General features: G+C 73.0%; 44 protein-coding genes and 2 pseudogenes (2 of these 46 only partly in view). 16 read left to right on the top strand and 30 right to left on the bottom strand.

Features of this window, described 5'->3' with window-relative positions:
- Positions 1-557: the 5' portion of a stage II sporulation protein M gene (locus tag ABD981_RS24575; RefSeq protein ID WP_046912379.1), read on the bottom strand. It extends 451 nt beyond the left edge of the window; the window shows 557 of its 1,008 coding nt (coding positions 1-557); it begins with the start codon at positions 555-557; its stop codon lies beyond the left edge, outside the window.
- Between the two features lie 119 nt (positions 558-676).
- On the opposite strand from ABD981_RS24575, the gene ABD981_RS24570 reads away from it, so the two are divergent.
- Complete coding sequence (locus tag ABD981_RS24570) at positions 677-1,615, top strand: RDD family protein (RefSeq protein ID WP_205628334.1); 939 nt, start codon at positions 677-679, stop codon at positions 1,613-1,615.
- Between the two features lie 2 nt (positions 1,616-1,617).
- On the opposite strand, the gene ABD981_RS24565 is transcribed toward ABD981_RS24570, so the two are convergent.
- Together ABD981_RS24565 and ahcY are read right to left on the bottom strand one after the other, a co-directional pair.
- Positions 1,618-2,229 carry a hypothetical protein gene (locus ABD981_RS24565; protein WP_046912380.1) on the bottom strand — a complete coding sequence of 204 codons (612 nt, stop codon included), beginning with the start codon at positions 2,227-2,229 and terminating at the stop codon, positions 1,618-1,620.
- Between the two features lie 142 nt (positions 2,230-2,371).
- Positions 2,372-3,826 carry an adenosylhomocysteinase gene (gene ahcY, locus ABD981_RS24560; protein ID WP_046912381.1) on the bottom strand — a complete coding sequence of 485 codons (1,455 nt, stop codon included), beginning with the start codon at positions 3,824-3,826 and terminating at the stop codon, positions 2,372-2,374.
- Positions 3,827-4,221: 395 nt separating this feature from the next.
- Here ahcY and ABD981_RS24555 point away from each other — a divergent pair.
- A pseudogene (locus tag ABD981_RS24555) lies at positions 4,222-6,332 on the top strand (fructose-specific PTS transporter subunit EIIC).
- An 80-nt stretch (positions 6,333-6,412) separates the two neighbouring features.
- On the opposite strand, the gene ABD981_RS24550 reads toward ABD981_RS24555, so the two are convergent.
- From ABD981_RS24550 to ABD981_RS24525, 6 genes are all read right to left on the bottom strand, one after another.
- On the bottom strand, positions 6,413-7,354 hold the full coding sequence (locus tag ABD981_RS24550) for a cation diffusion facilitator family transporter (protein ID WP_046912382.1): 942 nt from the start codon (positions 7,352-7,354) through the stop codon (positions 6,413-6,415).
- 81 nt (positions 7,355-7,435) lie between these two features.
- Positions 7,436-8,587: a mannose-6-phosphate isomerase, class I gene (gene manA / locus ABD981_RS24545; protein ID WP_046912383.1), complete on the bottom strand. Its 1,152-nt coding sequence runs from the start codon at positions 8,585-8,587 to the stop codon at positions 7,436-7,438.
- Between the two features lie 317 nt (positions 8,588-8,904).
- Positions 8,905-10,209 carry an SIS domain-containing protein gene (locus ABD981_RS24540; protein ID WP_345530381.1) on the bottom strand — a complete coding sequence of 435 codons (1,305 nt, stop codon included), beginning with the start codon at positions 10,207-10,209 and terminating at the stop codon, positions 8,905-8,907.
- A gap of 106 nt (positions 10,210-10,315) precedes the next feature.
- The gene (locus ABD981_RS24535; RefSeq protein ID WP_046911867.1) at positions 10,316-10,498 is read right to left on the bottom strand and encodes a Trm112 family protein; all 183 of its coding nucleotides are present in this window, start codon (positions 10,496-10,498) and stop codon (positions 10,316-10,318) included.
- Between the two features lie 210 nt (positions 10,499-10,708).
- Positions 10,709-12,070 carry a phosphomannomutase/phosphoglucomutase gene (locus ABD981_RS24530; RefSeq protein ID WP_046911868.1) on the bottom strand — a complete coding sequence of 454 codons (1,362 nt, stop codon included), beginning with the start codon at positions 12,068-12,070 and terminating at the stop codon, positions 10,709-10,711.
- A gap of 90 nt (positions 12,071-12,160) precedes the next feature.
- Positions 12,161-12,592, bottom strand: a complete 432-nt coding sequence (locus ABD981_RS24525) for a DUF3499 domain-containing protein (protein ID WP_123955190.1) — start codon at positions 12,590-12,592, stop codon at positions 12,161-12,163.
- A 359-nt stretch (positions 12,593-12,951) separates the two neighbouring features.
- On the opposite strand from ABD981_RS24525, the gene ABD981_RS24520 reads away from it, so the two are divergent.
- The gene (locus ABD981_RS24520; protein WP_046911886.1) at positions 12,952-13,356 is read left to right on the top strand and encodes a metallopeptidase family protein; all 405 of its coding nucleotides are present in this window, start codon (positions 12,952-12,954) and stop codon (positions 13,354-13,356) included.
- 67 nt (positions 13,357-13,423) lie between these two features.
- Here the strand turns inward: ABD981_RS24520 and ABD981_RS24515 are convergent, their stop codons facing one another.
- The 3 genes from ABD981_RS24515 to ABD981_RS24505 all read right to left on the bottom strand — a co-directional run bounded on the left by ABD981_RS24515 (position 13,424) and on the right by ABD981_RS24505 (position 19,138).
- Positions 13,424-14,956, bottom strand: coding sequence for a DUF5719 family protein (locus tag ABD981_RS24515; RefSeq protein WP_046911870.1), 1,533 nt, complete (start codon positions 14,954-14,956; stop codon positions 13,424-13,426).
- Entirely contained in the window at positions 14,953-18,675 is a 3,723-nt protein-coding gene (locus ABD981_RS24510) for a glycosyltransferase family 2 protein (protein ID WP_046911871.1), read from the bottom strand. Before ABD981_RS24510 ends, ABD981_RS24515 begins: the two co-directional genes overlap by 4 nt.
- A 199-nt stretch (positions 18,676-18,874) precedes the next feature.
- Positions 18,875-19,138 carry a WhiB family transcriptional regulator gene (locus ABD981_RS24505; protein ID WP_046911872.1) on the bottom strand — a complete coding sequence of 88 codons (264 nt, stop codon included), beginning with the start codon at positions 19,136-19,138 and terminating at the stop codon, positions 18,875-18,877.
- Between the two features lie 683 nt (positions 19,139-19,821).
- On the opposite strand from ABD981_RS24505, the gene ABD981_RS24500 reads away from it, so the two are divergent.
- Genes ABD981_RS24500 through ABD981_RS24490 form a run of 3 tightly spaced genes read left to right on the top strand, consistent with a single transcriptional unit; the run spans position 19,822 to position 22,650 of the window.
- A complete protein-coding gene (locus ABD981_RS24500; RefSeq protein ID WP_046911873.1) occupies positions 19,822-20,349 on the top strand; it encodes a cysteine dioxygenase in 528 nt (175 codons plus the stop codon).
- Positions 20,350-20,362: 13 nt separating this feature from the next.
- The gene (gene cofD, locus ABD981_RS24495) at positions 20,363-21,334 is read left to right on the top strand and encodes a 2-phospho-L-lactate transferase (protein ID WP_046911874.1); all 972 of its coding nucleotides are present in this window, start codon (positions 20,363-20,365) and stop codon (positions 21,332-21,334) included.
- A complete protein-coding gene (locus ABD981_RS24490) occupies positions 21,331-22,650 on the top strand; it encodes a coenzyme F420-0:L-glutamate ligase (RefSeq protein ID WP_046911875.1) in 1,320 nt (439 codons plus the stop codon). The genes cofD and ABD981_RS24490 overlap by 4 nt, the downstream gene beginning before the upstream one ends.
- A 25-nt stretch (positions 22,651-22,675) precedes the next feature.
- On the opposite strand, the gene ABD981_RS24485 is transcribed toward ABD981_RS24490, so the two are convergent.
- The 3 genes from ABD981_RS24485 to ABD981_RS24475 all read right to left on the bottom strand — a co-directional run bounded on the left by ABD981_RS24485 (position 22,676) and on the right by ABD981_RS24475 (position 26,230).
- Positions 22,676-23,632 carry a DNA-3-methyladenine glycosylase family protein gene (locus ABD981_RS24485; RefSeq protein ID WP_046911876.1) on the bottom strand — a complete coding sequence of 319 codons (957 nt, stop codon included), beginning with the start codon at positions 23,630-23,632 and terminating at the stop codon, positions 22,676-22,678.
- 53 nt (positions 23,633-23,685) lie between these two features.
- Complete coding sequence (gene manB, locus ABD981_RS24480; RefSeq protein WP_046911877.1) at positions 23,686-24,804, bottom strand: mannose-1-phosphate guanylyltransferase; 1,119 nt, start codon at positions 24,802-24,804, stop codon at positions 23,686-23,688.
- Positions 24,805-24,877: 73 nt separating this feature from the next.
- Entirely contained in the window at positions 24,878-26,230 is a 1,353-nt protein-coding gene (locus tag ABD981_RS24475; RefSeq protein ID WP_046911878.1) for a peptidoglycan recognition protein family protein, read from the bottom strand.
- Positions 26,231-26,366: 136 nt separating this feature from the next.
- Between ABD981_RS24475 and ABD981_RS24470 the strand changes: the two genes are divergently transcribed.
- The 4 genes from ABD981_RS24470 (at position 26,367) to ABD981_RS24455 (ending at position 32,401) form a co-directional block, all read left to right on the top strand.
- Positions 26,367-27,122 carry a TIGR03089 family protein gene (locus tag ABD981_RS24470; RefSeq protein WP_046911879.1) on the top strand — a complete coding sequence of 252 codons (756 nt, stop codon included), beginning with the start codon at positions 26,367-26,369 and terminating at the stop codon, positions 27,120-27,122.
- A 290-nt stretch (positions 27,123-27,412) separates the two neighbouring features.
- The gene (locus ABD981_RS24465) at positions 27,413-28,549 is read left to right on the top strand and encodes an LCP family protein (RefSeq protein ID WP_046911880.1); all 1,137 of its coding nucleotides are present in this window, start codon (positions 27,413-27,415) and stop codon (positions 28,547-28,549) included.
- A 256-nt stretch (positions 28,550-28,805) separates the two neighbouring features.
- On the top strand, positions 28,806-30,557 hold the full coding sequence (locus tag ABD981_RS24460) for an LCP family protein (RefSeq protein ID WP_046911881.1): 1,752 nt from the start codon (positions 28,806-28,808) through the stop codon (positions 30,555-30,557).
- A gap of 50 nt (positions 30,558-30,607) precedes the next feature.
- Entirely contained in the window at positions 30,608-32,401 is a 1,794-nt protein-coding gene (locus ABD981_RS24455; protein WP_205628314.1) for an LCP family protein, read from the top strand.
- A 151-nt stretch (positions 32,402-32,552) separates the two neighbouring features.
- Here the strand turns inward: ABD981_RS24455 and ABD981_RS24450 are convergent, their stop codons facing one another.
- Positions 32,553-33,569, bottom strand: coding sequence for a glycosyltransferase family 2 protein (locus ABD981_RS24450; protein WP_046911882.1), 1,017 nt, complete (start codon positions 33,567-33,569; stop codon positions 32,553-32,555).
- Positions 33,570-33,697: 128 nt separating this feature from the next.
- Between ABD981_RS24450 and ABD981_RS24445 the strand changes: the two are divergent.
- Positions 33,698-35,177: pseudogene (locus tag ABD981_RS24445) on the top strand (LCP family protein).
- Between the two features lie 19 nt (positions 35,178-35,196).
- Here ABD981_RS24445 and ABD981_RS24440 read toward each other — a convergent pair.
- Positions 35,197-35,730 (bottom strand): acyl-CoA thioesterase, encoded by a 534-nt coding sequence (locus ABD981_RS24440; RefSeq protein ID WP_046911884.1) that lies wholly within the window; start codon positions 35,728-35,730, stop codon positions 35,197-35,199.
- Between the two features lie 131 nt (positions 35,731-35,861).
- Between ABD981_RS24440 and ABD981_RS24435 the strand changes: the two genes are divergently transcribed.
- On the top strand, positions 35,862-37,169 hold the full coding sequence (locus tag ABD981_RS24435; RefSeq protein ID WP_240495477.1) for an LCP family protein: 1,308 nt from the start codon (positions 35,862-35,864) through the stop codon (positions 37,167-37,169).
- Between the two features lie 24 nt (positions 37,170-37,193).
- Here the strand turns inward: ABD981_RS24435 and ABD981_RS24430 are convergent, their stop codons facing one another.
- The gene (locus ABD981_RS24430; RefSeq protein ID WP_345530380.1) at positions 37,194-38,363 is read right to left on the bottom strand and encodes an acyl-CoA dehydrogenase family protein; all 1,170 of its coding nucleotides are present in this window, start codon (positions 38,361-38,363) and stop codon (positions 37,194-37,196) included.
- A gap of 133 nt (positions 38,364-38,496) precedes the next feature.
- On the opposite strand from ABD981_RS24430, the gene ABD981_RS24425 reads away from it, so the two are divergent.
- Positions 38,497-39,834, top strand: a complete 1,338-nt coding sequence (locus ABD981_RS24425) for a UDP-glucose dehydrogenase family protein (RefSeq protein WP_046910100.1) — start codon at positions 38,497-38,499, stop codon at positions 39,832-39,834.
- Positions 39,835-39,931: 97 nt separating this feature from the next.
- On the opposite strand, the gene ABD981_RS24420 is transcribed toward ABD981_RS24425, so the two are convergent.
- From ABD981_RS24420 to ABD981_RS24405, 4 genes are all read right to left on the bottom strand, one after another.
- Positions 39,932-40,858 carry a membrane dipeptidase gene (locus tag ABD981_RS24420; protein WP_046910101.1) on the bottom strand — a complete coding sequence of 309 codons (927 nt, stop codon included), beginning with the start codon at positions 40,856-40,858 and terminating at the stop codon, positions 39,932-39,934.
- A gap of 174 nt (positions 40,859-41,032) precedes the next feature.
- Positions 41,033-42,226, bottom strand: a complete 1,194-nt coding sequence (locus tag ABD981_RS24415; protein WP_046910102.1) for a dipeptidase — start codon at positions 42,224-42,226, stop codon at positions 41,033-41,035.
- Positions 42,223-42,720, bottom strand: a complete 498-nt coding sequence (purE, locus tag ABD981_RS24410) for a 5-(carboxyamino)imidazole ribonucleotide mutase (protein ID WP_046910103.1) — start codon at positions 42,718-42,720, stop codon at positions 42,223-42,225. Before purE ends, ABD981_RS24415 begins: the two co-directional genes overlap by 4 nt.
- Positions 42,721-42,739: 19 nt before the next feature.
- The gene (locus ABD981_RS24405) at positions 42,740-43,891 is read right to left on the bottom strand and encodes a 5-(carboxyamino)imidazole ribonucleotide synthase (protein ID WP_123954878.1); all 1,152 of its coding nucleotides are present in this window, start codon (positions 43,889-43,891) and stop codon (positions 42,740-42,742) included.
- Between the two features lie 188 nt (positions 43,892-44,079).
- On the opposite strand from ABD981_RS24405, the gene ABD981_RS24400 reads away from it, so the two are divergent.
- A complete protein-coding gene (locus ABD981_RS24400; protein ID WP_046910105.1) occupies positions 44,080-44,595 on the top strand; it encodes a GtrA family protein in 516 nt (171 codons plus the stop codon).
- Between the two features lie 48 nt (positions 44,596-44,643).
- Here ABD981_RS24400 and ABD981_RS24395 read toward each other — a convergent pair whose 3' ends face one another.
- Together ABD981_RS24395 and ABD981_RS24390 are read right to left on the bottom strand one after the other, a co-directional pair.
- A complete protein-coding gene (locus ABD981_RS24395) occupies positions 44,644-45,915 on the bottom strand; it encodes an ATP-binding protein (RefSeq protein ID WP_046910106.1) in 1,272 nt (423 codons plus the stop codon).
- 12 nt (positions 45,916-45,927) lie between these two features.
- Positions 45,928-46,605: a response regulator transcription factor gene (locus ABD981_RS24390; RefSeq protein ID WP_046910107.1), complete on the bottom strand. Its 678-nt coding sequence runs from the start codon at positions 46,603-46,605 to the stop codon at positions 45,928-45,930.
- A gap of 425 nt (positions 46,606-47,030) precedes the next feature.
- On the opposite strand from ABD981_RS24390, the gene ABD981_RS24385 reads away from it, so the two are divergent.
- Positions 47,031-48,551 carry a peptide MFS transporter gene (locus ABD981_RS24385; RefSeq protein ID WP_046910108.1) on the top strand — a complete coding sequence of 507 codons (1,521 nt, stop codon included), beginning with the start codon at positions 47,031-47,033 and terminating at the stop codon, positions 48,549-48,551.
- Positions 48,552-48,654: 103 nt separating this feature from the next.
- On the opposite strand, the gene ABD981_RS24380 is transcribed toward ABD981_RS24385, so the two are convergent.
- From ABD981_RS24380 to ABD981_RS24355, 6 genes are all read right to left on the bottom strand, one after another.
- The gene (locus ABD981_RS24380; RefSeq protein WP_046910164.1) at positions 48,655-50,082 is read right to left on the bottom strand and encodes a hypothetical protein; all 1,428 of its coding nucleotides are present in this window, start codon (positions 50,080-50,082) and stop codon (positions 48,655-48,657) included.
- 47 nt (positions 50,083-50,129) lie between these two features.
- Positions 50,130-51,173: a hypothetical protein gene (locus ABD981_RS24375; protein WP_046910109.1), complete on the bottom strand. Its 1,044-nt coding sequence runs from the start codon at positions 51,171-51,173 to the stop codon at positions 50,130-50,132.
- Positions 51,170-51,946, bottom strand: coding sequence for a COG1470 family protein (locus ABD981_RS24370; RefSeq protein WP_046910110.1), 777 nt, complete (start codon positions 51,944-51,946; stop codon positions 51,170-51,172). The genes ABD981_RS24375 and ABD981_RS24370 overlap by 4 nt, the downstream gene beginning before the upstream one ends.
- Positions 51,946-52,647, bottom strand: a complete 702-nt coding sequence (locus ABD981_RS24365) for a hypothetical protein (RefSeq protein WP_046910165.1) — start codon at positions 52,645-52,647, stop codon at positions 51,946-51,948. The genes ABD981_RS24370 and ABD981_RS24365 overlap by 1 nt, the downstream gene beginning before the upstream one ends.
- 99 nt (positions 52,648-52,746) lie before the next feature.
- Entirely contained in the window at positions 52,747-53,178 is a 432-nt protein-coding gene (locus ABD981_RS24360) for an ATP-binding protein (protein WP_046910111.1), read from the bottom strand.
- A gap of 85 nt (positions 53,179-53,263) precedes the next feature.
- Complete coding sequence (locus ABD981_RS24355; protein ID WP_046910112.1) at positions 53,264-53,629, bottom strand: STAS domain-containing protein; 366 nt, start codon at positions 53,627-53,629, stop codon at positions 53,264-53,266.
- 171 nt (positions 53,630-53,800) lie between these two features.
- On the opposite strand from ABD981_RS24355, the gene ABD981_RS24350 reads away from it, so the two are divergent.
- Positions 53,801-54,344, top strand: the 5' portion of a protein-coding gene (locus ABD981_RS24350) for an RNA polymerase sigma factor SigF (protein WP_205628254.1). It continues 302 nt past the right edge of the window; only the first 544 of its 846 coding nucleotides appear in the window; it begins with the start codon at positions 53,801-53,803; its stop codon lies off the right edge, out of view.

Genomic DNA, 54,344 nt, shown 5'->3' with positions numbered 1-54,344 from the left:
AGCACCGGGATGCCCAGGAACGCGCCGAAGACCAGGCAGGTCGCCGCGGCCTGGGCGTTGTTCGTCCAGACCTGGGCGGCGAAGGAGGCCGCCGGGTGGCTGGAGTAGTAGGTCTCGTACTGGCCGCCGGGGCGGGTCATCTCGCGCAGCTCGGCCGGGGCGCCGATCGCCGCCTGGACCTCGGGGTGGGTGCCGATCCACCAGCCGATCAGGGCCGCGACCAGCGTCGAGACGAGCGCAGTGGGCACCCACCAGTGGCGGGAGCGGTAGACCGCGGCGGGGAATCCGGCCGTCAGGAAGGTGACCGCGTCGCGCCAGGAGGCGCGGCGGGTGCCAGTGACCGTGGCGCGGGCGCGGGCCACGAGCTGGGTGAGCCGGGCCGTGAGCATCGGGTCCGGGGCGCTGGACTGGATGAGGGAGAGGTGGGTGGCCGTGCGCTGGTAGAGGGCGACGAGTTCGTCGGCCTCGGCACCGCCGAGGCGGCGGCCCCGGCGCAGGAGGTGATCGAGGCGGTCCCACTCGGCTCGGTGTGCGGTGACGAAGACGTCGAGGTCCATGATCGGCTGCTGCTCCAGGCACTGGGTGCGTACGGTCCGTACTACTGCGGCGCGCTGCGGATCAGCTTGGCAGACTGGCGTTCGGACGGGGTTCGGCAGGTCGACGAAGGGCGGGCGGCGTGAGCGGGGTCGTGACGGGGGATGCCGTCGTACTGGGATTGCAGCCGGCCCGGCTGCCGAGCCGGGCGCTGGCCCTGCTCATCGATCTCGTCGTGATCTGGGCCGCGTACCTGCTGATCAGCATCGGTCTCGCGCTGGCGACGGCGTCCTTGGACGAGGCCGCCGCGATGGCGATATCGATCGCGTCCTTCCTGCTGGTGCTCGTCGGGGCGCCGATCGCCGTGGAGACGCTGTCGCACGGGCGGTCGCTGGGGAAGCTGGCCTGCGGGCTGCGGGTGGTGCGGGACGACGGCGGGCCTATCCGGTTCCGGCACGCGCTGATGCGCGGGGCGATGGGGGTCGTGGAGATCCTGATGACCTTCGGGGTCGTCGCGTGCATCGCCTCGCTGGTGTCGGAGCGCGGGCGGCGGATCGGGGACGTCTTCGCGGGGACGCTGGTGGTGCGGGAGCGGGTCGCCTCCGCGCCGAACACGGCGGTGCCGCCGCCCCCGCCGTGGCTCGTCGGGCGGTTCACGGGGGTCGACCTGTCCGCCGTGCCGGACGGGCTCTGGCTGGAGATACGTCAGTACCTGACGCGCATGACGCAGCTGGACCCCGCGATCGGGCGGCGGCTCGCCGAGCGGCTGGCCGACGAGCTCGTGGCGCGGACCGGGACGCCTCCGCCGGCCGGGGTGCCGGCGGCCGCCTTCCTCGCCGGGGTCGTCGCCGAGCGGCAGGCGCGGGACGCGCGGCGGGCGTTCGGACCGACGTACGGGCCGACGTACGGGCCGGGGATGGGGATGGTGCCGGGGGCGTTCCCCGCGGCGTCCGCTCCGGCGGACGGTCCTGCTCCCGCGCCCGTCCCGCCTCCGCCTCTCTCGCCTCCGCCCGCCTCGCCGTCTCCGTCCTCGTCTTCCGCCCCCGCGCCGCGCACCACCGGGTTCGCGCCACCGGCCTGAGGTCAGAAGACCGACGGCGGGGTGTCCAGGTCCTCGAGCTCGATTCCGGGGGCCGAGAGGACCACGTCGCCGGCCAGGTGGACGGTGTGCCACTCCCCCGTGTCGAGGGTGCTGACCTGGTACTCGTCCACGGTCAGGAGGCCGTTGTCAGTGGCGTGCGCTTCACTCTTCGTCAGGGCCCAGGACTGGTCGACCGTCAGGGGGGCGAGCACGGGATCCGTGAAGGCGACGAGCCGGACGCGGGTCTCCGGGGAATCGGGGGTGAGGCGCAGCAACCGGGAGATCGCGACGAGGAACGCCGGGGAGGTGCCGGTGAAGGCGTGGGCGCGCACATTGCCTTCGGTGGCGTGGGTTCCGGTGGGGTCGGTACGGACCCAGGTGACGCCGTCGATGGCGGCGCCGCGCACCTGCCAGTCCGCGGAGTGGAGTTCGAGCCGGATCGGGCGGCCCAGTTCGTCGATGGCCAGGTCGACGGAGCCGGCGGGGTCGCCGGAGGGGGTGGTGGTCCGTGAGACGTAGCGCCAGCCGGAGGGGCCGGGCGCGCAGCTGAAGTGCTCTTCACCGAGGGGGGTGTGATCGTGCGGGTCATGGAGCGAATATCGGCCGCGGGGCATGGGTCCTCGGGGTGCTTCCTGGAGCTGTGGGCCGGGTGAGACGAGGCAGGCCCCCGACACGGGGGTGCGGGGGCCTGCCTGCTGGTCTACGGGTGTGCCGGGCGCCCGGGCGTCAACGCGTGGACGCCCGGGGCCGGGTGCATCAGTAGCGGTAGTGGTCCGGCTTGTACGGGCCCTCGACCTGGACGCCGATGTAGGCGGCCTGCTCCGGGCGGAGGGTCGTGAGCTTGACGCCCAGGGCGGCCAGGTGGAGGCGCGCGACCTTCTCGTCCAGGTGCTTCGGGAGCACGTAGACGTCGGTCGGGTACTCCTCCGGCTTGGTGAAGAGCTCGATCTGGGCCAGGGTCTGGTCCGCGAAGGAGTTCGACATCACGAAGGAGGGGTGGCCGGTCGCGTTGCCCAGGTTGAGCAGGCGGCCCTCCGACAGCACGATCAGGACCTTGCCGTCGGGGAAGGTCCAGGTGTGGACCTGCGGCTTGACCTCGTCCTTGACGATGCCGTCGATCTTGGCCAGGCCGGCCATGTCGATCTCGTTGTCGAAGTGGCCGATGTTCCCGACGATCGCCTGGTGCTTCATCTTGGCCATGTCGGTGGCCATGATGATGTCCTTGTTGCCGGTCGTGGTGATGAAGATGTCGGCGGTCTCGACGACGTCGTCCAGGGTCGCGACCTGGTAGCCGTCCATCGCCGCCTGGAGGGCGCAGATGGGGTCGATCTCGGTGACGATGACGCGGGCGCCCTGGCCGCGAAGGGACTCGGCGCAGCCCTTGCCGACGTCGCCGTAGCCGAAGACGACGGCGGTCTTGCCGCCGATGAGGACGTCGGTGGCGCGGTTGATGCCGTCGATCAGGGAGTGGCGGCAGCCGTACTTGTTGTCGAACTTCGACTTGGTGACGGCGTCGTTCACGTTGATCGCCGGGAAGAGCAGGGAGCCGGCCTGCTGCATCTCGTAGAGGCGGTGGACACCGGTGGTGGTCTCCTCCGTCACGCCGCGGATCTCGGAGGCGAGCTGGGTCCACTTCTGGGGGTTCTCGCCGAGGGTGCGGTTGAGCAGGGTCAGGATGTGCCCGTACTCCTCGCTGTCCGCGGTGGACGGGTCCGGGGCGGAGCCGGCCTTCTCGAACTCGACGCCCTTGTGGACGAGGAGGGTGGCGTCACCGCCGTCGTCCAGGATCATGTTCGGGCCGCCGGTGGGCGTGTTCGGCCAGGTGAGGGCCTGCTCGGTGCACCACCAGTACTCCTCCAGGGTCTCGCCCTTCCAGGCGAAGACCGGGACGCCCTGCGGGTTCTCCGGGGTGCCGTTCGGGCCGACGGCGATGGCCGCGGCGGCGTGGTCCTGGGTGGAGAAGATGTTGCAGGAGGCCCAGCGGACCTCGGCGCCGAGGGCGACCAGGGTCTCGATGAGGACGGCGGTCTGCACGGTCATGTGCAGCGAGCCGGTGATGCGGGCGCCGGCCAGCGGCTGCTGCTCGGCGTACTCGCGGCGGATCGACATCAGGCCGGGCATCTCGTGCTCGGCGAGGGTGATCTCCTTGCGGCCGAACGCGGCCAGGGAGAGGTCGGCGACCTTGAAGTCCTGCGTGGCGACAGTCGTCATGACTGGTGCTGCTCCTCGTGTGATCGGGTCGAGGGTTCGAGTGGGCACACCTGTGCACCGCGGCGGTACGGGCACACGGGCACAGGAATGCCCGGGGTGCTCCCGCGGTGCAGTCGTCGGAGGCCCTCTCTCCCTCGGCCGGTCCATGCACGGACCGCCCGACCGCCATCAGCAGCGACGTCTGGCTGATTACGAATCTACACCGATCGGCGCAGTGACCCACAGTCCGCCCCGGTCCCGGATTCGGCCGGATCGGGACTCGACAAAGGGTCCAGAGGCCCGCACATTCGGGGCCTTATGGACTTATGACGCCGTTATCCGGAGGGAGACGATGCTGGGGAATCCGGAGCGATGACATCCGGAGCGAGCGTGAGGAGAAGCGCGTGGAAGAGCTCGTGACCGGCCCGGCGGGCGGGCGGCCGAGGCGGAGGCTGCTCGCGGTGACCGCGTGCCCGACGGGGATCGCCCACACCTACATGGCGGCCGAGAAGCTGGCGCAGGCCGCGGAGGCGCTCGGTGTGGAGATCAAGGTGGAGACCCAGGGGTCGATCGGGGCCGAGAACGTCCTCTCCGACAACGATGTCAGGCAGGCGGACGGGATCATCATCGCCGCCGACAAGGACGTGGACCGGAGCCGCTTCGTCGGCAAGCGGGTGCTCGCGGTCGGGGTCGCCGAGGGCATCCGCCACCCCGAGCGGCTGATCGAGCAGGTGGCCGACGCGCCCGTCCAGGGAGCCGACGGAACCGGCGGGGGCGGCGGAGCGGCCGCCACGACGGACGGCGGCGGGGCGCGGGCGCGGGCGTGGGCGGCGGCGGCGGCAAAGAGCGGAGCCTCGCGTACAAGGCGCTGATGAACGGCGTCTCGTACATGATCCCGTTCGTCGTCGTGGGCGGGCTGCTGATCGCGATCTCGCTCGCCCTCGGCGGTCACGCGACCCCCGAGGGCCTGGTCATCCCGAAGGACTCCTTCTGGATGGACGTCAACAACATCGGGGTCATCGGCTTCAAGCTGATGGTGCCCGTCCTGTCCGGGTACATCGCGTATGCCATCGGGGACCGGCCCGCGCTGGTGCCCGGCATGATCGGCGGCTGGATCGCCAACGACGGCTCGCTGTACCACTCCGAGGCGGGCGCGGGCTTCATCGGCGCGATCGTGACCGGTTTCCTCGCCGGCTACCTGGTGCTCGGCATCAAGAAGGTCCGGGTGCCGAGGCTGGTCCAGCCGATCATGCCGATCATCGTGATCCCGATCGTCGCCACGACGGCGCTCGGGCTCTTCTTCATCTACGTGATCGGGCAGCCCATCTCCTGGGTCTTCGAGCACCTGACGAGCTGGCTCGGCGGGATGACCGGCACCAGCGCGATCCTGCTGGGGGCGATCCTCGGCCTGATGATCGCGTTCGACATGGGCGGTCCGGTCAACAAGACCGCGTTCCTCTTCGGCGCCGGGCTCATCGCGACCGGCAACCAGACCGTCATGGGCATGTGCGCCGCCGCCATCCCCGTGATGCCGCTCGGCCAGGGCCTCGCCACGCTGATCCGCCGCAAGCTCTACACCGACCAGGAGCGGGAGACCGGCATGGCCTCGCTCTTCATGGGGCTCTTCGGGATCTCGGAGGGCGCCATCCCGTTCGCCGCCGCGCGGCCCGCGCAGGTGATCCCCGCGAACATGCTGGGCGGTGCCGTCGCCGGTGCGCTGGCCGGTCTCGCCGGGGTGACGGACGCCGTGCCGCACGGCGGTCCGATCGTCGCCGTGCTGGGCGCGGTCGGCGGGGTGCCGATGTTCTTCCTCGCGGTCGCGGCCGGCACGGCGGTCACCGCGCTCACCACCAACGCGCTCATCGACATCCGGGAGCGGCGGAACCAGGGCGCGGCGGCCCTCGTGCCCGCCGGTGCGCCCGTACCCGTATCCGCGCCCGTGGGCGTGGGCGTGGGTGCCGGCGTGGGCGTCCCCGCGACCGGACCGGAGCCCGCGCTCGTCGGAGCACGGACCGCGGCCGGGGCCGGGGCGGGTGCCGGGGCCGGGTCGGAGGCGCCGGGTGACGGCGGCGAGGTGCTGTCGGGGTACCTGACCGGGCGGACCGTGAAGGTGTGGCTCGGCGCCGACCACAAGGACGCGGCGATCCGCGAGATGGCCGGGCTGCTCTCCGGCACCGGCAAGGTCACCGACCCCGAGGCGCTCGTCCGGGCCGCGTTCGCGCGGGAGGACCAGGGCACCACCGGGCTCGGCGAGCAGATCGCCATCCCGCACGCCAAGACGGACGCCGTCACCGCGCCGGTCGTCGGCTTCGCCCGGTCGCCGGAGGGCGTGGAGTGGGGCTCGCTCGACGGGACGAGGGCGCGGCTGATCTTCATGATCGCGGTGCCGGAGGCCGCCGCCGGGGACGAGCACCTGCGGATCCTGGCGCTGCTCTCCCGGAAGCTGATGGACGCGCACTTCCGCGAGCGGCTGCTCGAAGCGGCCGACGAGGCGGAGATCCTGCGGCTGCTGGGCGAGATCCGCTAGCGGGGAAGGACGAGGGAGGCCCCGGACCCGTGGTCGGGTCCGGGGCCTCCCTCGTCACGTACGTCAGGCGTCCGCGTGCGTCAGGCGGTGGTGGGCGCCGTGCCGGCCGCCTTCTCCGTGTAGATGTCCGGCTCCAGGTAGATGACCCGGGCGATCGGGACGGCGGCGCGGATGCGCTCCTCGGCCGCGTTGATCGCGGTGGCGACCTCGGTGGCGCTGTCGCCGCCCTGGACGCCGATCTTGGCCGCGACGAGCAGCTCCTCGGGACCGAGGTGGAGCGTGCGCATGTGGATGAGACGGGTGACGGTGTCGCCGTCGACGATCGCGGCCTCGATCTTCTGCACGTCCTCGATGCCCGCGGCCTCGCCCAGCAGCAGCGACTTGGTCTCGGCGGCCAGGACGATCGCGATGAGGACGAGCAGCACGCCGATGCACACGGTGCCGATGCCGTCCCAGATGCCGTTTCCGGTCAGCAGGGCCAGGCCGACGCCGCCGAGGGCGAGGACGAGACCGACCAGGGCGCCGAGGTCCTCCAGGAGGACGACCGGCAGCTCGGGGGCCTTCGCCCGGCGGACGAAGTCCTTCCAGGACAGGTTGCCGCGGAGCTGGTTCGACTCCTTGATCGCGGTCCGGAAGGAGAAGGACTCCGCGATGATCGCGAAGACCAGGACGCCGACCGGCCAGTACCAGGCCTCGATCGCGTGCGGGTGCTTGATCTTCTCGTAGCCCTCGTAGATGGCGAACATGCCGCCGACGGAGAAGAGCACGATGGAGACGAGGAAGGCGTAGATGTACCGCTCGCGGCCGTAGCCGAAGGGGTGCTGCGGGGTGGCCTCCCGCTGGGCGCGCTTGCCGCCGAGGAGGAGCAGCCCCTGGTTGCCGGAGTCGGCCAGCGAGTGGACGGCTTCGGCGAGCATCGAGGACGAACCGCTGAAGAGGAACGCCACGAACTTGGCTACGGCGATCGCGAGGTTGGCGGCGAGCGCCGCCACGATCGCCTTGGTTCCGCCTGACGCGCTCATGGGTCTACGTGTTCCCTTCGTCGGTGCTACGGCCTGCGGCCCTGCTGCCCTACTGCCGTCGTTCGGCCGGTCATTGTCGCATCAGGCCACGACGGTGGCACGGAAGACCGTTCCCGTACCGGACAGTTCGGTCGTTTCGCCTGCCGGTACGAAGACGGAGTCGCCCGGCGCGAGGGGCGTGCCGTCCACGACGGGGCGGCCCGCGGAGGCGAGCAGGATCTGCGGCGTGGGCGCGGTGAGGCCGGTGGGGGCGGCGCCTTCGGCCCGTACGAAGCGGGAGAGCCGGAACTCGTCGATCGGGGTGTCGTAGACCTCCTCGCCCTCCGGGGAGGCCTCCGGGCGCAGGATGCCGGGTTCCATCGGCTCGAAGCGGACCACCCGAAGGAGTTCGGGGACGTCGACGTGCTTGGGGGTGAGGCCGCAGCGCAGCACGTTGTCGGAGTTGGCCATGATCTCGACGCCGAGGCCGTCGAGGTAGGCGTGCGGCACGCCGGCGCCGAGGAACAGGGCCTCGCCGGGCTGGAGGGTGACCGGGTTGAGCAGCATCGCCGCGAGGACGCCGGGGTCGTTCGGGTAGTGGTGGGCGATCACGGCGTACGGGGCGTGGGCGCCGCCGAGGCGTCCCGCGGCGGCCGCCGCCTCCGCGACCGTGTGCGCCATCTCCTCGCGGTCGGCGGTGAGGAGCGCCGTCAGGACCTCGCGCAGGGCGGCCTCCTCGGGGTGGGCGTGGAGGAGGTCGACGTACGGCTTGAGCGAGTCCACGCCGAGCGCGGCCATCGTGTCGGCGGCCTCGACGGGGTTCCGGAAGCCGCACAGGCCGTGGAACGGCGTGAGCGCGCAGATGAGTTCGGGCTTGTGGTTGGCGTCCTTGTAGTTGCGGTGCGGCGCGTCGAGGGGGATGCCCGCGGCCTCCTCGGCGGCGAAGCCCGCGCGCGCCTGGTCGAGGTCGGGGTGGACCTGGAGGGAGAGCGGGGCGCCGGCGGCGAGGATCTTGAACAGGAAGGGGAGGTCCGGGCCGAACCTCTCGACGGCCGCCGGACCCAGTTCCCGTACGGGGTCGGCGGCGATGACCTCGTTGAGGGGACCGCGGCCGGTGCGGGACGGGGCGCCGGGGTGGGCGCCCATCCACATCTCGGCCTGTGGCTCGCCGGTGGGGGCGAGGCCGAGCAGTTCCGGGATGGCCGTCGTGGATCCCCAGGCGTAGGGGCGGACGGTGTTGGCGAGGCGGTCCATGGGGCTTCCAGCTCTTTTCAGTGCGGTGGGTGCGTGGATGGACGTGGGGGCCGTGGGGGCGTCAGGGAGCCGCGGGCCGGCTCGGTGAGGAGCCGGGGCCGCGGGGCGTGACGTGGGGGCGTGGGAGCCGTGGGGGCTGCGAGTGCTGTGGAGGCTGGGCAAGCCGTGGGGGCTGGGCAAGCCGTGGGGGCTGTGGGGGCTGCGCAAGCCGTGGGGGCTGTGGGGCCGGTGGGATCTGTGGGGGCTGTGGGGGCTGTGGGGCCGGTGGGGCCGGTGGGATCTGTGGGAGCCGTCGGGGAGTCATGGGGCGGTGGCGCTCAGCGCGGAGACAGGCCCGCGGAGGCGAGGGAGAGGTAGACGGCGGCGAAGTCGGTCACCGCGAGGAGCTCGGCGAGCGCCTCCAGCGCGGTGCCCTCCTCCGGTTCCAGCTCGCTGATGGCCGTGCCGTGGCCGAGGGCGAGCTCGCGGGCCGCGGGGGCGGCGCTGAGGGCGCCGGTCTCGGGGTCCACGGGGCTCTCGGGACCGATGGGCCCGGTGGGCCCGCCGGGGCCCCCCGACCCACCGGGGCCGCCGGAGCCACCCGACCCACCGGGGCCGGTCGGGCCCGTGCCGTCCGGGTCGCCGACCGCCTCGTTCGCGCGGCCCCGGTTCGTCGCCCGGTCGCGGAGCAGGACCACCCGGGCGCGCAGGGCCTGCGGCTCGTCCACGCGGTCCCGGAAGAAGTCGTCGGGGTCGGCGCCCGCGGCGTAGTCGCCGGCCAGCAGCACGCCGTGGGCCGGCATGGCCTCCGGGAGCTCGGCGGCGAGCGCCGGCAGGCCGGCCAGCTCGGCGAGGACGGCGGCGAACCGGCGGCCGGCCGGGCCCGCGGACTCGCCCTCGGTCCAGATCAGCGGGAGCGAGTCGGCGAGTTCGGCGGCCAGGGTCTTGGCCGGGTTGCCGTACGTCGCGATGGCCGGGCCGCAGCGCTCCGCCGTGCGGTCCAGGCGGTCGGCGACCTGTTCCAGGGCCTCGGGCGGGGCGTCGACGAGGCCGACGCGGTCCAGCAGCGCGAGGAGCGGCGTGAACAGGGCCCACAGGGCGCCCGGGCTCGCGGCGAGCGTCTCGCCGTACTCCGGGACCGTCTCGTGCGGGGCCATCGCCATCGGGACGAGCAGGCCGTGGGAGCGGCCGACGGCCTCGGCGAGCGGGGAGGACTTCGGGGCGACGGCGACGACGGTGATGCCGCGGCGGTACGCCTGCTCGGCGAGGAGCGCGAGGCCCGGTTCGGAGCCGTCCGCCGTCGGGATCAGCAACAGGTCCACCGAGCCGGCCCAGCCGGGCAGGGACCAGCGCAGGGCGCCGGCCGCGGGGGCGACGCCGGTGGGTGCGAGCCGGATGACCGGGGCCGCGGCGCCGGCCAGGGCGCCGACCAGGTCGGCGACGCCCGCGGCGGCGGTGCCGGGGCCCGCGACGAGGACGGCGCGGGGGCGGCCCTCGGGGCGGAGGTCCGCGATGCCGGCCTCGGCGGCGTGCCGGGCGGCGGTCCGTACCCGGGCGCCCGCCTCGGCCGCGCCGCGGAGCAGACCGCGGCGGTCGGCGAGGGCGAGGGCTTCCGGTGCGTCGAGGAGTGTCTCGTCGAGCATGGGGCGGGCCTCCGGTCGTCGGAGCGGGACCGGCCGTCCGGCCGGCGTGGTCTTCCCTCGGGGTCTCCCCCTGGGGGCCACCCCCGGGGGACCCCCCTGGCGCGGGCTACGCGGGGCGGCGCGCCTCGTCGACCAGCAGGACCGGGATGCCGTCGCGGACCGGGTACGCGAGACCGCAGTCGGCTGCGGTGCAGACGAGCTCCGGGGTCTCCTCGGCCGTCCGGTCGTCGAGCGGGGCGTGACAGGCCGGGCAGGCCAGGATCTCCAGGAGGCCGGCTTCGAGCGGCATGTGGGGTCCCTTCGGACGGTGCGGGGCGTACGGGGTGTACGGACGGTCTCGGGCCAGGTCAGCCTACCGCCGGGGCGTGGGGTGTGCCGCCGCCACGGTGGGGGCCGCGGGTGGAGCGGAGGTGGCGCTGCGGGGGCCGTCGGGGGAACGGCGGGAGGCGGGCGGCCGCGGGTGGGGGTGGGGCGGTTCGCCGCCCCGCCCCCGGCCTTCCTACGCCCGTACCAGCGACAGGACCTCGTCGCGGAGCTTCTGCATCGTGGTCTCGTCGCGGGCCTCGATGTTGAGGCGGAGGAGCGGCTCGGTGTTGGAGGCCCGGAGGTTGAACCACCAGTCGGCGGCCGTGATGGTCAGGCCGTCGAGTTCGTCGAGGGTGACGCCGTCCCGGTTCTCGTACGCGGCGCGGACCGCGGCGAGGCGGCCGGCCTGGTCGGCGACCGTGGAGTTGATCTCGCCGGAGGCGGCGTAGCGGTCGTAGGCGGCGACCAGGGAGGACAGCGGGCCGTCCTGGCCGCCGAGGGCGGCGAGGACGTGGAGGGCGGCGAGCATGCCCGTGTCCGCGTTCCAGAAGTCCTTGAAGTAGTAGTGCGCGGAGTGCTCGCCGCCGAAGACGGCGCCGGTCTTCGCCATCTCCTCCTTGATGAAGGAGTGGCCCACGCGGGTGCGGACGGGCGTGCCGCCGTTCTCGCGGACGACCTCCGGGACGGACCAGGAGGTGATCAGGTTGTGGATGACCGTGCCGCCGGGGTTCTTCGCCAGTTCGCGCGCGGCGACGAGGGCGGTGATCGCCGAAGGGGAGACCGGGTCGCCGTTCTCGTCGACGACGAAGCAGCGGTCGGCGTCGCCGTCGAAGGCGAGGCCGAGGTCGGCGCCCTCGGCGCGGACGCGCGCCTGGAGGTCGACGATGTTCTTCGGGTCGAGCGGGTTGGCCTCGTGGTTCGGGAAGGTGCCGTCGAGCTCGAAGTACATCGGGACGACGTCCAGCGGCAGGCCGTCGAAGACGGTGGGCACGGTGTGGCCGCCCATGCCGTTGCCCGCGTCCACCACGACCTTCAGGGGGCGGATGGCGGACAGGTCGACGAGCGAGAGGAGGTGGGCCGCGTAGTCCTTGAGGGTCTCGCGCTCGGTGACCGTGCCCTCGGTGGCCGCCGGCGCCGGGGCGCCCTCGTCCGACCAGCGCTCGACCAGCTCGCGGATCTCGCCGAGGCCGGTGTCCTGGCCGACCGGGGCGGCGCCCGCGCGGCACAGCTTGATGCCGTTGTACCGGGCCGGGTTGTGCGAGGCGGTGAACATCGCGCCCGGCAGGTCCAGCGCGCCGGAGGCGTAGTACAGCTGGTCCGTGGAGCAGAGGCCGATCAGCGTCACGTCCGCGCCCTGGCGGGCCGCGCCGCGGGCGAACGCGGCGGAGAGGCCCGGCGAGGAGGGGCGCATGTCGTGGCCGATGACGATCGCGCCGGCGTCCGTCACCTTCACGAAGGCCGCTCCGAAGAGCTCGGCGAGCGCCTCGTCCCACTGATCCGGCACCACCCCGCGGACGTCGTACGCCTTCACGATCTGCGACAGGTCAGCAGCCACGGATCAACCCTCCTGAAGTCTCGGCAGCCACGTACGCGCGGAATGCGGCGCGCGTACGGAGCGCCCAAACTACCCGGGAAGGGACCTTGATCAGTTTTCGGGGGAGCGCAGCACGCGGAGGTGACCCCTGCGGCCGACCTCCATCGGGTCGCCGCCGCGTCCGCCGCCCTTGCCGCCGGCCTCGGCCGCGCGCTCCTGGGGGCGGGCCGCCTCGCGCACCGCGTTGGCGAGGGCTTCGAGGTCGTCGCCGCTGGGGCGGGCGGGGGCGGAGCCGTCGGTGAGCCGCACGACCTCCCAGCCGCGCGGGGCGGTGAGGCGCTCGCTGTGCTCGGCGCACAGGTCGTAGCAGTGGGGCTCGGCGTAGGTGGCGAGCGGGCCGAGGACCGCAGTCGAGTCGGCATAGACGTACGTCAGTGTCGCGACGGCAGGGCGGCCGCACGCGGTGCGCGAACAGCGACGTACAGGGCTCACGACGTTGGACGGTACCGCACTCTTGAGCGGGCCGCGACGACTCTCCCCCAGGTCACTCCACCGTGTCGCGGTGTGACGTCCGCCACGGGACCGCCACGGACACCCGTTCCGACCTGCGGAAGGGGCGGGGTAGGGGGCCGGCGGCGGCGCGCGATCCGGACATCGGGGGGTGCCGATTCGGTCGGCCACGGCCAGATGGCCGATCCCGGGAGCCCCGGAAAACGGGCCCGTGCGGGGCCGGAACGCTCAACTGTGGACAGGGGAGGCGGTCCGGCCGGTGCCGCGGTCCGGCCGAGGAAAGGTCCCGGAACACCGGAGAGAGTTACGCTGCGTCAGTGACCCACTCCGCCGACCATGCTGCCAACGCCAACGCCGACGACACCGGGGGCGGGGGCCGTCCCGTACCCCGGGTGCGGCGCCGTGACCGGCACGGCCGGGGCATGCGGGGGCCGGTCGCCCCGCCACAGGTGCCGCTGTCCGCGAGCCGGGCGGACACCTTCCGCGATCTGGTGCTGGACTCCGTGGAGCGCCTGGAGCGGCGCTGGCCGCAGCTGGCGGACGTGGAGTTCCTGGTCATGGAGGTCCCGCCGGCGGTCTCGGGCGAGTCCGTCGTCCCGCTGGGCGGGTCGACCCCGGCGGAGAAGAGCGAGCCCGCCCGGGTCGTGGTCTACCGCCGCCCGGTGGAGATCCGTTCCAAGAGCCGCGACGAGCGGGCCCTGCTGGTCCACGAGGTGGTCGTGGAGCAGGTGGCCGACCTCCTCGGCCTCTCCCCCGAGTCCGTCGACCCGCGGTACGGGCAGGACGAGCAGGACTGACGGGCCCCGGGCCCGCCCCCGCAACCACCCTTGCGGGGGCCTCCGCCACCCGTACGGGTAAGCCGGCTCAGTCGTCCAGCACCGACAGGTTCTGCCGGGCCGCCGGGACCTCGACGCTGCTGCGGTCGTCGTTGAAGGTCTGGACGGTGAACATCGGGATGCCGTCGCGCGGCAGTTCCAGCATGCGCGAGGCGTGGACCGGGCCGCCCGAGACGTGCTCGACGGTGAGCGCGTAGCCGCCCTTGAGGCCCTCGGGGACGGGCGCGGGCAGGGTGGTGGTCGTGCCGGCCTTGAGCGTGAGCTTCTTGGTGACCGGGGTGCCGCCCTGGGAGCCCGCCGAGGCGGTGATCAGGACCTCGGCGGCGGCTCCGGGGGCGGTCAGGGAGAGCGTGGAGCCCTTGGCGCGGTTGTCGGCGACGGTCGCGCGGCCCTCGATCGGCGCGGCCGCCGGGATGAAGGCGACCTCCTGCGCCTCGCCCTTGCCGCGGACGACCTGGAGCGCGGCCACGACGGGGGTGGCCTTCTTCGGGTCGCTCGGGCTCAGCCGCAGCGAGCCGGGCTCGCCGCGCATGAGGTCCTTCATGTCGACGGCGGCGGTCATGCCCGACTTCACGTGCAGGGAGGCGGCGCTGGCCGGGACGATCGCGCCGGTCGGGGTGACGAGCTGGATCTTCAGGTCGGCGTCGTCGTCACCGGGCGCGTACGCCACGAGCCGCACCGAGGTCGCGTCGGCCGGGATGCCGGGCAGCACGGCGGTGGCGGAGGGGTCGGCGGAGGCGGGCAGCCAGTCGCTGCCCAGCTTGTCGTCGGCCGAGCCGATGACCGCGCCGACGCGTCCGCTGCGGGTGGTCACGTGGACCGTGACGTCCTGCTGGGCCGGATCGCCGGTGAGGGTGGGCAGCAGCACCGGGACGCTGGAGTGCGCCGGGACCGGGATGCCCTCGGTGATCTGGGACTTGAGGAGGCCGTTCGGGCCGTACAGCTCGATGTCGGCGACGGCGGCGCTGTCGTCCGGGTTGGTGAGGTGCACGTAGTCCTGGCGCTGCTTCGCGGTGGAGGCGGCCGGGAACCAGAAGTCGGTGTCGGGGGCGGTGCAGGCGGTGCCGAGCAGGCCGCGGGCCCCGCCGGCGGGGGTGACCGTGGTCTGCTGGACGGTCCAGCCGGGGGCGAGGGTGCCGTTCGCCGTGCCGGTCAGAGCGGGGGCGGTGGCGCCGTCGGCCTCGGCGGTGACGGGGGCGCCGGGCTTGGTGACGGTCGCCGGGCCCTTGGGCGCCTTGGGGTTCTTGGCCGGGGCGGCGCCGGGGGTGGTGCCCGCGGCGGCGGGCTTCAGCTCGGCCCGCACCGCCTTGCCGCCGGTCCCGCCGGTCTCGGTGGTCCTGCCCTTGCCCGCCGCGAGCGGGGTGTACGAGGTGTACGTGGTCTCGGCGACCTCCGACCGGCTGGGCACCGGGCAGAGCAGGCTGGTGCGCTCCACGGGCAGCCGGGTGGTCGCCTGGGGTGCCGGGGCCGCGCCGCCGTCGGGGGCGGTCAGGGAGGCGACGCCGGTGACGGCGGCGAGGGCGGTGGCGACCGCGATCAGGGAGAGGGTGGTGCGCTTCACTGGTTGCTGCTCCCGTCGGGACGCTGCTGCTGCTCGGGGTCCTGGCCCTGCCGGGCCGGGTCGTATCCGTAGCCGTAGGGGTCGTACGCCTGCTCCCCGTACGGGTCCGTGTACGGGTCCCCGTAGGACTGCTGCTGCGGGTACTGCTGGGGGTCGTACTGCTGCGGGTACTGCTGTGCGTAGGGGTCGTAGCCCTGCTCCCCGTACTGCTCGCCGTACTGCTGCTGCGGGTACGCGTACTGCTGCTCCTGGCCCTGGGTCCCGTCCTGCGGCTGGTAGTAGCCCTGGTCGTCGGCGTACTGGACCTGGGGCTGCTCGTAGGCCTGCGGCTGCTGCGTCCCGTACGCCTGCTGGTCGTACGTCTGCTGGGCGGGCACCGGGGCGGGGGCCGCCTCGGGGGCGGGCTCCGGGGCGCCGGGGGCGTCGGTCCCGGCGGCCGCGGCCTCAGCCTCCGCCTCGGCCTCCGCGGCGGCGCGCAGGCGGCGGGCGCGGCGGCCGTCGCCCTCGGCCGCCTGGGCGGGGATGGCGAGCTCCTCCTCGGGCAGGTCGTCGTCGATGTCGCGGCGACGGCCGGGGAGGGCCAGCACGAGCAGGACGACGGCGAGGCCGACCTGGGTCCAGATCCACACGGTGTGGGTGAGCGGCTGCTCGAAGGTGAGATCGAGGCGGCCGCCTTCGGCGGGGAGCTCGAAGCCCTGGGCCCAGCCGTCGACGGTGGTCGGGGTGAGCCGCTTGCCGTCGAGGGTGGCGGTCCAGCCCTCGTCGGCGTGGTCGGCGACGCGCAGCACGCGGCCCGCGGGGCCGGCCGGGAGGTCGGTGTGGGCCTCGACCGGGCCGGCGGCGACGGTCACCGGCTTGGCGGCCTCGGCGCTCTGCCCGGTGGGCGCGGCCCCCTTGGCGGCGCCGGGGACGATGGTGATCCGGGCGACCTCGCGGTCGACCCGCCACAGGGCGCTGCCGTCGAGCTGGCTGAGCCGGGACAGGCCCGGGGTGGCGTCGAGGACGCGGCTCATGGAGCGCGGTGCCCCGTCCCGTACGAGGACGTAGCGGATCGCGAAGCCGCTGAGTTCCTGGGTCTGGTCGGCGCCGGAGCCGGCCACGAGGTGGGCGACGACGTCGTCGAGGCGCGGGTCGCCGCCGCCGGCCGCGGCGAGTTCGGCGTCGCCGAGGCGGGCGCCGGAGCCGCGGACCAGGGTGTAGTCGACCCGGCCGGGCGCGCTGCCGCCGAGGACGAGGGTGCGGGCCTGGTCGCGGGTGCCGCTCTCCTCGGCGACGAAGGCGGGCACCTGGACCGGGTCGCGGCGGGTCAGCGGGCCGTCGGCGCCGCCGATCATCCAGCCGGCCGCGGCGACGAGCGGGCCGAGGGCGCAGGCGAGCGCGACGAGCGCGGCGACGGGCTGGCGCCAGCCGAAGCCGTGGGCGGCGACGCGGGTGCGGCCGCCTTCGGCGCCGATCATGCCGGCGGCGAGCAGGGCCGCGCCGTAGACGAGGGTGGCGGGGCCGGCCCAGCGGGTGCCGTCGGTGCCGTTGGTGAGGACGGCGAAGAGGATTCCGGCGAGGGCGGCGGCCCAGGCGGCGCGCACGGCGAAGGCGCGCTCCTCGCGGAGCAGGGCGCCGAGGGCGGCGAGCACGAGGCCGAGGAGGACGATGCCGCCGGTGGTGCCGGGGCCGCCGGGGCTGGTGCCGAGCAGGTCGAGGGCGGAGGCCGCGCTCGTGGGGGTGGCCAGGCCGGCCTCGCGCAGCAGGGCGGCGGGGTCGGTCAGCAGGGAGAGCGACCAGGGGGCCAGGACGAGGACCGGGGTGCCGACGGCGGCGAGGAAGCGCAGCGCGTAGGCGGTGATGTCGTCGCGGCGGAACACCAGCACGCCGAGGCCGAGGAGGACGGCGAGCGGCCACACCACCGGCGTGAACGCCATGGTGAAGGTCAGCAGGAAGGTGTACGCCCAGGTGGCGCGCCAGCTGCCGCGCTCGCTGCGGCCGAAGCCGTGGGCGGCGACGGCCGCGCGGCCGATCAGCGGCAGCAGGATCGCGAGGACGGCGGTGCCGAGCCGGCCGGTGGCGAGGGCGCCGGTGGCGGCGGGCAGGAAGGCGTAGGCGACGGCGCCCCAGGCGCGGAGCAGCCGGGACTCGACGATGCCGCGGGAGGCGAAGTAGGCGGTGAAGCCGGCCAGCGGGACCGAGCAGACGAGCAGCAGGGTCAGCGCGAAGGAGGTCGAGCCGAGGAAGAGCCCGGAGAGCGCGGCCAGGACGGCGAGGTAGGGCGGGGCGCTCTGGGTGCCGCCGCTGCCGAAGGCGTGCCAGCCGTCGGCGTAGCGCGACCAGAGTCCGGAGACGGTGTCGGGGGCGGGCAGCAGGGCGCCGCCGGCGAGGGAGCCGCCGCCGAAGAGGCCGCGGCAGGCGACGAGGGAGACGAGGAGGAGGACGGCGAAGAGGAGCGGTCCGGGCTTGCCGGCGACCTTCTTCAGCCGGGCGAACTGCTCGACCTCCATGAAGTCGGCGTCGTCGCCCCCGGGGCCCGACTCGACGGCGCCGTGCCGGGAGCCCGCGTCGGCGTCGTCGCCGCCGAAGTGGGAGGCGAGCTGTTCGGCGGCGGCGCGGACGGTGGCGCCGGGCGGCGGGAACAGCGGGCGCAGTTCGCTCGCGGGGACGGCCGGGTTCTTGCGCCGCTTGCGGGCCGCGAGGATCTTCTCGGGGCGCAGCAGGGTGGCGAGCAGGCCCATGATCTCGTCGACGGCCTGGCCGGGCGCCTTGCCGACGAGGTAGCCGAGGGTGCGCAGCACGGTGCCGACGACGAGGCGGACGAGGACGTACGGCAGGGCGGCGCCGCGGGTGTTGGCCAGCAGGGTGTAGACGGCGCCGGCCTTGTCGACGCGGTGCGGGTCGGCGGCGGTGCGGCCGGCGCAGTCGACGGTGCGGCGTTCGCGGGCGGAGGCCTCGGCGTGCCGCAGGACGGCGTCGGGGGCGACGAGGACGCGGTGCCCGGCGGAGTGGGCGCGCCAGCACAGGTCGACGTCGTCGCGCATGAGGGGCAGCCGCCGGTCGAAGCCGCCGAGCTCCTCGAAGACGTCGCGGCGGACGAGCATGCCGGCGCTGGAGACGGAGAGGACGGAGCGGACCTGGTCGTGCTGGCCCTGGTCCTGTTCGCGGCGGTCGAGGCCGGTCCAGCGGCGGCCGCTGCGGGCGATGGAGACGCCGGCCTCGAGGAGCTGCTTCCGGTCGTACCAGCCGCGCAGCTTGGGGCCGATGACGGCGGCGTACGCGTCGGAGTCGGCGACGCGCAGGAGTTCGGCGAGGGCGCCGGGTTCGGGCGCGCAGTCGTCGTGGAGCAGCCAGAGCCACTGGACGGGCTCGCCGTGCGGGAGTTCGGGCAGCTCGTAGTTCTCGTCCTGCCAGGTCCTGGTGACCGGGTCCCAGCCGCTGGGGCGCTTCAGGTACGCCAGTTCCTCGGGGCCGAGCACGGGTGCGGTGCGGACGGCCTCCTCGACGGCGGCGCCGAATCCGGTGCGGCGGGCGAGGTGGAGGACGCGGTCGGCGCCGATGGCGTCGGCCAGGAGCTGCGCGGAGTCGTCGGAGCTGCCGGTGTCGGCGGCGACGACGTTCTGTACGGGGCGCTCCTGGGCGAGCAGCCCGGCGAGGGCGTCCGGCAGCCAGCGGGCGCCGTCGTGGGCGACGAGCACGGCGGTGACGACGTGTCGCGGAAACTCAGGAGTTGAGGACATCGAGCTACGGGCCCTCCGGCCGGGGGTCGCCCGCGAGGGGCGTGGGTGCGGTGCGTCTCGGACGGAGGCCCACACTAACGGCTGGCACGACAACGGTCCGCCGCCCGTGGACAGAGCACGGGGTGCGGACCGTTCGTTGTGTACGTCTTTGTCTGGGGGCCCGCGTGGCTCGCGCGCGGGGTGCCGGTGGTGGCCGGATTCAGACCGCGGCCTTCTTCAGGCGGCGGCGCTCGCGCTCGGACAGGCCGCCCCAGATGCCGAAGCGTTCGTCGTTCTGCAGCGCGTATTCGAGGCACTCGGAGCGGACCTCGCAGGCGAGGCAGACCTTCTTGGCCTCGCGCGTCGAGCCGCCCTTCTCGGGAAAGAAGGACTCGGGGTCGGTCTGGGCGCACAGCGCGCGCTCCTGCCAGCCGAGTTCCTCTTCCGCGTCCTCGACCAGCAGTTCCTGGAACGTCTCGGTCATGTGCGCCCCTCGTCTGTCTTTGCGTCCCCGTGATGTAGCCGCTACCGAATCCGGCCGAACGACACGAGTGAAATTACAAGTTCGTGCTCTGTGCGAGTCAAGCCGAGATCTGCTATTGGGCCCCGTATTCACTCTGCGGAACCAAGCGTATGCGGAAAGTGTTCAAATCACCAAAAAACGTGACACATGCCACCGGCTTGGCCGCACCGTCGCGCCCCAGAGAGAAGGACGACCGAAACTCGGATCCTGTTGCGATCCAGCCACGGAAGCGATCCGGATCACAGTCTGATCACGGGACCCCCGCCGTGTTTACGGGACGGATGCTGCGGCATGTCTCCTGGTCACGCACTGCACAAACCTTTCTCCGGGCACTGTAACCGGATGAGGTGAAACATTGCCCCCAAATCGGGCATTGAGTTGACAGTCGGGTGTCTCTCCCGCCACTTTGGTGGCATGCCAGCGACCGCAGCGCCTTCCGCGACCCACGCCCGTGGGTTCCGCCGCGCTGTCCAGGCGCGCTGTTGCTGTTGCTGTCCCGGCTGTTGACGCGCGCGTCCCACCGCAGCGCTCCGGCACCTCCCCCGCGGCCTCCCGCCGCGATCCGCGGCCTCCCCGCCGCAGCCCCTCCGCACCACCCCCGCATCGCGACACCCCAGCACTTCTGCCGAGGAACCACCGCACCCATGAACATGGACAGCGACCTTCAGATCGCCGGCGACATCCTTGAGGTCCCGCACCTCCTGCAGCCCGCCCGCGAGCACCCCGCCACCGTGGCCGAGTTCGCCGGTCTCGCCCGCGAGATCGCCGCCGACCGCGCCAAGTGGGCCCCGTACGTCGAGTACGACGCGACCACCCGCTGGTACCACCGCCTCCGCACCGGCCCCGGCTACGAGGTCTGGCTGCTCTCCTGGCTGCCCGGACAGGCCAGCGGACTGCACGACCACGGCGCCTCCTCCGGCGTGCTGACCGTCCTCCAGGGCGACCTGACGGAGCGTACGGAGCGCGGGCTGCGCACCCTCGGCGCCGGCGCGCAGCGGATCTTCGCGCCCGGCTACGTCCACGAGGTCGTCAACGACTCCCTCGAACCGGCCGTCAGCCTGCACGTCTACTACCCGGGCCTCACCGAGATGCCGATGCACGAGTCGCTGCGCGCCCAGTGCGCCCCGGTGTCCCCTCACGCCCCTGCGGCCCCCGGGGTCGTACCCGCCTGACACACTGCTGTGCATGCGCATTGTGGTTCTGGCCGGTGGCATCGGTGGTGCCCGCTTCCTTCGCGGCCTCAAGCAGGCCGCGCCCGACGCGGAGATCACGGTCGTCGGCAACACCGGTGACGACATCCATCTCTTCGGCCTCAAGGTCTGCCCCGACCTCGACACCGTGATGTACACCCTCGGCGGTGGCATCAACGAGGAACAGGGCTGGGGCCGCGAGGACGAGTCCTTCGCCGTCAAGGAGGAGCTGGCGGCGTACGGCGTCGGGCCGGAGTGGTTCGGCCTCGGCGACCGGGACTTCGCCACCCACATCGTCCGCACCCAGATGCTGGGCGCCGGCTATCCGCTCAGCGCCGTCACCGAGGCGCTGTGCGCCCGCTGGCGGCCCGGCGTCCGGCTGCTGCCGATGTCCGACGACCGGGTCGAGACGCACGTGGCGATCGACGTGGACGGCGAGCGGAAGGCCGTGCACTTCCAGGAGTACTGGGTGAAGCTGCGCGCCTCCGTGGACGCGCTGGCCGTCGTGCCGGTCGGCGCCGAGCAGGCGAAGCCCGCGCCCGGCGTGCTGGAGGCCCTCGCCGAGGCCGACGTCATCCTCTTCCCGCCGTCCAACCCGGTCGTGTCCGTCGGCACGATCCTCGCCGTCCCCGGCATCCGCGAGGCCGTGGCCTCCGCGGCCGCGCCGGTGGTCGGCCTCTCCCCCATCGTCGGCGACGCGCCGGTGCGCGGCATGGCCGACAAGGTGCTCGCGGCGGTCGGCGTGGAGTCCACGGCCGCGGCCGTGGCGCTGCACTACGGCTCCGGGCTGGTCGACGGCTGGCTCGTCGACACGGTCGACGCGGGCACGGTCGCGGACGTCGAGGCGGCGGGCATCCGCTGCCGCGCGGTGCCGCTGATGATGACGGACCCGGACGCGACGGCCGCCATGGCCCGCGAGGCGCTGGCGCTCGCCGCGGAGGTCCGGGACGGCGGGGCCGGCGCGTGACGGCGGACCCCGCCGGCGGCCCGGCCCGCTACGAGGTGTGGGCGCTCGACGGGCTGCCCGAGGTGGCGCCCGGGGACGACCTCGCCGAGCTGATCGCCTCCGTCTCCCCCGGGCTCCTCGACGGCGACGTCCTCCTCGTCACCTCGAAGATCGTGAGCAAGGCCGAGGGGCGGGTGATCGCCGCGGACGACCGCGAGGAGGCGATCGACGCCGAGACCGTGCGGGTCGTCGCGCGGCGCGGGACGCTGCGGATCGTCCAGAACCGGCAGGGGCTCGTCATGGCCGCCGCCGGGGTCGACGCCTCCAACACCCCGGCCGGGACGGTGCTGTTGCTGCCCGAGGACCCGGACGCCTCGGCCCGCCGGATCCGCGCCGGGCTGCGCGAGGCGCTGGGGGTCGACGTGGGCGTGGTCGTGACCGACACCTTCGGGCGCCCCTGGCGCAGCGGGCTCACCGACGTCGCCATCGGCGCGGCCGGGGTGCGGGTCCTGGACGACCTGCGGGGCGTGACCGACTCCCACGGCAACGAGCTGAACGTGACCGTGGTCGCCACCGGCGACGAGCTCGCCGCCGCGGGCGACCTGGTGAAGGGCAAGGCCGCCGGCCGGCCCGTCGCCGTCGTCCGCGGGCTGGCCCGCCTGGTCGCCGACGACGAGGAACCGGGCGCCCGGGCGCTGGTGCGGGACGCCGCCGACGACATGTTCCGGCTCGGCACCTCGGAGGCGGTCCGGGAGGCGGTGACGCTGCGGCGCACCGTACGGGAGTTCGTCGACGAGCCGGTCGACCCGGGGGCGGTCCGGCGGGCCGTCGCGGCGGCCGTCACGGCGCCCGCCCCGCACCACACCACCCCGTGGCGCTTCGTGCTGCTCGAATCGGCCGCCTCGCGGCTGCGGCTGCTCGACGCGATGCGGGACGCGTGGATCGCGGACCTGCGGGCGGACGGGAAGTCGGAGGAGTCCGTCGCCAGGCGGGTCCGCCGCGGCGACGTGCTGCGCAACGCCCCGTACCTGATCGTGCCCTGTCTGGTCATGGACGGCGCCCACCACTACGGGGACCCGCGCCGGGACGCCGCCGAGCGCGAGATGTTCGTGGTCGCGGCGGGCGCGGGCGTGCAGAACCTGCTGGTCGCGCTGGCCGGGGAGCGGCTCGGCTCGGCCTGGGTCTCCTCGACGATGTTCTGCCGGGACGTCGTACGGGAGGTGCTCGGGCTGCCGGAGGGCTGGGACCCGATGGGCGCGGTCGCCGTGGGCCGTCCGGCGGCGCCGCCGAAGGAGCGGCCGGTGCGGCAGGCCGGGGCGTTCATCGAGGTGCGCTGAGCCCCGGGCCCCCGGGCCCCCGGCCTCAGAGGTGCGCGATGGCGCCGGGCGTCATCCGTGGCGCCCGGCGGGGCGGGACCCGGCCGCTGAGCAGGATCAGCCGGGCGGCGCGGTGGCGCTGGCCCTCGTAGGGGGCCAGCAGCTCCAGCATGGCCGCGTCGTCGGCGGTGCGGTCGCCCGCGAGGGCCCAGCCGACGATGCCGGGCAGGTGGAGGTCGCCGGTGGTGACCTCGTCGGGGGCGCCGTTGCTGCGCTGGATCGTCTCCGCGGAGGTCCAGGGGCCGATCCCCGGGATCAGTTCGAGGCGCTTGCGGGCGTCCGCCGGGGCCATCGCCGCGGCCTCCTCCATGCGGGCCGCCACGCGGGCCGCGCGCACGATCGTCGCCGAGCGCTTGCCGTCCACGTTGGCGCGGTGCCACTCCCAGGAGGGGATCGTCGCCCAGGTGCGGGCGTCCGGCATCGCGTACATGCCGTCCGGTGCCGGGCCGGGGGCGGGCTCGCCGTACTTCCGCACCAGCAGCCGCCAGGACCGGTAGGCCTCGTCCGTCGTCACCTTCTGCTCCAGGACCGACGGGATCAGCGACTCCAGCACCAGACCGGTCCGGGTCAGCCGCAGGCCGCGGCGGGCGCGGTGGGTGGCGGCGAGGAGCCGGTGGCGGGGGACGAAGGCGGCCGGGTCGTCCTCGGCGCCGAGCAGTCCCGGCAGCCGGTCGAGCAGCCAGGGCCCGCCGGGGCCCCAGGCCTCCGCGCCGTCGGGCCCCACGCGCAGGGTGCCGGGGCCGTCGGGGGTGCGGCTGGCCCGCCAGACGGAGCCGTCCGGGCTGACCCGGAAGGTCGGGTCGGCGGGGCCCCGGCGGAGCGGGCCGAGGGTGAGGCCCAGGTCCAGGGGGGCTTCGCCGTCCGCCGGGACGGGCACGGGGACGTGGCCGCCGCGCACGGTGGTGCGGGTGGAGGGGGATCCCGGGGAGAAGCGGCCTGCCATGGGTACGAGCGTATCCGGGCCCCCGGCCCGGCCGCGCGGGTCCGTGCGGGCCGCTACTGGTCCGAGGAGAAGCGGACCGCGCCCTGGGGGAGGGTGGCCCCGCACCAGACGCGGATGCCGTCGCGGAGTTCGTTGTCCGGGCCCACGTCCGCGCCGTCGCCGATGACCGCGCCGGTCAGGACCGTGCGGGCGCCGATCCGGGCGCCCGCGCCGATGAGGGAGTCGGTGATGACGGCGCCGGGGGCGATGACCGCGTCCGCGAGGACCGTCGAGCCGGAGATCCGGGCGCCGGCGCCGACGACCGCGCCGGGGCCGACGACCGTACCGCCGGTGAGCTTGGCGTCGGCCGCGACCTCGGCCGTCTCCAGGACCAGGCGGTCGCCGCAGCGGCCCGGGACGGCCGGGGACGGGGCGCGGCCCAGGACCAGGTCGGCGGAGCCGCGGACGAAGGCCTGCGGGGTGCCGAGGTCGAGCCAGTAGGTGGAGTCGACCATGCCCTGGAGGTGGGCGCCGCCGGAGAGGAGTTCGGGGAAGGTCTCGCGCTCGACGGAGACCGGGCGGCCGGTCGGGATGGTGTCGATGACCGAGCGGCGGAAGACGTACGCCCCCGCGTTGATCTGGTCCGTCACGATCTCCTCGGGCGTCTGCGGCTTCTCCAGGAAGGCCGTGACGCGACCGGTGGCGTCCGTCGGCACGAGGCCGAAGGCGCGCGGGTCCTCGACCCGGGTGAGGTGGAGGGAGACGTCCGCGCCGGAGGACTCGTGGGTGGCGAGCAGGGCGCGGATGTCCAGGCCGGTGAGGATGTCGCCGTTGAAGACCAGGACCGGGTCGTCGGGGCCCGAGCGCAGGTGGGAGGCGGCGTTGCGGATGGCGCCGCCGGTGCCGAGGGGGTCGGTCTCGGTGACGTACTCGATGCTCAGGCCGAGCGCCGAGCCGTCCCCGAAGTACGGCTCGAAGACCTCCGCCAGGTAGGAGGTGGCCAGCACGATGTGGTCCACGCCCGCCGCGCGGGCGCGGGCCAGCTGGTGGGTCAGGAAGGGGACGCCGGCCGCCGGAACCATGGGCTTGGGCGTGTTGACCGTCAGAGGACGAAGCCGAGTGCCTTTGCCGCCGACCAGGAGGATCGCTTCTGTCACCTGTCGTCTCTGCTTCCTGTTCGGTTCCGGTCTCATCGCCGGGGGGCCGTTCGCCCGTCCGTACGATATGACCGGTCAGTTTATGCAGATGGTTGAGTCCCTGACCCCATCAGCGCCTCCCCTGGTACTTCGCCGACGCCGACCGGGCGGTGCCGAGCTTTCCGTAGAGGCGCACGCCCGGGCATTCGGTCGCGAAGCCGTCTCGGTGCCCGGCGATCACATTGAACTTGACCTTGCTGCCCTTCTTGTACAGGTTTCCGCCGCCCGATGTGAGATACGTCTTCCCCTTCGGATTCACCCCGTACAGCCCCAGCTTCCACGCGGTCAGCCGTGCCACGGCGGTCACCGCGGCGGCCGGCGGCGTGGTCCCGCCGTAGCTGCCGAGGACCGCGATGCCCATGCTGTTGGTGTTGAACCCGAGGGTGTGGGCGCCCATGACCGCCTTGGCGACGCCTCCGGCACGGCCCTCGTAGATGTTTCCGCACTTGTCGACGGCGAAGTTGTAGCCGAAGTCCCGCCAGCCGCTGCTGACCACGTGGTAGCGGTAGATGCTGCGCAGCACGGACGGGGCCTGGCGGCAGGTGTAGCGGTTGCCGGTGGCGCTGTGGTGGACGAAGGCCGCCTTGATCGTCTTCGTGTAGACGAAGCCCCGCTCGCGCAGCTTCTCGTCGGCGCCCCAGCCCTTGCGGGTGATGATCTTCGGGCGGGGGCCGATGTACGGCTTCGCCGCGGCGGCGGCAGCGGGCAGGGTCGCCAGGGTCTGGGCCCGGGTCAGGGCCGGGAGCTCCAGCGGTGCGGCGGCCTGGGCCCCGGCCGCCGGCAGGACCCGGTCCCGGGCCTCGGCGGCCGGCTCGGGGCCGGGGTCGACCAGCTCCAGGCGCAGGCCGGCCGGGAGCGGGGCGGCCGGCTCCCGCCCGCCTCCCCCTTCCCGTACGTGCTCCTCCGGGCGTACGCGGATCTCGACGCCGTCCGAGTCGCCGACCCACAGCGGGGCGGTGGAGCCGCGCAGCGCGCGCGAGTGGCCCTCGGCGGTGCCGGGGTCGGCGCCGTGCTCGTCGTTGTGGGTCTCCACCGACTGCCAGTCGGACCAGAGTCCGCCGCCGGTGGCCCGGGTGCGGACCTGGACCGTGCCGTGCAGCGCGGCGTGGACGTCGTCCCACACGACGCCGACCAGGGAGAAGGGTCTGACGTCCCGTCGGACCAGGCCCCGCCCGGCCGCGGCGGCGGAGCCCAGCACGCGGTCGCGCGGACCGTCGGACGCCGGGTCCGCCAGGGGTTCGAGCGGGATCGACCGGGTCGAGCCGGCCGGCTCGGCCGCGGGCGGCACGGCGGGGGCCGCGCTCGCGGCTCCTGGCACGGTCGGGAAGGCGCCCGCGGCTCCGGCCGGGGTCGCGAGGGAGAGCGGCAGCGCGAGCACGGCCGCGCAACTGACGGCGATCGAGGAGGCGAGGTTGGCACGCATGGGCCGATCGTCCGCACCGCGGGGCCGTTCCGCGCGCCGGGAATCCGCGGGGAAACTGACGGCCCGTCGGGCCGACCGGTGGACGGGGTCACCGGTACGGCGGACCCGGCGCGGCGCCGCGCGTACGCTTGCCCGCGTGAACGCCAGCGACCGCACCCCCGCCGACCTGCTGCGATCCGCGCTCGCCGCGGACCCGGCCCGCCCCTTGGTCACTTTCTACGACGACGCCACCGGTGAACGCGTGGAATTGTCGGTGGCCACCTTCGCCAATTGGGTGGCGAAGACGGCCAATCTGCTCCAGGGCGAGCTCTCCGCCGCCCCGGGCGACCGGCTCGCGCTGCTGCTGCCCGCGCACTGGCAGACCGCCGTGTGGCTGCTCGCCTGCTCCTCCGTCGGCGTGACGGCGGAGCTCGGCGGCGACCCGGCCGACGCGGACTACGTGGTGGCGGGGCCGGAGGGCCTGGAGGCGGGCCTGGCCTGCCCGGGAGACCGGATCGCGCTCTCCCTCGCCCCGTTGGGCCGCCGCTTCCCCGCGCCGCCCGCGGGGTACGCGGACTACGCGGTGGAGGTGCCGGGGCAGGGCGACCGGTTCGCCCCGTTCGTACCGGTCGATCCCGATGCGCCCGCCCTCGTCGTCGACGGTACGGAACTGACGGGCACCCAGCTCGTCGAGCGCGCCCTCGCGGACGCCGCCGGGCTGGGGCTCGCGCCGGGCGGACGACTGCTCTCCGGGCGCCCGTACGAGGGCTGGTCCGGGCTCTCCGCCGGGCTCTACGCCCCGCTGGCCGCCGGCGGCTCGGTGGTCCTGTGCCGCAACCTGGACCGGCTCGGGGCGGAGGGACTCGCCAAGCGGGTGGAGAGCGAGCGGGTGACGGTCACGCTCGCCGACTGAGCCGGGAGCGCCCGAGGGGCGGGGGCGGGGACGACCCGCGCCCGCCCCTCGCCCGTACCGCGCCCGTCCCCACCCTCGCCCCCGCCCTTCCGGCACCCCTCCTCCGCCCCGTCCCACCCATCCGGCCCATCGACGCGCCGAGTCCCCGCGTCCCCGCGGCGACTCCGGTACATGATCGGCCGGGGGGTACCGATGCCTTCCGCACAACCAAGCGCCGGAACCGCCCGTCTACTTCAGCGAGACGACGCCCGCCCGGCGCGCCGAAGACGCCATCGAGGACGGACGCAGACGTGACGGACAGCACGGACAGCGCGGACAAGCCGGTGAAACGCACGAGGCACTGGCTGCGCTGGACCGCTCTGGCCGTGGCACTCGTGGTGCTGGCCGCGGCCGGGGTCGGCTGGTGGTTCTACCGCAAGCTGGACTCCAACATCACCACGGACACGACGGCCGAGGCCGAGCTCCTCAAGTACGAGAAGGAGCGGCCCTCCCCCGCCGTCAACGCGGCCCGGAACATCCTGCTCATCGGCTCCGACACCCGGGCCGGGGCCGGGAACACGAAGTACGGACAGGACGGGGGCAGCCAGCGCTCGGACACCACGATCCTGCTGCACCTGTCCGGCGGCGGGTCCTCGGCGACCGCCGTCTCCGTCCCCCGCGACCTGATGACGACCATCCCCAGCTGCGCCAGGCCCGACGGGACCCGGACCAAGGAGCAGTTCGCGCAGTTCAACTGGGCCTTCGAGTTCGGCGGCACCGCCTGCACGATCCGCACCCTGGAGAAGATGACCGGGATCCGGGTCGACCACCACATGGTGATCGACTTCCGCGGCTTCAAGAAGATGGTCGACGCGGTGGACGGGGTCGAGATCTGCCTCAAGGAGCCGATCGACGACGCCGACGCGCACCTGAAGCTGCCCGCGGGGCGCCAGACGCTCCACGGCGAGCAGGCGCTCGGCTTCGTCCGGGCCCGCAAGTCGATCGGCAACGGCAGCGACACCGAGCGGATGGACCGCCAGCAGCAGTTCCTCGGCGCCCTCGTCAACAAGGTGCAGAGCGACGGCGTGCTGCTCAACCCGACCCGGCTCTACCCGGTCCTGGACGCGGCCACCAAGTCGATCACGACCGACCCGGGGCTGGACTCGCTGCGGGACCTGTACGACCTGGCGCGGTCGATGCGGGCGATCCCCACCGAGAAGGTCCAGTTCCTGACGGTGCCTCGGCGCCCGTACTCGTACAACGCGAACCGGGACGAACTGGTGCAGCCGGACGCCAACCGGCTGTTCGCCGCGCTGCGCGCCGACAAGCCGGTGACCGTACGGCCGGGCGGCAACGAGAAGCCCGAGCAGGGCGACGGCAGCCCGAGCCCGTCGGAGACCCCGTCCTTCGCCGGACGGAACGCGGCGGACGGGAGCTGCGCGGGGTGACCGCGGAGGGGGCGGAGTGACGCGATTGGCAAAGCGGGGACCAAGGGGAGGGACGCACAGCATGAGGTTTGAGCAAATTGCCCGGTTGTAAGGGGCGTGGAATTTGTCACGGACGTCGCCCCACGCTGAACTGGGCGGATAGTGTGACGCGATCCGGTGCTCCCGACCGCGTGGTCGCGCACTCGAAGGATCGAAGGACCGAGCGCCCGAGGGGGAGGCGCCTCGCGTGTGGCACCGACGGAGGACTCTAGTAACCGTGGACGCGCACAGCCGTGGACGGGCGGACGAGATCGACCCCGCCGACCAGTGGGTGCTCAACCCGCAGACCGGCAACTACGAACTGCGACTGGACCGCTCCGCTGGGCAGTCGCGGCAGGCTCCGTCCCACCCGCGCCCGGGTGCCCGCGGCGCCGCCGCTCCCGGCCAGAGAGGCCGCGGGGGCCCGGATCAGCAGGGCTCCCGCGCCCCGGAGACCGCTCCGCCCGTGCCCGGGCAGCGGCGTCGGCGCACCACCGAGGCGGGCGGGCAGCCGCCCGTCGGCCGGCGCAAGCGCAAGCCCGAGAAGTCCAGGAAGAAGAAGGTCCTGATCTGGACCGGCGGCACGATGGCCTTCGTGCTCGTCGGCGGCGCCGCGGGGGCCTACGCGCTGTACAACCACTTCGACGGGAACATCAAGACCGTCGACGTGGCCGGCGCGGGCACCGGCGGCTTCCGCGACGACCAGGCCTTCAACATCCTGCTCATCGGCACCGACAAGCGGACCGGCGAGGGCAACGCGGGCTACGGCGACAAGAACAGCCCCGGCCACGCGGACACCACGATCCTCTTCCACGTCTCCAAGGACCGGACCAACGCCACGGCGATGTCCATCCCGCGCGACCTGGTGATCGACATCCCCCAGTGCGAGACGAAGCAGCCCGACGGCTCCGTCAAGAAGATCCCCGGCCAGTCGAACGAGCGCTTCAACGTCAGCCTCGGCCAGTCCGACCGCGACCCCGGCTGCACCATGCGGACCGTCAAGGAGATCACCGGTCTCACCGTCGACCACTTCATGATGGCCGACTTCAACGCCGTCAAGGAGATGACGACGGCCGTCGGCGGCGTGAAGGTGTGCCTGGCGAAACCGGTGAACGACCCCAAGTCGCACCTCAAGCTGCCCGAGGGCGAGTCGACCATCATGGGCGAGCAGGCCCTCGCCTTCGTCCGCACCCGGCACAGCTTCGGCAACGAGAGCGACCTGGACCGCATGAAGGTCCAGCAGCAGTTCCTCAGCTCGATGATCCGGCAGATGAAGTCGGACGACACGCTCACGTCCCCGACCAAGCTGTACGACCTCGCCGACGCCGCGACCAACGCGCTCACCGTCGACACCGGGATAGGGAGCATCTCCAAGCTCAAGTCCCTGGCCCTGGAACTCGCCAAGATCGACACCAAGAACATCACGTTCCTGACCATGCCGGTCATCGACAACCCGGCCGAGCCCAAGCCGATCACGGTCGTCCCCGACCCGGTGAAGGCCCCGGAGCTCTTCGCGATGATGCAGTCCGACACCTCGCTCACCGAGGTGAAGAAGAAGCAGACGGACGCCAAGAACTCCCAGGCGCAGGCCCAGGCCGCACTGCTCAAGGGCGCGCGCTCCACCGCCCGTGAGGTCCGCGTCGACGTCTACAACGGCAGCGGCGTCCGCGGCGCGGCGCAGTCCACCATCAACTGGCTGCAGAACGAGCACGGCGTGACGCGGTCGACCAACAAGAGCAACGCCCCCGAGAAGGCGGCCGCGACCACGCTCACCTACGCACCGAACCAGGCCGATCAGGCCCGCAAGCTGGCGGACCTGATGGGTCTGCCCGCCTCGGCTCTCAAGCCGGGCACGCAGGACGCCGGGGAGCGCGAGCCCATGACGCTCGTCCTCGGCGCGGACTTCAAGGGCGCGGGGGTGCCCCTCACCGGACCGGCGAAGGCGCCGGAGGGTGCGCAGACGGCAGACAAGCAGGTGTGCGCCAAGTGACCGGGACTCATCCGGTCCTGGGCCGCGCCTGAAGGACGAGGAGACCTGGGGTGGGAAAGAGCAGCGTGCGACGGGAGGGGGCGCGAGAACGCGCCCCGCACGCCCGCGACTTGGGCTGGGACGAGAGTCTCTACGACGGTGCGGACGGTGACGGCGGTGACGCCGGGGCCGGCGGCACCGTCCGCACCGCCGACGGTGACGGGGAGGCCGGCCGGGGTGCCGGCGTGCCCCGGTCCCGTCGCGCGGGCGGCGGTTCCGGCGACGGTGACGGCGGCGACGGGGGCAAGGGCGGCGGCCGCTCCGGTCACCGCCGCGGCGGCCCGCGCCGGCGCGCCAAGAAGTCCGGCAAGCGCAAGGTGCTGCGCTGGGTGGCGGCGACCCTGTCGCTGCTGATACTCGGGACGGCCGGCGCCGGATACCTGTACTACGAGCACCTCAACGGCAACATCCGCTCCGGCGGCCGCTCCGGCGGCGAGAGCGGCGTGAAGAAGGGCTCGCCCAACGCACTGGGCGACACCCCGCTGAACATCCTCCTGATCGGCTCGGACAGCCGGGCCGACGCCAAGAACGTGGCCCTCGGCGGCGGCAAGGACGACCGCGACCGCGCCGCCCTCGCCGACGTCCAGATGCTGCTGCACGTCTCGGCGGACCGGAAGAACGCCTCGATCGTCTCCATACCGCGCGACACGATCGTCCCCATCCCCGAGTGCAAGGGCGAGGACGGCAAGAGCTACGCCGCCACCACCAGCTCGCCCATCAACGAGACCCTCGCCCGCGGCGGTCCCGGCTGCACCCTCACCACCTGGGAGAAGCTCACCGGGGTCTACATCGACCACTGGATGATGATCGACTTCGCCGGTGTGGTGTCGATGGCCGACGAGGTCGGCGGCGTCCCGGTGTGCGTGAAGACCGGTGTCTGGGACCGGTCGACCAAGCTCGTGCACGGCGGCTCGGGCCTCAAGATCCCCAAGGGCACCACCGAGGTCCAGGGCGAGCAGGCCCTCCAGTGGCTGCGCACCCGGCACGCCTGGGGCAACGACCAGGGCCGCGCCAAGGCCCAGCACATGTACATGAACGGCCTGATGAAGAAGCTCCAGGGGCAGAACGCCTGGACCGACACCGGCCGTCTCATGGGCCTCGCCGAGACGGCGACCAAGGCGTTCCAGGTGTCCGACGAGATCGGCACCGTGAAGAAGCTCTTCGACCTGTCGATGCAGCTGAAGAACGTGAAGGTGGACCGGCTCACGACGGCGACGGTGCCGACGGTCGAGTGGTCGCAGAACAAGGACAAGCTGGTCATGGTGCAGAGCGCCGCCGACAAGATGTGGGCCATGCTCCGCGACGACGTCGCCTTCGACAAGAACGGCGACGCGGCCCCCGGCAAGCCGAACTCCTCGACCCCGACGAAGCCGAAGGCCACCGCCGAGGAGCCCGGCTCCTTCAAGGTCACGGTCGTCAACGGCACCGCGGGCGACGGCGAGGCGGCCACCGAGGGCCGGGCCGGCACGATGGCCGAGCACCTGCGCGGCAAGGGCTTCGGCCAGGCCGAGTCCTCGCGGAGCGCGGAGCCCCGCAAGGACAGCGTGGTCCTCTACCCGAAGGCCGCCGGCGACCAGGGCAAGGCGAACGCGGCCTCCCTGGCCAAGGCGCTGGGCCTGCCGGACGCGGCGGTGCGCTCCGACGCGAAGGCCGAGGGCATCACCCTGGTCATCGGCTCGGACTGGCGTGAGGGCACCACGTACAAGAAGCCGAGGATCGCGGCGGGCGACCTGCCCCAGGGCGCCGACGACAAGGTGGCGTGCATGGACGTCTACTCGGTCTACAAGTGGGACGGCAAGAGCTGACGCCCGCGCGCTGAACGACGACGGCCGGGCCCCCAGGAGGGGCCCGGCCGTTCTCGTATCACCCGGTCGCCTCGGACCGTCTCGGTCCTCCTCGGACCGCCTCGGACCGTCTCGGACCGTCTCGGACCGCCCCGATCGGTCCCGGTCCGTCTCAGACCGTCTCGGGCGTCATCGCGGGCCGCCGGCTCGCGATGACCTTGCGCGCCAGCGAGCGCGGGCTGGTGAGGAAGCCGTACCCCCACGACATGTGCATGGTCGCCAGCGCCACGGGGATCCGCAGCCGGGCCTTCAGGGACAGGCCCTTGCCCGCCGGGACGGAGCCCGCGGCGATGGCCGCCAGGTAGCCGGCCGGGATCACGAAGCCGAGCGGGGTGAGCGCGGCGCCCACGACCAGGCCCGCCGCGATGGCGCAGACGGCGGTCGGCGGCGCCAGGTAGCGCAGGTTGATGGAGCCCTGGTGGTAGCGGGCCACGACGTGCCGCCAGCGGCCGTAGTCCTTGTACTGCTTCGCCAGCGCCCGCACCGACGGCCGGGGGCGGTACTGGACGCGCAGCTGGGGCGAGAACCAGATCAGGCCGCCGGCCTCGCGGATGCGGAAGTTCAGCTCCCAGTCCTGGGCGCGGATGAACTCCACGTTGTAGCCGCCCGCCCGCTCCAGCGCCTCGCGGCGGAAGACGCCCAGGTACACGGTCTCGGCCGGGCCCGCGGCGCCGCCCGTGTGGAAGGCCGCGTTGCCCACGCCGATCTTCGAGGTCATCGCGGCGGCGACCGCGTCCTCCCAGGCGTTCTCGCCCTCGGCGTGCATGATGCCGCCGACGTTCTGGGCGCCGGTCTCCTCCAGGAGCCGGACGGCCGTAGCGATGTAGTCCGGCGACAGCATGCCGTGGCCGTCGACGCGCACCACGATCGGGTGACGGGAGGCCTCGATGGCCGCGTTGAGCGCGGCGGGGGTGCGGCCGGTGGGGTTCGGCACGGTGCGGACCCGCGGGTCTTCGCGTACCAGCGCGGCGGCGATCTCGTCGGTGCGGTCCGTGGACGGGCCGAGCGCGATCACCACCTCCATCTCGCCGCCGTACTCCTGCTCGAGTATGTGACGGACCGAGCTGCGCAGATGCCGCTCCTCGTTGAGGACCGGCATGATCACGGAGACGGGGGGCTTGGCGTTCATCGCCCGCCACGTTACCCCGAACGAGTGATAGCGGCGCGTGCCGCCGGAGGCCTTCCGGGTGGCGCTGATCGTATGGGCCTACGGTGCTACACGGTTCCCCCTTGTCACACCCGCGGAGGTGTCCCCCGGTGCCCCCACCGCCCCGCACGCCCCGTCCCCGGCCCGCCGCCCGCCCCGTGCCCGCCCGCAGGCGGCCGTCGGGGAAGCGGAGGAGGCCGAGGCGGCCGAGGTGGGGGATGCGGATGGCGACCACGCTCTCCGTGGTCGTGCTCGCCGCCGGGGGGATCGGGCATGCCGTCGTGACGGGCCTGGACACCGGCATCACCCGGGTCGACCCCTTCAAGGACATGAAGAACCGCCCGCAGGCCGGGAACGGGATGAACGTGCTGCTCGTCGGCACCGACGGCCGGGACCGGATCACCCCGGAGGAGCGGGCGAAGTACCGGCTCGGCGGCGCCCCCTGCCACTGCACGGACACCGTGATGATCGTGCACATCTCCGAGGACCGGGAGCGGGCGAGCGTCGTGTCGCTGCCCCGCGACTCGTACGCCGAGATGCCCGAGCACACCGACCTGACCACCGGCCGGCACCACCACGCGCACCCCGTGAAGCTGAACGCCGCGTACGCGGAGGGCGGGCCCGGGCTGACCGTGCGGACCGTCGAGTCGATGACCGGGGTCAAGATCGACCACTACCTGGAGGTCGACTTCACCAGCTTCATGAAGACGGTCGACGCGGTGGGCGGGGTGCAGATCTGCACCGCCAAGCCGATGAAGGACACGTACACCGGGCTCGACCTGCCGGCCGGCCCACATGAACTCGACGGCGGGCAGGCGCTGCAGTACGTGCGCTCCCGCCATGTCGACGGGGGCCGCGGACCTCGGGCGGATGCAGCGCCAGCAGAAGTTCCTCGCGGCCCTCATCGACCGGCTGACCAGCGGCGGGGTGCTGCTCAACCCGGTGCGGTTCCGGGAGGTCGCCACGACCGCGCTGAGCTCGGTCCGGGCCGACCAGGGCTTCGGTACGGATCAGATGCTGGCGCTCTCCAAGGCGATGCGCGGCTTCACCCCGGCCTCCTCGGAGTTCGTGTCCGTGCCGATCGGCGACATGAGCTTCCCGGTGAAGGGGATCGGCTCCACCGTGAAGTGGGACGCGAACAAGGCGCAGAAGCTCTTCGAGTCGCTGCGCGAGGACCGCCCGCTCGCCCCGCAGCCGGCGGCCGCCAAGGGCCCGCGGCCGGTCGACGTGGGGGTCGCGCCGAAGACGATCCGGGTGCAGGTCTACAACGGGACCCGGACGGACGGGCTCGGCGGGCGGGTCGACGCGGCGCTGCGGGCGAGCGGCTTCGACACGACGCGGGAGCCGCGGACCGGGTCCGGGCAGGAACGGGGGCGGACCCTCGTCGAGTTCGACCCCCGCTGGGACCGCTCGGCCCGGTCGCTGGCGGCGGCCCTGCCGGGCGCCGAACTGCGCCCCGTGCCCGGGCAGGGCGGGACGCTGCGGGTCACCGTGGGAGCGGACTACAAGGGCGTCGCGGCGGTCAGGGCGCGCGAGGCGCAGTCGGGGCAGTTCGAGGCGGTGCGGGGGGACCAGGTGGTGTGCCCGTGACGGGCGCGGAGCGGCGCTCCTACTCCTCGTAGCCCTCCGCCGCGCGGCGCTCCCGCAGCTCCTTGATCGCGCGGCGGCGGGCCAGTCGGTGGGTGCGACGGATCTGGGCTTCCTGGTAGCGGCGGTTGTCGCGCTCGGTCTCGGGGATGACCGGCGGGACCGCGCGGGGCTTGCCGTCGCCGTCCACGGCCGCGAAGACGAGGTAGGCGGAGCCGACCTGGGTGGCGGGCGTGGACTCGTTCCAGCGCTCGGCCATGACCCGGACGCCGACCTCCATGGAGGACCGGCCGGTCCAGTTGACCTGGGCCTTCACGTGGAGGAGGTCGCCGACCCGGACCGGTTCCAGGAAGGCCATCTCGTCCATGGAGGCGGTGACGGCGGGCCCGCCCGAGTGGCGGCCGGCGACGGCGCCCGCGGCGTCGTCCACCAGCTTCATGATCACGCCGCCGTGCACCGTGCCCAGGAGGTTGGTGTCGTGGCTGGTCATGATGTGGCTCAGCGTGGTGCGGGACGCCGAGGTGGGCTTGCCCGGGATGTCGCCCTGATCTGTCATGCCCTCTACCTTATGCCTGGTCCGTACGCCGGTCCCGGCACGGTCCGGTTTGCATCAGCTTGGCAACAGCGCCGACCCGATTCCCCACCCGCCCTGTCGGCGCGGCCGGGCCGGACGGCAGACTGGTCCACATGAATGACTGGCCCGACGCCCAGCCCGAGGGACCCCGCCGGATGCGCCACGTGCAGCGCCCGCAGGTCCCCCCGCAGCAGCCGCAGCAGCCGTACCAGCAGCGGCAGCGGCAGCCGCAGTACGGCCAGGGCCAGGGCCAGGGGTACGACCAGGGCTACGACCAGGGTTACAACCCGAGCTTCACTCAGGCGCAGGGCCAGGGCTACGACTCGGGCTACGGCGACGCCCAGGTGTACGGCGCCCCGCAGGGCGGCGGCCGGGGCGGTGGCGGCCAGGGCACCGTACCGCCGCAGTACGCCCCCCGTCCGGGCGGTCCCGCGGCCCGGCCCGACTGGCGCCGCCGGATCAAGATCGGTTCGATCGTGCTGGCCGTCGCCGTGGTCGGCTGGAGCGTCGGCACCTACGCGTGGGCCAGCTCGCGGATGCGCAACGAGGTCGACCTGGCCAAGGTCATCGAGCGCCCGTCCGAGGGCGACTGCACCACGTACCTGATCGTCGGCTCCGACAGCCGTGAGGGCATGTCGGCCGAGGAGAAGAAGAAGCTCCACACCGGCTCCGCCGAGGGCAAGCGGACCGACTCGATGATGATCCTCGCGGCCTGCTCCAGCGGGAACACGATGGTCTCGCTGCCCCGTGACTCCTGGGTGACCATCCCGTCCTTCGTGGGCTCGGAGTCCGGCAAGAAGTACGGCGAGCGCGGCGGCTCCAAGCTGAACGCGGCGTACGCCATGGACGGCCCCGAACTGCTGGTCCGCACGGTGGAGTTCAACACCGGCCTGCGCATCGACCACTACGCGGAGATCGGCTTCGCCGGCTTCGCGAACATCGTGGACGCGCTCGGCGGGGTCGAGCTGAACATCGAGAAGGGCTTCAAGGACAAGAAGTCCGGCGCGAACTTCCAGGCCGGCACGCAGACCCTCGACGGCGAGCAGGCGCTGGCCTTCGTCCGGACCCGCTACGCCTTCGCCGAGTCGGACCTGGCGCGCACGAAGAACCAGCAGAAGTTCCTGTCGGCGCTCGCCAACCAGGCGGCCACGCCGGGCACGATCCTCAACCCGTTCGCGCTGTACCCGACGCTGGGCGCGGGGCTGGACACCCTGATCGTCGACAAGGACATGTCGCTGTACGACCTGGGGAAGATGTTCTTCGCCATGAAGGGCATCAGCGGCGGCGACGGCAAGTCCATGAACATGCCGATCAGCGGCAGCGCCCCGCAGAACTCCCTGCGCTGGGACATGCCGAAGGTGAAGCAGCTGGTCGAGCAGATCCGCAACGACGAGCCGGTCACGGTCACCTCGGACCGGTGACCGTGACCGGCTCGCGCGCCTCCGCTACGGGAGGTTGCGGGCCATGACGATGCGCTGGACCTGGTTGGTGCCTTCGTAGATCTGGGTGATCTTGGCGTCGCGCATCATGCGTTCGACGGGGTAGTCGCGGGTGTAGCCGTAGCCGCCGAGGAGCTGGACGGCGTCGGTGGTGACCTCCATGGCGACGTCGGAGGCGAAGCACTTGGCGGCGGCGCCGAAGAAGGTGAGGTCGCCGTCGAGCCGTTCGGACTTGGCGGCGGCGGCGTAGGTGAGCTGGCGGGCGGCTTCGAGCTTCATGGCCATGTCGGCGAGCATGAACTGGATGCCCTGGAAGTCGGCGATGGGCTTGCCGAACTGCTTGCGTTCCTTGACGTAGCCCTTGGCGTAGTCGAGGGCGCCCTGGGCGATGCCGATGGCCTGGGCGGCGATGGTGATGCGGGTGTGGTCGAGGGTCTTCATGGCGGTGGCGAAGCCGGTGCCCTCGTCGCCGATCATGCGGTCGGCGGGGATGCGGACGTTGTCGAGGTAGACCTCGCGGGTGGGGGAGCCCTTGATGCCGAGCTTCTTCTCGGGGGCGCCGAAGGAGACGCCTTCGTCGGACTTCTCGACGACGAAGGCGCTGATGCCCTTGGAGCGCTTGTCGGGGTCGGTGACGGCCATGACGGTGTAGTACTCGGAGACGCCGGCGTTGGTGATCCAGCGCTTGACGCCGTTGAGGACCCAGAAGTCGCCGTCGCGGACGGCGCGGGTCTTCATGCCGGCGGCGTCGGAGCCGGCGTCGGGCTCGGACAGGGCGTAGGAGAACATCGCGTCGCCCTTGGCGAGCGGGCCGAGGTACCTGGCCTTGAGCTCCTCGGAGCCGGAGAGCATGACCGGGAGCGAGCCCAGCTTGTTGACCGCGGGGATCAGGGAGGAGGAGCCGCAGGCGCGGGCGACCTCCTCGATCACGATCACGGTGGCCAGCGCGTCGGCGCCGGCGCCGCCGTAGCTCTCGGGGACGTGGACGGCGTGCAGGTCGGCCGCGACCAGCGCGTCCAGGGCCTCCTGGGGGAACCGGCCCTCCTCGTCCACCGCCGCGGCGAACGGCGCGATCTTCGCCTCCGCCAGCGCACGGACCGTCTCACGGAGCATGTCGTGCTCCTCCGACGGGCGATACAGGTCGAAATCGGGGGTGTTGTTCTTCCCGGACGCCATGCTCAGCTCACTCGCTTCCACGCTTGCTAACTACCGTTAAGTAACCCAAAGCGTAGGGCGTGACCCGGCCTCGATCCAGGCCCCGACTATGCTCGGGCACGCATTTCCCGCCCGTACGCACAGGGAGTCCCGCATGGCCCTCAAGATCACCGTGATCGGCACCGGATACCTCGGCGCCACCCACGCCGCGGCCATGGCTGAGCTCGGCTTCGAGGTGCTCGGGCTCGACGTCGTGCCCGAGAAGATCGAACTGCTCGCCTCCGGCCGGGTGCCGATGTACGAGCCGGGCCTGGAGGAACTGCTCGCCCGTCACGTCGAGGGCATCGAGGGCTCCAGCGGGCGGCTGCGGTTCACCACCTCCTGGGAGGAGGTCGGCGCGTTCGGCGACGTCCACTTCGTCTGCGTGAACACCCCGCAGAAGCACGGCGAGTACGCCTGCGACATGTCGTACGTCGACGCCGCCTTCTCCTCGCTGTCCGGCGTGGTGCGCGAGGGCGCGCTCGTCGTCGGCAAGTCGACCGTGCCCGTCGGCTCGGCCCAGCGGCTCGCCGGGCTGCTGCCCGAGGGCGTCGAGCTGGCCTGGAACCCCGAGTTCCTGCGCGAGGGCTTCGCCGTGCAGGACACCCTGCACCCGGACCGGATCGTGGTCGGCGTCACCGAGGGCGCGGGCGGCGAGCGGGCCGAGAAGCTGCTCCGCACGGTGTACGCGGTGCCGGTCGCGGAGGGCTCGCCCTTCGTGGTGACCGACTACCCCACCGCCGAGCTGGTGAAGACCTCCGCGAACTCCTTCCTCGCCACGAAGATCTCCTTCATCAACGCGATGGCCGAGGTCTGCGAGGCGGCCGGCGGCGACGTCGCCAAGCTGGCCGAGGCGATCGGGCACGACGAGCGGATCGGCAACAAGTTCCTGCGGGCCGGCATCGGCTTCGGCGGCGGCTGCCTGCCCAAGGACATCCGGGCCTTCATGGCGCGCGCCGGCGAGCTGGGCGCGGACCAGGCGCTGACCTTCCTGCGCGAGATCGACTCGATCAACATGCGGCGCCGCGCCTCCATGGTGGAGATGGCGCGCGAGGCGCTGGGCGGGGGCTTCCTGGGCAAGCGGGTGGCGGTGCTGGGCGCGACCTTCAAGCCGGACTCGGACGACGTGCGCGACTCGCCCGCGCTGAACGTGGCGGGCCAGATCCACCTCCAGGGCGGCCAGGTCACCGTCTACGACCCCAAGGGCATGGCCAATGCCCGCCGCCTCTTCCCCACGCTGGGGTACGCGGACTCGGTCGCCGAGGCGGTCCGGGGGGCGGACGTGGTGCTGCACCTGACCGAGTGGCGGGAGTTCCGGGACGCGGTGGACCCGGCGGAGCTGGCGGAGCTCGTGTCGTCGCCGGTGATCCTGGACGGGCGCAACGCGCTGGACCCGCAGCGGTGGCGCGAGGCCGGCTGGTCGTACCGCGCGATGGGACGCCCGCGCGCCTGAACCGCGACGGAAGTCCGCGACGAGGCACGTACGGGCCGGGGCCCGACCGCTGGTGCGGTCGGGCCCCGGTCCGTTCTCGGGCGTCCTCGGGCGGCCCTCAGGCGGCCTTCAGCCGGGTCGTTCTCGCGTGGAACTCCGTTTCGCGCAGGACGCGGGTCGCGTTGCCGTGGGACAGGGCCACCAGCTCCTGGGCCGGCCACGCCCGGCGGAGCAGCTCCGCGAAGAGCGGGACGTAGCCCGTGGCCGGGTCGGTCGCGTGGGAGAGGCCGGTCGCCCCGGGGCCCGCGAGGCCGCGCAGGCGGTCCAGGGCGTCGGCCGTGGCCGCCGCGTCCGGCGTGACCGGGACCATGCAGACGCCGCCGTTCTCGCCGAGGAGGCGCAGCACGTCGTCCGGCATGGCGTCGGGCTCCGCGCGGGTGAGCACGACCGGGGCCCGTCCCACCGCGAGGGTCTGCCGGATGGTGTCGGGGTCGGCCCCCGTGAGGTCCACGGTGAGGCCGAGGCGGTTCATCTCGCGCACCGCCTCGCGGGCGAAGCGGTCGAAGCGGGTGAGGCCGACGGCCCGTGCGCCGAGCGCGTGGTACGCCCGGAGGACGGCGACCGAACCGCCGACCGCCTCCCAGCTCACCGTCCCCAGGAGGGCGGCGACCCGGCCGCAGTTGCGGGCGTGGGCCATCTCCGACGTGGTGTGCGTCAGGCGCAGCTCCTCGGGGAAGGCGGCCACCAGCGCGCGGATCGCGTCGATCCGGCGCAGGGTGCCGGGCACGCCCTCGTCCGCGCCCACGCGCAGCGACCAGAGTTGGGCTCCCGCCTCGGGCGCCCGGACCGGCGGGAGGTCGTCCGGGTCGAGCGCGCGGGGCGGTTCCGCGTGCCCCTCGACGACCGGCTGCGCCGCGAGCAGGGCGCGCGCACGGGTCGACTCGTCGAGGGGCCGGGGATGTTCGGGGGGATCCTGGTCGCCCGCGGACGCGGCGTGGGCGACGGTGAACGTCAGGGTGGTGGGCTCGTCGAGCAGATCTGCCATGGGTGAATCAACTCCGTACTACTGGGCAGTACGGCCACCGTGCCACCGGCCGCGGGGGCGGGCGCGGTGGGATGCTCCGTTCGAGCGACGGGGACGGGGCGGGGAGCCGGGCACGACGGAGGGCCCCGTCGGCGACGGGGCCCTCCGGTGCGCGTGACGTGCTCCGCGTACGCGTTACGCGTCCAGGGACTCGATCGTCGCCACGGACGGGCCCCGCAGCGCCCGCTGCTCGCGCGCGACCGCTTCCGCGTCGCGCAGCACCCGTACCGCGTTGGACCAGGTCAGCTTGGCCAGGTCCTGGTGCGACCAGCCGCGGGTGAGGAGCTCCGCGACCAGGTTGGGGTAGCCGGCGACGTCGTCGAGGCCGGCCGGGGTGAAGGCGGTGCCGTCGTAGTCGCCGCCGATCCCGATGTGGTCGATGCCCGCGACCTCGCGCATGTGGTCGAGGTGGTCGGCGACCGTGGCGGCCGTCGCGATCGGCCGCGGGGTGCCCGCCTCGAAGGCACGGTGGATCTCCATCGCCTCCGGGGTGGTGTCGAGGTGGTCGAAGCCGTGGGCGCGCAGGTTGTCGTCGGCCAGGGCGGTCCACTCGACGGCGGCGGGGAGGATGAACTTCGGCACGAAGGTGGCCATCGCCACGCCCCCGTTGGCGGGCAGCCGCTCCAGGACGTCGTCCGGGACGTTCCGCGGGTGGTCGCAGACCGCGCGGGAGGAGGAGTGCGAGAAGATCACCGGCGCCGCGGTGGTGTCCAGCGCGTCGCGCATGGTGGTGGCGGCGACGTGCGAGAGGTCGACCAGCATGCCGCTGCGGTTCATCTCGCGGACGACCTCGCGGCCGAAGGCGGTCAGGCCGCCGTGCCGGGGCTCGTCGGTGGCCGAGTCCGCCCAGTCGTTGTTCTCGTTGTGGGTGAGCGTCATGTACCGCACGCCCAGGGTGTGCAGGGCGCGCAGGGTGGCGAGGGAGTTGTTGATCGAGTGGCCGCCCTCGGCGCCCTTGAGGGAGGCGATCCGGCCCTCCTTGCGGGCCGTCTCGATGTCGTCGGCGACGAGCGCCGGCGCGAGGTCCGCCGGGTAGCGGGCGAGGAGCTGGTCGACGACGTCGATCTGCTCCAGGGTCGCGCTCACCGCGGCGTCGCCGGTCATCCGGCCGGGCACGTACACCGACCAGAACTGGGCGCCGACGCCGCCGGCCCGCATCCGGGCCAGGTCGGTGTGGAGCGAACCGCTCTGGTCGCCGGCGATGTCCAGCCGGTCGAGGTCGTAGCCGCACTGCTCGCGCAGCGCCCAGGGCAGGTCGTTGTGGCCGTCGACGACGGGTGCGGAGGCGAGGAGTTCCCGCGCCTCCGCGAGGCGGTCGGCCGCGCTCATCGGGCGAACCCGAAGGACTCCGCGCCCTCGACCTTGGCCCGCAGCCGCTTGCCCTTCTCGGTCGCCTGGTCGTTCAGCTCCTGCTGGAAGTCCCGCATGCGGGCGAGCAGCTCGGGGTCGTGCGTGGCGAGGATGCGGGCCGCGAGGAGACCCGCGTTGCGGGCGCCGCCGACCGAGACGGTGGCGACCGGGACGCCGGCCGGCATCTGCACGATGGAGAGCAGCGAGTCCATGCCGTCGAGGTACTTCAGCGGGACGGGGACGCCGATCACCGGGAGCGGGGTCACCGAGGCGAGCATGCCCGGCAGGTGCGCCGCGCCGCCCGCGCCCGCGATGACCGCCTTCAGGCCGCGCTCGGCCGCCTGCTCGCCGTACGCGATCATCTCGCGCGGCATGCGGTGCGCGGAGACGACGTCGACCTCGTACGCGATCTCGAACTCGTCCAGGGCCTGCGCGGCGGCCTCCATGACGGGCCAGTCCGAGTCGGACCCCATGACGATGCCAATGAGCGGATTACTCAACGATCGTTCCTCGCAGGTAGTCGGCGGCGTGACGGGCGCGCTCCAGCACCTCGTCCAGGTCGTCGCCGTAGGTGTTGACGTGGCCCACCTTGCGACCGGGCTTCACGTCCTTGCCGTACATGTGGATCTTCAGCTGCGGGTCCCTGGCCATGCAGTGCAGGTACGCGGAGTACATGTCCGGGAAGTCGCCACCGAGAACATTGCACATCACGGTCCACTTCGCGCGGGGGCGCGGGTCGCCCAGCGGAAGGTCCAGCACGGCCCGGACGTGGTTGGCGAACTGCGAGGTGACCGCGCCGTCCTGGGTCCAGTGGCCGGAGTTGTGCGGGCGCATGGCGAGCTCGTTGACGAGGATGCGGTGCGTGCCCTCGGCGTCGACCGTCTCGAAGAGCTCGACGGCCAGGTGTCCGACGACGTCCAGCTCCTTGGCGATGCGGAGGGCCAGCTCCTGCGCCTGGCCCGCCAGCTCGTCGGAGAGGCCGGGGGCGGGCGCGATCACCGTGTCGCAGACCCCGTCGACCTGACGGGACTCCACGACCGGGTAGGCGACGGCCTGCCCGTGCGGGGAGCGGACGATGTTCGCGGCGAGCTCGCGCGCGAAGTCGACCTTCTCCTCCGCGAGCACGGCCACGCCCGCGCGGAACGCGTCGTGGGCGTCCGCCTCGGAGCGCACGAACCAGACGCCCTTGCCGTCGTAGCCGCCGCGCACGGTCTTCAGGATGATCGGGAAGCCGTCGCCCTCGGCGGCGAAGGCCGCCGCGTCGGCCGGGTCCGCGACCAGGCGGTGCCGCGGACTGGGCGCGCCGATCTCGTCGAGCCTCGCCCGCATCACCCCCTTGTCCTGGGCGTGCGCGAGGGCCGCACGGCCTGGGCGGACGACGATGCCGTCCGCCTCCAGGGCCGCCAGGTGCTCCGCGGGCACGTGCTCGTGATCGAAGGTGATCACGTCGCAGCCGCGCGCGAAGTCACGCAGCGTGTCCAGGTCGCGATAGTCGCCGATGACGACCTCGCTCACCACCTGGGCCGCCGAGTCCTGCGGGGTGTCACTGAGCAGCTTGAACTTGATGCCGAGGGGGATGCCCGCCTCGTGGGTCATACGGGCGAGCTGACCGCCACCGACCATGCCGACTACCGGGAACGTCACCCTCTTAGGGTATCCGCACAAGTTCCGGACACTCGTCCGGCTGTGTTTTGTCACAGCCCGGAGTGGGTTCGCCTACAGATCGCGAGCAACACAGGCGGGTGACAGGAGGGCTGGTTAGCATGGTTTGGTTGACGCCGTCCGGGCGTCGGCCGGAACACATCCGAGACGGACGGGACAGAGCCATCACGATGAGTGAACCCGGCGCGCTGCGCATGCGAGTGGACCGGCTCGTCCGCGAGGTAGCCAAGTTCGGCGTGGTCGGCGGACTGGGCGTCCTGGTGAACCTGGCCGTCTTCAACCTGGTCCGCCACCTCACCGAGCTCCCGGTGGTCCGGGCGAGCATCATCGCCACGGTCGTGGCGATCGCCTTCAACTACGTGGGGTTCCGCTACTTCACGTACCGCGACCGCGACAAGTCCGGGCGGACCAAGGAACTGACCCTGTTCCTGCTGTTCAGCCTGGTCGGCATGGTGATCGAGAACGGCGTGCTCTACGCCGCGACGTACGGCTTCGGCTGGGACACCCCGCTCGCGAGCAACTTCTTCAAGTTCTTCGGCATCGGCGTCGCGACGCTGTTCCGCTTCTGGTCGTACCGGACCTGGGTCTTCAAGGCGCTGCCCGCGAAGGAGGCGGTCCAGACCGCCGAATCGTTCCTGGAGCAGGCCCCCCGCCAGGGCTCGCGCAAGCAGCCCGACCGGGTCTGATCCCGCCCGTTCCCGCCCGCCCCGATACGCACCCGCGCCCGGCTCCGCTCAGCGGACCGGGCGCTCCTCGTCCTGCTCCGACCGGCTGCGGACCTCGCGGCTGAGGAAGAGGGCGAAGACCGGCGGCTGCTGCTGCAGCAGCTCCAGACGCCCGCCGTCGGCCTCGGCGAGGTCCCGGGCGACCGCGAGGCCGATGCCCGTGGAGCTGCGCCCGCTGACCGCCCGCTCGAAGATCCGCGCCCCGAGCTCGGCGGGGACGCCCGGTCCCTCGTCGGTGACCTCGATCACGGACTGGTTGCCGGTGACCCGGGTGCGCAGCGCGACCGTGCCGCCGCCGTGCATGAGCGAGTTCTCGATGAGCGCCGCCAGAACCTGGGCGACCGCGCCCGGGGTGCCCACGGCCCGCATGTGCTGCTTGCCGGAGTGGACGATGGCCCGGCCCGCGCTGCGGTAGGCGGGGCGCCACTCCGCGATCTGCTGCTTGATGACCTCGTCCAGGTCGAAGGCGACGGCGGAGCCCGTACGGGGGTCGCGCGAGTTGGTGAGCAGCCGCTCGACCACGTCGGTCAGCCGCTCGACCTGGGTGAGCGCGATCGTCGCCTCCTCCCGGACCGTGTCGAGGTCGTCGGCCATGGCGACCTCCTCCAGGCGCATGGAGAGGGCCGTCAGCGGCGTCCGGAGCTGGTGGGAGGCGTCGGCGGCGAGCCGGCGCTCGGCGGTCAGCATCCGGGCGATCCGCTCGGCGGAGTTGTCCAGGACGTCCGCGACCCGGTCCAGCTCGGGCACCCCGTACCGCTTGTGCCGGGGGCGCGGGTCGCCGGAGCCGAGCCGCTCGGCGGTCTCGGCGAGGTCCGTGAGCGGCGAGGCCAGCTTGTTCGCCTGCCGCACGGCGAGCAGCACCGCCGCCACCACGCACAGCAGCGCCACGCCCGCGATGATCATCAGGGTGCGGGCGACCTCGTCGGTGACGACCGAGCGGGCCTCCTCGACGGTGACCGTCTCGCCGCGCTCGCCCTCGGCCAGGCCGTGGATGACCTGGCCGCTCGGGCGGGTGCCGATCTCGATGGGGTCGCGGCCGGGGATGGTGATCCGGGCGTAGCGCTTGGCGCCGCTCTGCTCGGCCAGGATGTCCGGGTTGACCGGCTCCCCGCCGATCAGCCGGCTGTCGACGATGGAGACGATCCGCAGCGCCTCGGAGTCCACGCTCTCCTGGGCGCTGTTGGAGATGGTGCGGGACTCGACGATCACCAGGGAGACCCCGAAGACGGCGATCACGACGAGCACCACGGCGAGCGTGGAGTTGATCAGGCGGCGGCGCACGGAGTCGGGTGCCTAGCTCTTCTCGAAGCGGAAGCCGACGCCCCGGACCGTGGCGATGTAGCGGGGGTTGGCCGCGTCGTCGCCGAGCTTCTTGCGGAGCCAGGAGATGTGCATGTCGAGGGTCTTGGTGGAGGACCACCAGGTGGTGTCCCAGACCTCGCGCATCAGCTGGTCGCGGGTGACCACCCGGCCGGCGTCGCGGACCAGCACCCGCAGCAGGTCGAACTCCTTGGCGGTGAGCTGGAGCTCCTCGTCGCCCATCCAGGCGCGGTGCGACTCGACGTCGATCCGCACCCCGTGGGTGGTGGGGGCGACGGCCGGCTCGGTGGCGCCGCGCCGGAGCAGGGCCCGGACCCGGGCCAGCAGTTCGGCGAGCCGGAAGGGCTTGGTGACGTAGTCGTCGGCGCCGGCGTCGAGGCCGACGACCGTGTCGACCTCGTCGGCGCGGGCGGTCAGGACCAGGATCGGCACCGTGTGGCCCTCGGCGCGCAGCCGGCGGGCGACCTCCAGGCCGTCCATGCCGGGCAGGCCCAGGTCGAGCACGACCAGGTCCACCCCGCCCTGGAGTCCGGCGTCGAGCGCGGTCGGACCGTCCTCCCTGACCTCGACCTCGTAGCCCTCCCGCCGCAGGGCGCGGGCCAGCGGTTCCGAGATGGAGGCGTCGTCCTCGGCGAGCAGTACACGGGTCATGGGGTGATGGTAGTCCGCACGGCGGCGGTGCCGGGGCGTGATCCACCGGCCGTGGGTCACGCCTCTGGATCTTGGCGCGTAACCTGCTGATGACCTTCGAATGAAGGAAGTTGGTTCCGCAGTCGCCTGTGATCCATCTCTCAAGTCCTTCCATATCCGACACTGTCATGTCGTATGGTGGCGAGAGTTCTGTAGCGGTAATCGGGGACCTTTGGCCGTGTTCGTGCGCCAAGGGTCTCTTTTCTGCACAAGGATCGCCTCGGCAGCCTTGGGAACAGTGAACGACCTGTGGGCCGGGTCCTGGGCGCGATGACGCGTCAGGGCGTGGATCCCGGGGAGGTGCGACCGCGCCTCGCCGGTGCCGGCCTCCCCCACCGGGCGCACCACGCTCACGAAGCGCGCGTCCCGACAGAGCAAGGATCGACATGGCGTCCAGCCTGACGACGGCTTCCGCCGGAACCCCCGGTTCCGAGAAGACCTTCTTCGGCCACCCCCGTGGTCTGGCCACCCTCTTCATGACCGAGATGTGGGAGCGCTTCTCCTACTACGGCATGCGGGCCCTCCTGGTCCTCTACCTGGTCTCCGGTGGCGCCGACGCCGCCACGGGCAGCCAGGGTGGCGGCCTCGCCATGACGGCCGCCACGGCCACGGCGATCTACTCCGTGTACGTGTCGATGGTCTACCTGATGGCCATGCCGGGCGGCTGGTTCGGCGACCGCGTCTGGGGCGCCCGCAAGACGGTCGCCATCGCCGGTTTCGTCATCATGGCCGGTCACGCCTCGCTGGCGATCCCGGGCCAGGCCGCGTTCTTCGCGGGTCTGGCGCTGGTCGCGGCCGGCTCCGGTCTGCTGAAGGCCAACATCTCCACGATGGTGGGCCACCTCTACGACGGCCCGGACGACCCGCGCCGTGACGGTGGCTTCACGCTCTTCTACATCGGCATCAACCTCGGTGCGTTCGTGGCGCCCTTCGTCGTCGGCACCGTCGGCGAGAAGGTCAACTGGCACCTCGGCTTCGCGCTCGCCGCGGTCGGCATGGGCCTCGGCCTGCTGCAGTTCCTCCTCGGCACCAAGAACCTCAGCCCGAAGAGCAACGTCGTCCCGAACCCGCTCTCGGCCGCCGAGCGCAAGAGCGTCCTGGTCAAGGTCTGCCTGGTCGTGGCCGCCGCCGCCGTCTTCTACGGCGTGGTCGTCGCCCTCGGCATGTACACCCTGAACTGGGCCCTGGTCCCGATCACCCTCGCCGGTCTGATCATCCCGATCGCCGTCCTGGTCCGCATCAAGCGCGACAAGGACCTCGACAAGACCGAGCAGTCGAAGATGTCCGGGTACATCTGGTTCTTCGTCGCCGCCGCCGTCTTCTGGATGATCTACGACCAGGGTGGCTCGACCCTGTCGCTCTTCGCCGACAGCAAGACCGCGGACACCGTCTTCGGCCTCGGCTTCCCGGCCACCTGGTACCAGTCGCTGAACCCGCTGTTCGTCATGGCGCTGGCCCCGGTCTTCGCCTGGCTGTGGCTGTGGCTGTCCCGCAAGAACCAGGAGCCGAACACCATCGTGAAGTTCGCGATGGGCCTGGTCCTGGTCGGCGCGTCCTTCTTCGTCTTCATCGTCCCGATGAACATGGCGGGCGACGGCACCAAGGTCTCCCCGATGTGGCTCGTCTCGATCTACATGATCCAGACCATCGGTGAGCTGTGCCTCTCCCCGGTCGGCCTCTCCGTCACCACGAAGATGGCCCCGCAGAAGTACGCCTCCCAGATGATGGGCGTCTGGTTCCTCGCGGTCACCGCCGGTGACTGCACCACGGGTCTGCTGTCGCTGGCCGGTGTGGACCTGAACGGCACCGGGATCATCGCGATGGAAGCGTCCCTGGCGGTCCTCGCCGGATTCGCGATCTACATGTACCGCAAGAAGGTCCAGGGCCTCATGGGCAGCGTGCACTGACCCCGCCGGTCACGCACGCACGGAGGGCCGCCGCACCGCATCGGTGCGGCGGCCCTCCGCCGTTCCCGCGGTCCTCTCCGTCCCGTCCGTCCTCAGCCGCCCGCTAGCGCCGCAGCCTGGCCCACGGCGTGAAGGTGAAGACCGCGCCGCCCAGCAGGATCACCGTGCCCGCCACCAGGGCGAGGGCGCGCAGCGCGCCGGCGTCGTCGGCGCCGGTGTGCGCGAGGTCGTCGCCGCCGGAGCCCCCGGTGCCGCCGGTGCCGCCGGTCACGCCACCGGCCTGCTTGGTCGTGTCCAGCTCCAGGGAGACCGGGGAGGCGCCCTGGACCTTGCACGGGATGACGATCTTCGACCCGGCCAGCATCACCGTGATGGTCAGGTCACCGGGGCTGAGCGTCGCCTTGCCGCTGGCGCCCGGCTTGTAGGTGCCGGTCATGTCGGTCAGCGACACCATCTCCCCGGCCGCCACGGCGGCCGGGTTCGCCGGGCCCTTCACGGCCACCGTGCCGCTGTCGGCGCCCCCGACCCGTACCGCCATCGAGGGCGTGAGCGCCCCCTTGGGCAGCGGGGCCGGGCTCGTCATGACGCCCTTCCCGGTCTTGACGGTCAGCTGGTACGAGCCGCCGCTCTTCCGGGCGCTGATGGTCACCTTGGAGGTGACCGCCTTCGGCCCGGGCGACTGGCAGGACAGCTTGACGGCGACCTCCTTGCCCGGGAAGTCCGTCTGGTCGCCCCCGCCGCCCGAGCTCCCGCCGGAGGCGGTGGTCGAACCGCCGGCCGTGCTCCCGCCGGAGGTGGAGGTGGAGCCGCCGGAGGTGGTGGTCGTGGACCCGCCCGAGCTCGTCGTGGAGCCCCCGGACGTGGTCGTGGTCCCGCCCGAGGCGGTCGTCGAGCCACCGGAGGTCGTGGTGGACCCGCCCGAGGCGGTCGTCGAGCCACCGGAGGTCGTGGTGGACCCGCCCGAGGTGGTCGTCGAGCCCCCCGTCGTCGTGGAGCCCCCCGTCGTGGACCCGCCGGAGGAGCCGCCGCCGTCCGTCACCTTGATGGTGGCGGCGGCCCCGACCGACTCCTTCGGCGAGCACTTCGTGTCCGTCGACAGCGGCTTGGAGACGTTGATCGTGTACTTGTCGGGCGTCAGCGTGATCTCGCCCGCCTTGTCCAGCTTCAGCTTGCCCTTCATGTCCGGCAGCACCATCGGGCTGTTCTTCTTGATCGGCGGGTTCTGCCGCGGCCCCTCCATGGACAGGGTCCCGCTCGCCGCGCCGCCGACCTTGATCGTGCCGGTCGGCTTCACGGTGTCCTTGTCCAGGTCGAGCACGTCGGGGTTCTTGGAAGCGGCCGTGACCGTCTTCCAGACCACCTCGACCTCGTCGCCCACCTTGGCCGTGGCCGGCGCGGTGATCTGCACCGTGGTGGTGCCCTGCACCGGCGGGAGGCCGGAGATCGGGGGCGGGATGCACTCGGTCTTGTACGAGACCTCGGCGGCCAGGGCGGGGCTCGCGGTCAGCAGGATTCCCGCGCCGCCGAGCATCAGCGCGACGCCCGCCGCGAGCGTCCTCCGGGTCGTGCGTGTCGTGCTCACGACTGTCCCTTCGTCGTCGGACTGTTCTCTGACGGTGCGGAATGGGGGGTGAACCACGGCAGCACCGCGGTCGGCCGGTCGTCCCCGGCGGTCGCCCGCGGTACGGGCACGGGGGCGCGCTCCGGCACGCGGTGCCGGTGCTGCGTCTGCTGCCGCCGCCGGGCCGCCGGGCGGGTGCGGTCGACGACCGCCATGCCGATGCGGAAGAGACCGGCCGGGACGACCACCGCGAGCAGCAGCCAGAAGAGCGTGACGCCCCACGGGCGCCCGACGCCCCAGGGCTGCTCGACCAGCACCTTGCCGCCGTAGCGCACGGACACCTGGTAGTCGCCGTGGGCGCCCGCCGTCAGCTCGACGGGCAGCCTGATCAGGGCCTTGCGGCCGGGCTCCAGGGTGCCGCGCCACTGGCGTTCCTCGTACTGCGGCGAGAAGACCCCGTGGCTGCTGCCGACCTCGAAGACCGGGTCCTTCAGCGGGGTCTGGCCGAGGTTGCCGACGGTGAAGACCACCTCGCGGCGGGCGGGCGCGCCGAACCAGACGAGGACGCCGCTGGAGCCTTCGAGCCGTACGGAGGCCAGCACGGCGAGCCGGCCGGTGCCGGACGGCTCGGGCAGCGGCGCCGTCGGGTGCCCGGCGACGGTGAACTCCACGTCCACGGAGTCCTGCTGACCGGTGACCCCGGCCACGTGGACCACGCAGGGGCAGGGCTTGGGCGGTTCTGCGACCGGCAGCTTCTGGCTGAAGGCGCCCTTGGCGTCGACGGTGGCGGCCCGGCCCTCGGTGTTGGCACAGGAGTTGGTGCCGCCGATGACGCCCTTGCCGGGCGCGGACTGGCCGCAGATCAGCAGCATGAGCAGGGCGCCCGGCTTCCATCCGGAGCCGCTGACGGTGAGCTCGCCGCCCTTGCCGCCCTCGCTCTGCGAGAGCGCCACCTTCGGACCGGCCGCGGCGGGCCCGGCGGCCGCGGGGGCGGTGGGCAGCAGGGCGAGCAGCAGCACGGCGAGCAGGGCGGCGGCCGCCCCCGTACGCATCGGGCTCATCGGGTCCTCCGTATCGCGTACGCGGTCGCGCCGGCCGCCCCGAGGAGGGCGGCGGCCGCGGAGCCCACGCCCGCCGCGGAGGCGAGGACGGTGTCCGCGGCGGCCGTCGCGGGGGCGGCGCCCGGGGCGGTGGCCGTCAGACGGACGGTGACCGAGTCCAGGGCGGGCGGGTCGGGCCAGGCTTCGGTGCGGGCGGCCCGCTCGCCGGGGCGCAGGGTCAGCGGGAGCGGGCGTTCGGGCCGGTCGACGAGCCGGCGGCCGAGGACGCCGTCGGCGCGGACGGCCAGGCGCGGGGCGAGCAGCGTGTTGCCGCGGTTGACGAGCGTGTAGTGCAGGGTGCCGGAGCGGTCGACGCGGACGTCCTCGACGCTGAGCGCGGCGAGCCGCGGCCCGCTGACCCGCAGGTGCAGCGGGACGACCGTCTCGCGTCCGGCGGCGCTGGCCCGTACGGTGCCGCGCAGGTCGCCGGGCGGGGTGTCGGCGGAGACGGTCACCGCGAAGGGCACGTCCGCGCGGGTCCTGGCGGGCACGGTGACGGTCCGGGCGGCGAAGGCGACGGGGGCGCCCTGGCCGGTGAGCCGGACGGTGAGCGGGCGGGTGCCCGGGTTGGTGACGGACAGGGTGTCCTGGAGCACGCTGCCGGCGGCGCCCTCCAGGTAGACGTACGGGCGTCCCGCGGCGGGCGCCGCCGTCCAGCCGGGCGCGGGGGCCGCCGCGACCGCCCCGAGGAGGGCGAGCGCGGCGGCCCCGGAGCCGGCCCACGCCGTCCGCATCAGCGTGCCGTGCGCCGGGTGAGCCAGAGCACCCCGGCCGCGCCGGTCAGCAGCACGGTGCCGCCGAGGGTGCCGAGGGCGACGGCCGAGTCGAGCGGGCCGGTCTTGGGCAGGGTGCCCGTGCCGCCGGAGTCGCCGCCGCCGGAACCGCCGGTGCCCTCGGAGTCGCCGCCGCCCGCGCCGCCGGCCGCGGTGACGTCCAGCTCCAGGGCGGGCTTGGGGCTGTTCTTGGGGGTGCAGACGGCCGCGTCCATGCCGAGCGCGTGGACGGTGAGGACGCCGGCGGTGAAGGTGACCTTGCCGCTCTTCCTCGGGGTGTACGTGCCCGTCAGCTTGCCGATGCTGATCGGGGTGTTCGGCGGGATGGCGGCCGTGTTGGGCACGCCCTTGACCTGCACCTTGCCGCTGTCGGCGCCGCCGACGACGATGTCGGCGCGCGGGGTCATGACGCCCTTCGGGAGTTCGACGGGGCTGTCGGAGACGCCCTTCTCGAAGGACATGGTGATCGTGTACGAGCCGCCGTTCTTGACGGCGGTGATGTCGACGGGCGAGACGGCGCCCTTGGGGCCGATCTTCGTCTCGCAGGCGTAGTTGACGTCGACGACGGTCGCGTGGGCGGCGGGGGCGGTGAGCAGGACCGTCGCGCCCGCCACCGTCATCGCCGCCGTCAGCGCGCCGGCCCTTCTTCTCCGGTTCGGCACCTTGAGCACCCCTCACCGCACGTAGCTGACGATCTATCAGATTGGCCGTCAAGGTACGCCGGGGGCCTTGTAGAGGGAAGAGAGAAGAGAGTGAAAGTCCTATGCGGGCGCGGCCAGTTCGGCCCAGACCGTTTTGCCGGGGGCGCCCGGGGTGCGGTCGATGCCCCAGGCGCGGCAGAGCCGCTGGACGATGAACATGCCGTGCCCGCCGGGCCGTCCGGCGCGGTGCGGGGTGCGCGGGGCGGGCTGGCCTGCGCCGCGGTCGGCGACTTCGAGGCGGAGCACCTCGGCGAGGCGCAGCACGCGGAGGCTCTCGGGGCCCTCGGCGTGCAGACAGGCGTTGGTGACGAGCTCGGAGACCACGAGCAGGACGTCCTCGGCGGCGGCGCGGCGGTCGGCGGTGGCCGCGGGCAGCCAGCCCCAGTCGTAAAGCGCCTGCCGGGTGAAGTCACGGGCCAGCGGGACGGTGCCGCTGGCCGCACCGAGGGCGAGGGTGCGGACCTCGGGGTCGCCGGAGGCGGTCTCCTTCAACGCTTCACCTCACCGAGTTCGGCCGATTGACGGGTGGCGGGACGTACAGGGGCGGGCCGGTCCCGGGCGGGACGCCCGTGCGGGCTCAGTCGGGGAGCGCCGCCTCGAGCGAGTCGTGGACGGTGAAGACCGCGTCCGCCCCGGTGATCTCGAAGACCCGGGCCACCACCGGCCGCATCCCCGCCAGATGGACCCCTCCGCCGGCGGCGTCCGCCCTCAGCCGGGCGCCGAGGAGCACGTTGAGGCCGGTGGAGTCGCAGAAGTCGAGCCGCGAGCAGTCGAGCACGAGTCGGGAGCGCCCCTCGTCGAGTGCCCGGTCGAGTGGCGCACGCAACAGTTCGGCGGTGTGGTGATCGAGCTCACCCACCGGGGTGAGCACCTCGCTCGCCCCCACGGTGCGGACCTCGACCCGGAACCGCCCGGGTGCGCTGTCGATGTGCTGGCGGTACATGCCTCGAACCATACAAGTGCGGGCCCGTTCCCCGCACACGAGCTCTCCCACATATGTATATAAAGCAGACAATTGCCACTTGCAACCACCGGGGCGGAGCGGGTAGGCCTAGAAGGACACATTCCGTATGGCCGGCTTGGAGGCGCCGCAAACCGCAGCGAGAGAACAATGATGGAGGAGACCATGTCACCCCGGCTCGACGTCCCGGAGCTCGCGGACCTCCCGCGGATCCCGCACCCGGACGAGATCGCGCCGCACGACGCGCGCGCCCTGTCCAAGACCCTCTTCGCCCGCCTCGGCGAGCTGGAGGAGGGCACCCACGAGTATGCGTACGTCCGCAACACCCTGATCGAACTCAACCTGGCCCTGGTGAAGTTCGCCGCCTCCCGGTTCCGCACCCGCAGCGAACCCATGGAGGACATCGTCCAGGTCGGCACCATCGGCCTGATCAAGGCGATCGACCGCTTCGACCTGGCGCGCGGCGTCGAGTTCCCCACCTTCGCGATGCCGACCATCATCGGCGAGATCAAGCGCTTCTTCCGCGACACCTCGTGGTCGGTGCACGTGCCGCGCCGGCTCCAGGAGCTCCGCATCGCCCTGGCCAGGACCGGCGACGAGCTCGCCCAGCGCCTCGACCGCTCCCCCACCGTCGACGAACTCGCCCACGAACTCGGCATCGGCGCCGACGAAGTCGTCGAGGGCATGGCCGCCGCCA

It is taken from the genome of Streptomyces showdoensis, from assembly GCF_039535475.1.
Lineage (GTDB): Bacteria > Actinomycetota > Actinomycetes > Streptomycetales > Streptomycetaceae > Streptomyces > Streptomyces showdoensis.
Note: the sequence above shows the minus strand (reverse complement) of the source record. Positions and strands in the feature narration are given on the sequence as shown.

Coding starts and splice junctions, on each gene's coding strand:
- ABD981_RS24565 (WP_046912380.1), bottom strand. CDS start 2,229: ATGCCCCGCGGCCGATATTCGCTCCATGACCCGCACGATCACACCCCC.
- ahcY (WP_046912381.1), bottom strand. CDS start 3,826: ATGACGACTGTCGCCACGCAGGACTTCAAGGTCGCCGACCTCTCCCTG.
- ABD981_RS24550 (WP_046912382.1), bottom strand. CDS start 7,354: ATGAGCGCGTCAGGCGGAACCAAGGCGATCGTGGCGGCGCTCGCCGCC.
- manA (WP_046912383.1), bottom strand. CDS start 8,587: ATGGACCGCCTCGCCAACACCGTCCGCCCCTACGCCTGGGGATCCACG.
- ABD981_RS24540 (WP_345530381.1), bottom strand. CDS start 10,209: ATGCTCGACGAGACACTCCTCGACGCACCGGAAGCCCTCGCCCTCGCC.
- ABD981_RS24535 (WP_046911867.1), bottom strand. CDS start 10,498: ATGCCGCTCGAAGCCGGCCTCCTGGAGATCCTGGCCTGCCCGGCCTGT.
- ABD981_RS24510 (WP_046911871.1), bottom strand. CDS start 18,675: ATGTCCTCAACTCCTGAGTTTCCGCGACACGTCGTCACCGCCGTGCTC.
- ABD981_RS24505 (WP_046911872.1), bottom strand. CDS start 19,138: ATGACCGAGACGTTCCAGGAACTGCTGGTCGAGGACGCGGAAGAGGAA.
- ABD981_RS24500 (WP_046911873.1), top strand. CDS start 19,822: ATGAACATGGACAGCGACCTTCAGATCGCCGGCGACATCCTTGAGGTC.
- cofD (WP_046911874.1), top strand. CDS start 20,363: ATGCGCATTGTGGTTCTGGCCGGTGGCATCGGTGGTGCCCGCTTCCTT.
- ABD981_RS24485 (WP_046911876.1), bottom strand. CDS start 23,632: ATGGCAGGCCGCTTCTCCCCGGGATCCCCCTCCACCCGCACCACCGTG.
- manB (WP_046911877.1), bottom strand. CDS start 24,804: ATGAGACCGGAACCGAACAGGAAGCAGAGACGACAGGTGACAGAAGCG.
- ABD981_RS24475 (WP_046911878.1), bottom strand. CDS start 26,230: ATGCGTGCCAACCTCGCCTCCTCGATCGCCGTCAGTTGCGCGGCCGTG.
- ABD981_RS24450 (WP_046911882.1), bottom strand. CDS start 33,569: ATGAACGCCAAGCCCCCCGTCTCCGTGATCATGCCGGTCCTCAACGAG.
- ABD981_RS24440 (WP_046911884.1), bottom strand. CDS start 35,730: ATGACAGATCAGGGCGACATCCCGGGCAAGCCCACCTCGGCGTCCCGC.
- ABD981_RS24435 (WP_240495477.1), top strand. CDS start 35,862: ATGAATGACTGGCCCGACGCCCAGCCCGAGGGACCCCGCCGGATGCGC.
- ABD981_RS24430 (WP_345530380.1), bottom strand. CDS start 38,363: ATGGCGTCCGGGAAGAACAACACCCCCGATTTCGACCTGTATCGCCCG.
- ABD981_RS24425 (WP_046910100.1), top strand. CDS start 38,497: ATGGCCCTCAAGATCACCGTGATCGGCACCGGATACCTCGGCGCCACC.
- ABD981_RS24420 (WP_046910101.1), bottom strand. CDS start 40,858: ATGGCAGATCTGCTCGACGAGCCCACCACCCTGACGTTCACCGTCGCC.
- ABD981_RS24415 (WP_046910102.1), bottom strand. CDS start 42,226: ATGAGCGCGGCCGACCGCCTCGCGGAGGCGCGGGAACTCCTCGCCTCC.
- purE (WP_046910103.1), bottom strand. CDS start 42,720: ATGGGGTCCGACTCGGACTGGCCCGTCATGGAGGCCGCCGCGCAGGCC.
- ABD981_RS24400 (WP_046910105.1), top strand. CDS start 44,080: ATGAGTGAACCCGGCGCGCTGCGCATGCGAGTGGACCGGCTCGTCCGC.
- ABD981_RS24390 (WP_046910107.1), bottom strand. CDS start 46,605: ATGACCCGTGTACTGCTCGCCGAGGACGACGCCTCCATCTCGGAACCG.
- ABD981_RS24385 (WP_046910108.1), top strand. CDS start 47,031: ATGGCGTCCAGCCTGACGACGGCTTCCGCCGGAACCCCCGGTTCCGAG.
- ABD981_RS24380 (WP_046910164.1), bottom strand. CDS start 50,082: ATGCTCGGCGGCGCGGGAATCCTGCTGACCGCGAGCCCCGCCCTGGCC.
- ABD981_RS24375 (WP_046910109.1), bottom strand. CDS start 51,173: ATGAGCCCGATGCGTACGGGGGCGGCCGCCGCCCTGCTCGCCGTGCTG.
- ABD981_RS24370 (WP_046910110.1), bottom strand. CDS start 51,946: ATGCGGACGGCGTGGGCCGGCTCCGGGGCCGCCGCGCTCGCCCTCCTC.
- ABD981_RS24355 (WP_046910112.1), bottom strand. CDS start 53,629: ATGTACCGCCAGCACATCGACAGCGCACCCGGGCGGTTCCGGGTCGAG.